39 protein-coding genes, 1 tRNA gene, 2 pseudogenes and 1 other annotated feature are annotated in these 44,571 nt (G+C 67.2%); of the genes and pseudogenes, 24 read left to right on the forward strand and 18 right to left on the reverse strand.

The annotated features are described in order from the left end of the window. Nucleotides 1-401: 401 nt before the first annotated feature. On the forward strand, nt 402-2,132 hold the full coding sequence (gene ilvD, locus FV217_RS10760) for a dihydroxy-acid dehydratase (RefSeq protein ID WP_147817183.1): 1,731 nt from the start codon (nt 402-404) through the stop codon (nt 2,130-2,132). Continuing rightward, nucleotides 2,119-3,057, forward strand: a complete 939-nt coding sequence (locus tag FV217_RS10765; RefSeq protein ID WP_147817184.1) for a tetratricopeptide repeat protein — start codon at nt 2,119-2,121, stop codon at nt 3,055-3,057. Before ilvD ends, FV217_RS10765 begins: the two co-directional genes overlap by 14 nt. Nucleotides 3,058-3,230: 173 nt before the next feature. On the opposite strand, the gene FV217_RS10770 is transcribed toward FV217_RS10765, so the two are convergent. The 3 genes from FV217_RS10770 to uvrB form a co-directional block, all read right to left on the reverse strand. Next, the gene (locus FV217_RS10770) at nt 3,231-3,920 is read right to left on the reverse strand and encodes a YidB family protein (protein WP_147817185.1); all 690 of its coding nucleotides are present in this window, start codon (nt 3,918-3,920) and stop codon (nt 3,231-3,233) included. 97 nt (nt 3,921-4,017) lie between these two features. Next, on the reverse strand, nt 4,018-4,305 hold the full coding sequence (locus FV217_RS10775; RefSeq protein ID WP_147817186.1) for a hypothetical protein: 288 nt from the start codon (nt 4,303-4,305) through the stop codon (nt 4,018-4,020). 154 nt (nt 4,306-4,459) lie between these two features. Next, nucleotides 4,460-7,129 (reverse strand): excinuclease ABC subunit UvrB, encoded by a 2,670-nt coding sequence (gene uvrB, locus FV217_RS10780; RefSeq protein WP_147817187.1) that lies wholly within the window; start codon nt 7,127-7,129, stop codon nt 4,460-4,462. Nucleotides 7,130-7,257: 128 nt separating this feature from the next. Between uvrB and FV217_RS10785 the strand changes: the two genes are divergently transcribed. The 10 genes from FV217_RS10785 (at nt 7,258) to xoxF1 (ending at nt 16,103) form a co-directional block, all read left to right on the forward strand. After that, nucleotides 7,258-7,506 carry a type II toxin-antitoxin system prevent-host-death family antitoxin gene (locus FV217_RS10785; RefSeq protein ID WP_147817188.1) on the forward strand — a complete coding sequence of 83 codons (249 nt, stop codon included), beginning with the start codon at nt 7,258-7,260 and terminating at the stop codon, nt 7,504-7,506. Further along, on the forward strand, nt 7,503-7,889 hold the full coding sequence (locus FV217_RS10790) for a type II toxin-antitoxin system VapC family toxin (RefSeq protein WP_147817189.1): 387 nt from the start codon (nt 7,503-7,505) through the stop codon (nt 7,887-7,889). The genes FV217_RS10785 and FV217_RS10790 overlap by 4 nt, the downstream gene beginning before the upstream one ends. Nucleotides 7,890-7,937: 48 nt before the next feature. Then, on the forward strand, nt 7,938-8,420 hold the full coding sequence (locus FV217_RS10795; protein WP_147817190.1) for a VOC family protein: 483 nt from the start codon (nt 7,938-7,940) through the stop codon (nt 8,418-8,420). A 90-nt stretch (nt 8,421-8,510) separates the two neighbouring features. Further along, nucleotides 8,511-9,140 carry a hypothetical protein gene (locus FV217_RS10800; protein WP_147817191.1) on the forward strand — a complete coding sequence of 210 codons (630 nt, stop codon included), beginning with the start codon at nt 8,511-8,513 and terminating at the stop codon, nt 9,138-9,140. Next, nucleotides 9,127-9,516: a transcriptional regulator gene (locus tag FV217_RS10805; RefSeq protein ID WP_147817192.1), complete on the forward strand. Its 390-nt coding sequence runs from the start codon at nt 9,127-9,129 to the stop codon at nt 9,514-9,516. Before FV217_RS10800 ends, FV217_RS10805 begins: the two co-directional genes overlap by 14 nt. A 108-nt stretch (nt 9,517-9,624) precedes the next feature. Continuing rightward, nucleotides 9,625-10,335: a di-trans,poly-cis-decaprenylcistransferase gene (locus FV217_RS10810; RefSeq protein ID WP_147817193.1), complete on the forward strand. Its 711-nt coding sequence runs from the start codon at nt 9,625-9,627 to the stop codon at nt 10,333-10,335. Nucleotides 10,336-10,648: 313 nt separating this feature from the next. Further along, nucleotides 10,649-11,176, forward strand: a complete 528-nt coding sequence (locus tag FV217_RS10815) for an ankyrin repeat domain-containing protein (RefSeq protein WP_147817194.1) — start codon at nt 10,649-10,651, stop codon at nt 11,174-11,176. 165 nt (nt 11,177-11,341) lie between these two features. After that, on the forward strand, nt 11,342-11,968 hold the full coding sequence (locus tag FV217_RS10820) for a DUF938 domain-containing protein (RefSeq protein ID WP_147817218.1): 627 nt from the start codon (nt 11,342-11,344) through the stop codon (nt 11,966-11,968). 263 nt (nt 11,969-12,231) lie between these two features. Next, nucleotides 12,232-13,326, forward strand: coding sequence for an alpha/beta fold hydrolase (locus FV217_RS10825; RefSeq protein WP_238231957.1), 1,095 nt, complete (start codon nt 12,232-12,234; stop codon nt 13,324-13,326). 971 nt (nt 13,327-14,297) lie between these two features. After that, nucleotides 14,298-16,103: a lanthanide-dependent methanol dehydrogenase XoxF1 gene (gene xoxF1, locus FV217_RS10830; RefSeq protein WP_147817196.1), complete on the forward strand. Its 1,806-nt coding sequence runs from the start codon at nt 14,298-14,300 to the stop codon at nt 16,101-16,103. 140 nt (nt 16,104-16,243) lie between these two features. Here the strand turns inward: xoxF1 and FV217_RS10835 are convergent, their stop codons facing one another. Both FV217_RS10835 and FV217_RS10840 read right to left on the reverse strand, forming a co-directional pair. Next, nucleotides 16,244-16,510, reverse strand: a complete 267-nt coding sequence (locus FV217_RS10835; protein ID WP_238231959.1) for a hypothetical protein — start codon at nt 16,508-16,510, stop codon at nt 16,244-16,246. A gap of 243 nt (nt 16,511-16,753) precedes the next feature. Then, on the reverse strand, nt 16,754-17,032 hold the full coding sequence (locus tag FV217_RS10840) for a hypothetical protein (RefSeq protein ID WP_147817197.1): 279 nt from the start codon (nt 17,030-17,032) through the stop codon (nt 16,754-16,756). 256 nt (nt 17,033-17,288) lie between these two features. Between FV217_RS10840 and FV217_RS23670 the strand changes: the two genes are divergently transcribed. Then, nucleotides 17,289-18,323, forward strand: a complete 1,035-nt coding sequence (locus tag FV217_RS23670; protein WP_147817198.1) for a methyl-accepting chemotaxis protein — start codon at nt 17,289-17,291, stop codon at nt 18,321-18,323. 3 nt (nt 18,324-18,326) lie between these two features. Here the strand turns inward: FV217_RS23670 and FV217_RS10850 are convergent, their stop codons facing one another. The 3 genes from FV217_RS10850 to FV217_RS10860 form a co-directional block, all read right to left on the reverse strand. Then, on the reverse strand, nt 18,327-19,082 hold the full coding sequence (locus FV217_RS10850) for an ABC transporter ATP-binding protein (RefSeq protein ID WP_147817199.1): 756 nt from the start codon (nt 19,080-19,082) through the stop codon (nt 18,327-18,329). Then, nucleotides 19,079-19,831, reverse strand: a complete 753-nt coding sequence (locus FV217_RS10855) for an ABC transporter permease subunit (RefSeq protein WP_147817200.1) — start codon at nt 19,829-19,831, stop codon at nt 19,079-19,081. Before FV217_RS10855 ends, FV217_RS10850 begins: the two co-directional genes overlap by 4 nt. Nucleotides 19,832-19,998: 167 nt before the next feature. After that, a complete protein-coding gene (locus FV217_RS10860) occupies nt 19,999-21,009 on the reverse strand; it encodes an ABC transporter substrate-binding protein (RefSeq protein WP_147817201.1) in 1,011 nt (336 codons plus the stop codon). Nucleotides 21,010-21,209: 200 nt separating this feature from the next. On the opposite strand from FV217_RS10860, the gene FV217_RS10865 reads away from it, so the two are divergent. Then, the gene (locus tag FV217_RS10865; RefSeq protein WP_147817202.1) at nt 21,210-21,623 is read left to right on the forward strand and encodes a DUF3597 domain-containing protein; all 414 of its coding nucleotides are present in this window, start codon (nt 21,210-21,212) and stop codon (nt 21,621-21,623) included. A gap of 180 nt (nt 21,624-21,803) precedes the next feature. On the opposite strand, the gene FV217_RS10870 is transcribed toward FV217_RS10865, so the two are convergent. Together FV217_RS10870 and FV217_RS10875 are read right to left on the reverse strand one after the other, a co-directional pair. After that, a complete protein-coding gene (locus FV217_RS10870) occupies nt 21,804-22,898 on the reverse strand; it encodes a polyamine ABC transporter substrate-binding protein (RefSeq protein ID WP_147817220.1) in 1,095 nt (364 codons plus the stop codon). Between the two features lie 8 nt (nt 22,899-22,906). Beyond that, nucleotides 22,907-23,266, reverse strand: coding sequence for a RidA family protein (locus FV217_RS10875; RefSeq protein ID WP_147817203.1), 360 nt, complete (start codon nt 23,264-23,266; stop codon nt 22,907-22,909). A gap of 220 nt (nt 23,267-23,486) precedes the next feature. Here FV217_RS10875 and FV217_RS10880 point away from each other — a divergent pair, with 220 nt between their 5' ends. Continuing rightward, nucleotides 23,487-23,753 (forward strand): GlsB/YeaQ/YmgE family stress response membrane protein, encoded by a 267-nt coding sequence (locus FV217_RS10880; protein WP_147817204.1) that lies wholly within the window; start codon nt 23,487-23,489, stop codon nt 23,751-23,753. A gap of 158 nt (nt 23,754-23,911) precedes the next feature. On the opposite strand, the gene FV217_RS10885 is transcribed toward FV217_RS10880, so the two are convergent. Beyond that, nucleotides 23,912-24,142 carry a DUF2892 domain-containing protein gene (locus FV217_RS10885; RefSeq protein WP_147817205.1) on the reverse strand — a complete coding sequence of 77 codons (231 nt, stop codon included), beginning with the start codon at nt 24,140-24,142 and terminating at the stop codon, nt 23,912-23,914. 164 nt (nt 24,143-24,306) lie between these two features. On the opposite strand from FV217_RS10885, the gene FV217_RS10890 reads away from it, so the two are divergent. Continuing rightward, the gene (locus FV217_RS10890) at nt 24,307-25,128 is read left to right on the forward strand and encodes an alpha/beta hydrolase (protein ID WP_147817206.1); all 822 of its coding nucleotides are present in this window, start codon (nt 24,307-24,309) and stop codon (nt 25,126-25,128) included. A 16-nt stretch (nt 25,129-25,144) separates the two neighbouring features. Here FV217_RS10890 and FV217_RS10895 read toward each other — a convergent pair whose 3' ends face one another. The 4 genes from FV217_RS10895 to rpsO all read right to left on the reverse strand — a co-directional run bounded on the left by FV217_RS10895 (nt 25,145) and on the right by rpsO (nt 31,129). After that, nucleotides 25,145-25,795, reverse strand: coding sequence for a glutathione S-transferase family protein (locus FV217_RS10895; protein ID WP_147817207.1), 651 nt, complete (start codon nt 25,793-25,795; stop codon nt 25,145-25,147). Nucleotides 25,796-25,933: 138 nt separating this feature from the next. Next, nucleotides 25,934-28,003: a TonB-dependent siderophore receptor gene (locus FV217_RS10900; RefSeq protein WP_246682763.1), complete on the reverse strand. Its 2,070-nt coding sequence runs from the start codon at nt 28,001-28,003 to the stop codon at nt 25,934-25,936. Nucleotides 28,004-28,422: 419 nt separating this feature from the next. Next, nucleotides 28,423-30,651, reverse strand: coding sequence for a polyribonucleotide nucleotidyltransferase (gene pnp / locus FV217_RS10905; protein WP_147817209.1), 2,229 nt, complete (start codon nt 30,649-30,651; stop codon nt 28,423-28,425). Between the two features lie 208 nt (nt 30,652-30,859). Further along, nucleotides 30,860-31,129 (reverse strand): 30S ribosomal protein S15, encoded by a 270-nt coding sequence (gene rpsO / locus FV217_RS10910; RefSeq protein WP_147817210.1) that lies wholly within the window; start codon nt 31,127-31,129, stop codon nt 30,860-30,862. A 289-nt stretch (nt 31,130-31,418) separates the two neighbouring features. Here rpsO and FV217_RS10915 point away from each other — a divergent pair. From FV217_RS10915 to FV217_RS23405, 4 genes and pseudogenes are all read left to right on the forward strand, one after another. After that, nucleotides 31,419-31,503: transfer RNA gene (locus FV217_RS10915), tRNA-Leu, on the forward strand. Nucleotides 31,504-31,574: 71 nt separating this feature from the next. After that, nucleotides 31,575-32,582, forward strand: a complete 1,008-nt coding sequence (locus FV217_RS23400; RefSeq protein ID WP_246682762.1) for a DUF6538 domain-containing protein — start codon at nt 31,575-31,577, stop codon at nt 32,580-32,582. 938 nt (nt 32,583-33,520) lie between these two features. Further along, nucleotides 33,521-34,749: pseudogene (locus FV217_RS10930) on the forward strand (IS3 family transposase). Then, nucleotides 33,802-33,918 (forward strand) — a sequence feature (AL1L pseudoknot). It overlaps the preceding pseudogene by 117 nt. Nucleotides 34,750-34,803: 54 nt before the next feature. Then, nucleotides 34,804-35,664, forward strand: a pseudogene (locus FV217_RS23405) (transposase); the annotation flags it as partial. Nucleotides 35,665-36,030: 366 nt separating this feature from the next. On the opposite strand, the gene FV217_RS10940 reads toward FV217_RS23405, so the two are convergent. The 3 genes from FV217_RS10940 to FV217_RS10950 form a co-directional block, all read right to left on the reverse strand. Beyond that, nucleotides 36,031-37,320 (reverse strand): MFS transporter, encoded by a 1,290-nt coding sequence (locus FV217_RS10940; RefSeq protein WP_147817211.1) that lies wholly within the window; start codon nt 37,318-37,320, stop codon nt 36,031-36,033. A gap of 41 nt (nt 37,321-37,361) precedes the next feature. Continuing rightward, entirely contained in the window at nt 37,362-37,817 is a 456-nt protein-coding gene (locus FV217_RS10945) for a DUF302 domain-containing protein (protein ID WP_348641960.1), read from the reverse strand. Between the two features lie 83 nt (nt 37,818-37,900). After that, complete coding sequence (locus tag FV217_RS10950; RefSeq protein ID WP_147817213.1) at nt 37,901-38,812, reverse strand: alpha/beta hydrolase; 912 nt, start codon at nt 38,810-38,812, stop codon at nt 37,901-37,903. A gap of 271 nt (nt 38,813-39,083) precedes the next feature. Here FV217_RS10950 and FV217_RS10955 point away from each other — a divergent pair, with 271 nt between their 5' ends. The 4 genes from FV217_RS10955 (at nt 39,084) to FV217_RS10970 (ending at nt 44,497) form a co-directional block, all read left to right on the forward strand. After that, a complete protein-coding gene (locus FV217_RS10955; protein WP_147817214.1) occupies nt 39,084-40,169 on the forward strand; it encodes an efflux RND transporter periplasmic adaptor subunit in 1,086 nt (361 codons plus the stop codon). Then, entirely contained in the window at nt 40,166-43,273 is a 3,108-nt protein-coding gene (locus tag FV217_RS10960; protein ID WP_147817215.1) for an efflux RND transporter permease subunit, read from the forward strand. Before FV217_RS10955 ends, FV217_RS10960 begins: the two co-directional genes overlap by 4 nt. A 219-nt stretch (nt 43,274-43,492) precedes the next feature. After that, complete coding sequence (locus tag FV217_RS10965) at nt 43,493-44,035, forward strand: TetR family transcriptional regulator (RefSeq protein WP_147817216.1); 543 nt, start codon at nt 43,493-43,495, stop codon at nt 44,033-44,035. Between the two features lie 183 nt (nt 44,036-44,218). Beyond that, the gene (locus FV217_RS10970) at nt 44,219-44,497 is read left to right on the forward strand and encodes a hypothetical protein (RefSeq protein WP_147817217.1); all 279 of its coding nucleotides are present in this window, start codon (nt 44,219-44,221) and stop codon (nt 44,495-44,497) included. Nucleotides 44,498-44,571 lie beyond the last annotated feature (74 nt).

Here is a 44,571-nt window from a genome sequence, read left to right on the forward strand (position 1 = left end):
GGCGGCGATCGGGGCCGCCGTCGAGACGGCTTCGGCGTCGAGGCGATCGTAGGCCCGGTCGAAGGCGGCACCGCCCCCACCGCCAACTTCTCCCCACAAGGGGGAGGAGAGTCCCGCGCCTCACGGGTCGGCCCGAGCGCCAAGCGTGACTGTGGCGGGGCCGTCACACCGCGAAACCATCCCAGCTTTGCCCCCGGTCGCCCGCGGCCACGCCGCGATTGCGCCATAAACCGGGACCACCTCGAGCCTCGCGGTAAATGGCTGTTCCGGCAGGGATTTAGCGCCGGACTTCAAGTTGTTCCAAGGGCGGTCGCACCACCCGGAAAAGCTTGGCCGCAAAGGGTTTTCGGCCGGTGCCGCAGGGCGCCGGACACGGGTGAAGAGCGGTTTCGGACACGGCCATGGACCTGCGGTTGAACAACAAGTCGAAGCTTCCGAGCCGTCACGTGACGGAGGGGCCGGATCGCGCGCCGCACCGCTCGTATCTCTACGCCATGGGCCTCACCAAGGAGCAGATCCACCAGCCGCTCGTCGGCGTGGCCTCCTGCTGGAACGAGGCCGCGCCCTGCAACATCTCGCTGATGCGCCAGGCCCAGGCCGTGAAGAAGGGCGTGGCGGCCGCCAACGGCACGCCGCGCGAGTTCTGCACCATCACCGTCACCGACGGCATCGCCATGGGCCATGCCGGCATGCGCGCCTCGCTGCCATCGCGCGAGGTCATCGCGGATTCCGTCGAGCTGACCATGCGCGGCCACGCCTACGACGCCCTCGTCGGGCTCGCCGGCTGCGACAAGTCACTGCCCGGCATGATGATGGCCATGGTGCGCCTCAACGTGCCGTCGATCTTCATCTATGGCGGTTCGATCCTGCCCGGCTCGTTCCGCGGCAAGCCGGTGACGGTGCAGGACCTGTTCGAGGCCGTCGGCAAGGTCGCCGTCGGCGACATGAGCCTCGACGACCTCGACGAGCTGGAACAGGTCGCCTGTCCCTCCGCCGGGGCCTGCGGCGCGCAGTTCACGGCCAACACCATGGCCACCGTCTCCGAGGCGATCGGCCTGGCGCTGCCCTATTCGGCCGGCGCCCCCGCGCCCTACGAGATCCGCGACAGATTCTGCATGACCGCCGGCGAGAAGGTCATGGAGCTGCTGGCGAAGAACATCCGCCCGCGTGACATCGTCACCCGCAAGAGCCTCGAGAACGCCGCCGCAGCGGTCGCCGCCTCGGGCGGCTCGACCAACGCGGCCCTGCACCTGCCGGCGATCGCGCATGAATGCGGCATTGAATTCGACCTGTTCGACGTCGCCGAGATCTTCCGCCGCACGCCCTACATCGCCGACCTGAAGCCCGGCGGACGCTACGTCGCCAAGGACATGTTCGAGGTCGGCGGCATCCCGCTGCTGATCAAGACCCTGCTCGACCACGGCTTCATCCACGGCGACTGCATGACCGTCACCGGCCGCACCATCGCCGAGAACATGGAGAAGGTCGCCTGGAACCCGGACCAGGACGTGGTGCGGGCGGCCAACACGCCCCTCACGCCCACCGGCGGCGTCGTCGGCCTGCGCGGCAACCTCGCCCCCGAGGGCGCGATCGTGAAGGTCGCCGGCATGCCGCCCGAGAAGCAGGTGTTCACCGGCCCGGCCCGGGTGTTCGACGGCGAGGAGGCCTGCTTCGAGGCCGTCCAGAACCGCACCTACCAGCCCGGCGAAGTCCTGGTGATCCGCTACGAGGGTCCGAAGGGCGGCCCCGGCATGCGCGAGATGCTGTCGACCACCGCCGCCCTCTACGGCCAGGGCATGGGCGACAAGGTCGCGCTGATCACCGACGGCCGGTTCTCCGGCGCCACCCGCGGCTTCTGCGTCGGCCATGTCGGCCCCGAGGCAGCGATCGGCGGGCCGATCGGCCTCCTGAAGGATGGCGACGTCATCACCCTCGACGCGATCAAGGGCACCCTCGACGTCGCCCTGTCGGACGAAGAGTTCGCCGAGCGCCGCAAGGCCTGGACGCCGCGGACCAACTCCGCGACCTCCGGCTACCTCTGGAAATACATGCAGACCGTCGGACCCGCGGTCAGCGGCGCCGTCACCCATCCGGGTGGCGCCCAGGAGATTCAGACCTATGCGGACATCTAGGACTGACCCAAGCCGGCTTGCGCCGGCCGGGGCCGCTCCCGGTCGGCTCCGCGACGATTCCCCGTTCGGTCGCGCATTCTTGCGCCGAACCGGCATCCCCTTCGGCGGAGTGCGCTCCCGCCTGGCCTGCGGCCTCGCCGCCGCCGGCCTGATGTTCCTCGCCGCCTATCCGGCGGAATCCCTCGACGCGACGGCGCGCACGCCCGTCCCGGAGAAGGGCTACCGCTCGGCCAAGGACGCCCTGCGCACGGGCGTGCGCGAGTACAATGCCGGCGACAAGGAAGGCGCCGTGCGCGCCCTCGAATACGCCGCCGACCAGGGCCACACCCTCGCCCTGTGGAAGCTCGGCCGCATGTATGCGGACGGGGACGGCGTGCCGCACGACGACCTCAAGGCCTTCGAGTACTTTTCGCGGATCGCCGACGACAACGACGACGACAAGCCGGAGGCCGGCAACACCGGCGTCGCCGCCAGCGCCTTCACCGCGCTGGGCACCTACTTCCTCGATGGGATCAAGGGCACCTACGTGCGCGCGAACCCCGAGCGCGCCTACGAGATGTTCAACTACGCCGCCTCGTTCGGCGACCCCAACGCCCAGTACAACCTCGCCCGGCTCACCCTCGACGGCACCGGCACCGAGGCGGATCCGCGCAAGGCCGCGCGCTGGTTCAACCTCGCCGCCGAGAAGGGCCACAAGCCGGCGCAGGCCCTGCTCGGCGACCTGCTCTTCAACGGTGTCGGCGTGCCGCGCCAGACCGTGCGCGGCCTAACCTGGCTGGCGCTGGCCCGCGACGGTGCGCAGGGCCGATCGGACGCGTGGATCGTCGACCTCTACGACAAGGCCTGGAGCGCGGCGAGCGAAGACGACCGGGCCGAGGCGCTGGCGAAGGTGCAGTCGACGGGGTCGACGCGGCGGCGGCGCTGAGCAACCCCTCGTATGAGGCATTGCCACCCCCACACCTGCCCCCTCCCCACAAGGGGGAGGGGAAACGCGCTTTGGCTTCAAACGTTTATCCCGTGAAAACCGGTCTGCGACCCTGCAAGGCGCGCTAGGAAATGGAAGCGCGCGGGCCAGACTGCGCGAACGAAATCCGGTCCTCACCAGCCCTGGCGTTCTTGCTCCCCCGGCTTGCGCCCCTGAGGCGTGAGCGCGTCGACCACCGAGGGCAGGGCTTGGGCGAGCTGGCTCAGCAGGTCGAAGCGGTCGAGGCCGGTCTGGCGGCTGAGGGTGTCCACGGTGTCCGAGCCGAGAGCGTCGGCGAGCCGGTTCGGCTCGATCGCCCGGTTCTGGCCGTGGCCGATCCACGAACCGATCACGTCGCCGAGCCCGCCGCGCTCGAAGCCCTGGATCAGGCCGTCGAGCCCACCGCCGAGACCGCCCTGTCCGGCAACGTCCTGCTCATGGTCGAGCTGCGCATAGGGGCCGGCTCCGGGCGAGCGGTTGCCGCCATCGCCGGGACCGTCGAGCATGCCGGAGAGATCCGAGAAATCGCCGCCATCATCGCCGCCGCTCGACCGGCCGCCCTGCGGATGCCGGCCGAAGCCACCGAGATCGCCGTCGTCGCCTTGCGGGTGGTCATAGTCCTCGGGGGAGGGCGCGCGGCCCCGGCCCTGCGGCTCCGGCGAACCATGGCCACCTCCGAAGATATCGCCGAGGCCGCCGCTCGCGCCCTTGGCGAGGAGCAACATCAGCAAAGCCTTGACGATCGGCGACATCGCGCCGCCGCCGCGTCCGCCCCCGAGCACCTGTCCGACGACACCACCGATGACCTGATCGAGCAGACCCATGTTCCGTCCTCCGTCCCGCGCCGCCTCAGGCACAACGGGCGATCATCGCCGCGGTTGCCCCGATTTCGGCACGTCGGTCGCAGACGGGTCTCGCCGGTCAGCGCAGCCGCAACCGATCGATACGGCTGCCCGAACCGTCCGACATCACGGGTACGATGGATGGCGACAGGGCGCCCCTGGCGTATTCCCGCCCTGTCACCGTGCCGGCGGCGCCGGACAGCGTGGCGGTGGCCGGCCGATCGTTCGGATTGGCGGCCGTCTGAGCCACCGCCATGCGGGGCGTGATCGGAGCCGTGACGAGGGCGACCGCGCCGGCGATGGCGAGACCTCCCAGGAAAAGGCCGGTGACGGCGGCGCCGGCACCCGGTTCGCGAGCGGAGGTCATGCAGCTGTTCCGGTGGCCAGAGGTCACGCGCGGACGAGAGCCGAACCTACGCCTGCCGATCCGAGACGGCCCATGTTCAGGTCTCGGCTCGTCAATCCTCGACGACGGGTTCGGTTCCGACCCCGAACACTGATCAAGCTCTCAGAAAAACAGATCAGCGGCCCTTGTAGCGCGGCTTCTGCCCGCCCATCCCCTGCGTCGAGCGCCCCTTCGGACGCTCCTTCCAGGGTACGGCGTCGGCCGGGATCTCACGGTCGGTGCCCGGGCCCATGTTGTCGAGGGTCGGCTTGCTGATGCGACTGCGCTTGTCGCCCTGACGGCCGGCGCTGCGCTCGACGTCGCCCTGGCGGGCCATCGGATCGTCGGAGATCAGCAGCTCGGTGGATTGCAGGCGCTTGAGTTCGTCGCGCATCCGCGCGGCCTCCTCGAAGTCGAGGTCGGCGGCCGCCGCCCGCATGCGCTTCTCAAGGTCGGCCATGACCGCCTTGAGATTGTGCCCGACGGTGGCGACGTCCTTGGCGAGGCCGGTGTCGACGCGGACGTGGTCGCGCTCGTAGACGCTCTCCAGGATGTCCTGGATGCCGCGCTTCACGCTCTGCGGGGTGATGCCGTGCTCCTCGTTGTAGGCGAGTTGCTTGACGCGCCGACGCTCCGTCTCCGCCATCGCCCGCTCCATCGAGCCGGTGATGTTATCGGCGTAGAGAATGCAGCGGGCGTCGGCGTTGCGGGCCGCGCGGCCGATGGTCTGGATCAGAGACGTCTCCGATCGCAGAAAGCCTTCCTTGTCGGCGTCGAGGATCGCGACCAGGGCGCATTCCGGGATGTCGAGACCCTCGCGCAGCAGGTTGATGCCGATCAGGACGTCGAAGGCGCCGAGCCGCAGGTCGCGAATGATCTCGATGCGCTCCAGGGTGTCGATGTCGGAGTGCATGTAGCGCACGCGCACCGAGTTCTCGTGCAGGTACTCGGTGAGGTCCTCGGCCATGCGCTTGGTCAGCGTGGTGACCAGCGTGCGGTAGCCGGCCTGGGCGACCTCGCGGACCTCGCCCAGGAGGTCGTCGACCTGTGAGCGGGCAGGGCGGATCTCGATGATGGGGTCGACGAGGCCGGTGGGGCGGATGACCTGTTCGGCGAAGACGCCGTCGGTGCGCTCCATCTCCCACTTGCCGGGCGTCGCCGAGACGTGGACCGTCTGGGGCCGCATCAGGTCCCATTCCTCGAAGCGCAGCGGGCGGTTGTCGAGGCAGGAGGGCAGGCGGAAGCCGTATTCGGCCAAAGTCGCCTTCCGCCGGAAGTCGCCCCGGTACATGCCGCCGATCTGGGGCACGGTAACGTGGCTCTCGTCGGTGAAGACCAGGGCGTTGTCGGGCAGGTACTCGAACAGCGTCGGCGGCGGCTCGCCGGGTTTTCTTCCGGTGAGATACCGGGAGTAATTCTCGATGCCGTTGCAGGCGCCGGTGGCCTCGATCATCTCGACGTCGAAGGTGCAGCGCTGCTCCAGGCGCTGCGCCTCGATCAGCCGGCCCATCTTGGTCAGCTCCTCGACGCGGGCCTTCAGCTCGGTCTTGATGCCCTTGATCGCCTGCTGGAGGGTCGGGCGCGGCGTGACGTAGTGCGAGTTCGCGTAGACCTTCACGAACTTGAGTTCGTTGATCTTCTTGCCGGTCAGCGGATCGAACTCGACGATGCCCTCGATCTCGTCGCCGAACAGGCCGATGCGCCAGCCGCGATCCTCCAAGTGAGCCGGCCACAGCTCGATCACGTCGCCGCGCACCCGGAAGGTGCCGCGGGCGAAGTCGGACTGGATGCGCTTGTATTGCAGCGCCACGAGGTCGGCGACGAGCTGGCGCTGCTCGATCTTCTCCCCGAGCGTCACCGTGAACGACATCGCCGTGTAGGTCTCGACCGAACCGATGCCGTAGATGCAGGACACCGAGGCGACCATGATCACGTCGTCGCGCTCCAGCAGGGCGCGGGTCGCCGAGTGGCGCATCCGGTCGATCTGCTCGTTGATCGACGATTCCTTCTCGATGAAGGTGTCGGAGCGAGGCACGTAGGCTTCCGGCTGGTAGTAATCGTAGTACGAGACGAAGTACTCGACGGCGTTGTCCGGGAAGAAGCTCTTGAACTCGCCGTAGAGCTGCGCGGCGAGCGTCTTGTTCGGTGCGAGGATCAGGGCCGGGCGCTGGGTCAGCTCGATGAGCTTGGCCATCGTGAAAGTCTTGCCGGAGCCGGTGACGCCGAGCAGCACCTGGTCGCGCTCGTGCCTGCTCACGCCGTCCAGCAGTTCGGCGATGGCGCGGGGCTGGTCGCCGGCCGGCTCGAACTCGGATTTCAGGGTGAAGCGGAGGCCACCCTCGGATTTCTTCGGCCGCTCGGGCCGGTGCGGCACCCATGCCTCGCCGTTCTTGAACAGCGGGTTGCCCTCCTGGAGCAGCTGCTCCAGCGCCGCCATGGTGGCGGAGACGCCCTCGGTTGCCTGAGAGACCGGTTCCTCGGCCGCCGGAGGGGCGGAGTCGCCCTTCGGCACCGGCATGCCGAGCGCCTGGGCGAGGCGCGGGTCGACCTCCGCCGCGTCGGCGATCGCGTAGCCGGCCTGCGGCGCCTCGCCGAAGCCGGCGCCCCCCTTCACCCTCGCGCCCCTGGTCTTCGCACCCTTGGCCGGCGGCGGGGCCGGCGTCTCGATCGGCTTCGGACGGTTGCGGTTGAGCGCCGGGCTCAGCAACTCCGCGAGATGCTCGTCGAGGGGCTTCAGTTCGGGCTTGTCGGCCTTGGACGAGGCGGATTTGGCCGAGACGGGGCGCGGTTTCTTCGGAGCGGGCATGGTCGCAATATGGGCGCGTTCCGCAGCCGGACAAAGGCTGCCGGACGCGACACCGGTCCGCTCCGGATCACACAGTGGCGGGGGGCTGCAGAGCGGGGTAGGCTGGTCCACCACGGTCGGAGGCCGGGATGAAGACGATCGATCTGCCTGAAACCGATACGGAGTTCGCGCGCCTCGTCGACGAGGCTGCCGGCGGCGAGCCCTTCGTGATCGCCAGGGACGGCAAGCCCCTGGTGAAGGTCGTGGCGCTCGACGTGCCAGCGCCCTTCGTGAAGCGGCGTCTCGGCTTCCTGAAGGGCCAGATCTCGGTGCCCGACGACTTCGACACCATGGGCCAGGACGAGATCATCCGGATGTTCGAGGGCGAGGACGAGTGAGAGTCCTCCTCGACACGCATCTGCTGCTTTGGGGAGCGGCAGACCCCGACCGTCTGTCGGCGGCGGCGCGCCAATTGATGGTGGACCCCGGCACCTCGCCCGTCTTCAGCGTCGTCAGCATCTGGGAGGTCGCGATCAAGCGCGGGCTCGGCCGTGCGAACTTTCGTACCGACCGCCGCGTGCTACGCCGCGCGCTGCTCGACAACGGCTACGAGGAACTGACGATCCTCGGCGCGCATGCCGTCGCCGTCGAGGGCCTGCCGCCGATCCACAAGGACCCGTTCGACCGCTTGCTGATCGCGCAGGCCACGGTCGAGGGCATCACCCTGGCGACGGCGGATGCCGTGATGGCGCGGTACCCGGGACCGATCCGGGCGGTCTGACGTGATGAGGGAAAGGCTAACCCGGCGCCCGCTCTCAAGGACCTGCCCATGACCGATTCGATCCACCCCGAGACCCGCATCGGCCACGTCCACCTGAAGGTGGCCGACCTCGAGCGGGCGCTCGGGTTCTATCGCGGCGTGCTCGGCTTCGCGCTCACGCAGCGCCTGGGCGATCGGGCAGCCTTCGTCTCGGCCGGCGGCTATCACCACCATATCGGCCTCAACACCTGGGAGAGTGCCGGCGGCGAAGCACCGGCGCCCGGCACCACCGGGCTCTACCACCTCGCGATCCTCTACCCGACCCGCGCGGCCCTCGCCGACGCCCTGCGCCGGGTCGAGGCGGCCGGCATCGCCCTCGACGGCGCCAGCGACCACGGCGTCAGCGAAGCCCTCTACCTACGAGACCCCGACGGCAACGGCGTCGAACTCTACCGGGACCGGCCGGAGGCGGAGTGGCCCCGCGACGAGGGCGGCGCCCTGCAGATGGTGACGCGGCGGCTCGATCTCGCCGGACTACGCGCAACCGCCTGAAGCGCTTGAACAACCTGAAATGTCGGTTGCCAACCTCTGCAGCCGAATCTACTTTGTATTACAAAGCGCGATTCGCGAGGGGCGGCCCGCATGCGGGACCTGGACAAGGCACTGGCCGACATCGTCGCGATCCGCTCGCAGATCGCGCGCGAGACGGCGTTTCGCGGCCTCGGCTCGGCGACGCTGGCCGCCACCGGCGCTCTGGCCCTGGCCACGGCCTGCCTGCAGGCCTGGTGGCTCGACGAGCCGTCCGACAAGCCGTTGGCCTATTTCGGAATCTGGATCGCCGCGGCCGCGATCGCCTTCGCGCTGATCGGCGTGGAGACCGTACGGCGCTCGCGGCGGCTGCATTCGGGGCTGGCGGACGCCATGGTGACGAACGCCATCGAGAGCTTTCTGCCGTCGGCCGGCATCGGGCTCTGCCTCGCCCTGGTCGTGGCGCGGTTCGCGCCGGATCAGGTCTGGATGCTGCCGGGCCTCTGGCAGGTGCTGACCGGCCTCGGCCTGTTCGCCGCCGCCCGCATCCTGCCGCGGCCGGTGCAACTCGCCGGGGCCTGGTATCTCCTTGCCGGACTGTCCGTCTTCGCGATGGCCAGCACGGACCACACCCTCTCGCCCTGGCTGATGGGCCTGCCCTTCGCGGCAGGGCAGGGGATGCTCGCCCTCATCATGCACCGCGCCATGCGCGATCATCAGGGAGGCCTCGATGCCGCTCTCTGACACCACCGACGGCCGCTTCTCCTACGACGGGCTCGACCGGGTGATCCACGAGAAGGCGCGCCTCTCGGTGCTGACCTCCCTCGTCGCCCACCCGAAGGGCCTCCCCTTCCCCGACCTGCGGCGCCTGTGCGGGCTGACGGACGGCAACCTGAGCCGGCACCTCGCCGTGCTGCAGGAGGCGGATTTCGTCAGCCTGGAGAAGGGCTACGACCACAACCGCCCGCAGACGCTCTGCCGCCTGACGCCGACGGGCCGGATCCGCTTCCTCGATTATCTCGGCGTGCTGGAGCAGGTCGTGCGCGACGCGGCCAAGGCCGCCGGGCGCGTGCCCGAGACGCCCCGCCTGATGACCGAACCCTTTGCCGGGTCGACGTGATTTCGTCAGCAATCGACCGCGAAACCGCCCCACGTCTCCGGCACACCCTGTGCGTGTGACCGGACCATCCAGAACCACAGGTACCGTCCCGTGCCCGGAGATTCGACGATGCGACCCGATCCCGACGGCAGAGGCCTGCACGCCGCGATCATCATGGACGGCAACGGCCGCTGGGCGACGCAACGCGGGCTGCCGCGCGGGGCCGGCCACCGGATGGGCGTCGAGGCGATCCGGCGGACCGCCGAGGCGGCGCCGGACCTGGGCATCGACACGTTGACGCTGTTCGCTTTTGCCAGCGACAACTGGAAGCGGCCGGACACCGAGGTCGGCGGCCTGATGCGGCTGCTGAAGGCCTATCTGCGCTCGGAGACCGGGCGGCTCGCCCGCACCGGCACTCGGCTGACGGTGTTCGGACGGCGCGACCGCCTGCCCATGGGCATACCCGAAGCGATCGAGCGGGCCGAGGCCGCCACCGCCGGCGGCACCAAGCTGTCCCTGCGCATCGCCGTCGACTACTCCTCCCGCGACGCGATCCTGGCAGCCGCAGCCCGCCTCGGGCCGGATGCCACGCGTGAGGCCGTCGGGCAGATTCTCGTCGAAGACGCAAAGACTTGCGGTGATGTCGACCTGCTGATCCGCACCGGCGGCGAGAAGCGGCTCTCCGACTTCCTGCTCTGGGAGGCGGCCTATGCCGAGCTGCATTTCACCGACCGGATGTGGCCGGATTTCGGGGAGGCGGACCTTGCCGCGGCGGTGGCCGACTTCGCGCGGCGCGACCGCCGTTTCGGCGGCCTCAAGGCGGTCCCGGTCGCCGCCTGAACCAACCCGGCCATGCTGCCCGCGATAGACCCGGAGGGCGCCGGGATATGCGCCGGGACGCCCATCGCGTCATCATGAGAGCCGTCCGAGCGCCGACCGTTCGATACCGGACGCGAGCGGTACAACCATTTCGGCGGCTCAGGTTCGGCGAGACAAATCCGACCCGTCGCGATAACAGGAGGGCGTGAGGCCGCCCGCCGTGAGTCGGGCCTCCGCCCCGATCACCACTGCCCAACCTTTCTGCATCGGTGAGGCTGGACGGCGCGCGCGCCGACTCCAGATGGGCTTCCTCATGAGTCAAAGAGAGTTTTGAATGCAGACTCAGGAGACCGCCTCCATTCCCGTCCTCGACGACGAGACCCTCGCCTTCGCCGGCCGCATCTTCCAGTACGCGCGGCTGGGACATGCCGACGAGCTCGCGGAGCTGTTCGAGCAGGGCCTGCCCGCCAACATCCGCAACGACAAGGGCGACAGCCTGCTGATGCTCGCCGCCTATAACGGCCAGGAGGCGGCCACCCGCGTGATCCTCGAGGCCGGCGGCGACCCCGAACTCGCCAACGACCGCGGCCAGACCCCGCTCGCCGGCGCCGCCTTCAAGGGCGAACTCGACATCACCCGACAGCTCCTCGCCCACGGCGCGAAGGTCGACGGCGAGGCCGACGGCTCGCGCACCGCCCTGATGGTCGCGGCGATGTTCGACCGCACCGAGATCGTCGCCCTCCTCCTCGCCCACGGCGCCGACCCCGACCGCCGCGACGCCTCCGGCCTCACCGCCGCGGCGCTGGCCGAATCGATGGGCGCGACGCAGACGCCGGGGCAGTTGGCGCAGGCGAAGGGGTAAGGAGCGGCCGTTATACCAGTGGCCCTTTCGACTGACGTCTCAAGGGCTGTGCGGTGCCGCGCAGTCGTGCTTGCCAGCCGCTGATTGCCGAAAGAGCCAAAGTTTACGGCCGCTGGCACGAGGTAGGATATGCCACCTTCGCTCCTCGGCAGTCGGGATCTGACGATGCTCGGATGGGATCTCGACGGCGAGGCCCTCGTCGCCCCGGCGGTGGCGCGCAACCGCGACGTCATCCTCCAAGTCCTGACACGCGTCCTGCCGCCCACAGGGCGCGTGCTGGAGATCGCGAGCGGCTCCGGCGAGCATGCCGTGCACTTTGCCGGTGCGCTCCCGGCGCTGCGCTGGCAACCGAGCGACCCGGAATCGGCCGCGCTGCGCAGCATCGCCGCTCATGCCCGCGCCGCCGGGCTGCCCAATCTGCTCCCGCCAGTCCGACTCGATGCCGGCACGGCCGACTGGCCGGTCGACCGGGCCGAGGCGGTCCTGGCGATCAACCTGATCCACATTGCGCCCTGGTCCGTTACCGAGGGCCTGATGGCCGGGGCAGGGCAGGTGCTGCCCGCGGGCGGCCTGCTGGTGCTCTACGGCCCTTTCACCGTGGATGGTGCGCACACCGCACCGAGCAACGCGGCCTTCGATGCGGACCTCCGCGACCGCGACCCGCACTGGGGCCTTCGCGATGTCGAAGCCGTCGTAACGGCCGGCGCGAGGCAGGGGCTCGTCCTGACCGAGCGCGTGGCGATGCCGGCGAACAATCTCAGCCTGGTGTTTCGGCGCGTCACCGGTAAGTAGCGGCGGCGATCACGGCAGTTCCCCCAAAGAAACACCTCCCCCGAGAAACACGGAACGGCAGCTCCACCGAGCGGCGTCGCCAACGATCGCGCCGAGACCGGCATGCGGGTCCGCCAGCCGCATCGACAATCCCATCGAGGCGATTTGACCGACGGCGCCCGACGCGTCTTCATGCGCCCGCGCTGCGGACGAGACGCGCGAGCGGGGAGCGGACGATCATGGCACGACCCTTCGGACGCCTTGGATCCTTTGCAGGATTCCTGATGCTGGCGACGGCAACGGCTCAGGCTGCGCCCGCGGCGTTTCCGAACCAGACCGAGGCGGATTACGTCGCGAAGGATTTTCGCTTCTCCAGCGGCGTGACGCTGCCCGAGGTGAAGCTGCACTACACCACCCTCGGCACGCCGCACACAAACGCGCAGGGCGAGGTCGACAACGCCGTGCTCGTCCTCCACGGCACCACCGGCACCGGCAAGTCCTTCCTGATCCCGTCCCTCGGGCCCGAGTTGTTCGGGCCGGGCGCACCGCTCGATGCGCAAAGATACTTTGTGATCCTGCCGGACGGGCTCGGCCGCGGCGGCTCGTCGAAACCCTCGGACGGGCTGAAGGCGGATTTTCCGCGCTACGGCTACGGCGACGTCGTCGAGGGCCAGTACCGGGTGGTGACCGAGGGGCTCGGCCTGAAGCACCTGCGCATGGTGCTCGGCACCTCCATGGGCGGCATGCAGGCCTGGATGTGGGGCGAGCGCTATCCGGCGGCGATGGACCTGATCATGGCGGTGGCGAGCCAGCCGATCGCCGTGAGCGGGCGCAACGCCCTGTGGCGGCGCCTCCTCATCGAGGGCATCCGCAACGATCCCGACTGGCAGGGCGGCGCCTACACGGAACAGCCGAAGCACTTCCAAAAGATCCTGCCGATCTTCAACATCATGACCGAGAGCGTGCTCGGCCTGCAGAAGCAGGCCCCGACCCATGCCGACGCCAACCGGCTCTACGACACCATCGCCGACGGTTTTTCCGGCAAGGCCGACGCCAATGACTGGCTGTACTGGTTCGACTCGACCTTCGACTACGACCCCTATCCGGGGCTCGACCGGATCACGGCGAAGGTCCTCGCCGTCAACTTCGCCGACGACGAGCTGAACCCACCGCAGCTCGACGTGATGAACCCCGCGATGGCCCGGCTGAAGGACGGCCGCTTCGTGCTAGTCCCGACCTCCGCCGAGACGCACGGCCACCAGTCGCTGCGCTTCGCCAAATTGTGGAAGGGCTATCTCGCCGAGTTCCTGGCGAGCCCGAAGGCGACGACGGAGGGCGCGAACTCGGCCGAGGGGCCGGGCGGGGCGCCGGCGCGGTAGCGGGCGGCATTCGGTTTCCGCCCGATGTCTCGGTGCGCGCACCCATGTCCCGGATCACCGTCCGCTGCACGGCGGGCGTCCGGAACGGGGCTGCGTCTCCGGACAGGTGGAGCCGAAAACAGGATAAACTCAATTATTCCTAACGCACCGGCCTCTCGACCAAGCGCTCGATAGCGGCCGATCGCATGCCGCATTGTGAGCCCGCACGCGGTCGGCGGCAGGACTTTCTGCCGGCGACGTCCGATTTCGCAAAACGACCCGCAATAAGTACCTGTATTACCTGACTGGTATTGCCTAATCATCCCGCCGTTTGACGAGGCTCGAAATTTCGATCACCGTCGCATGCGATAGGCTCGCAGCCTACGGCAACGCTCGATAGAGCATACTCACAATAAGCTTATATTCTCTACATTGCCCCTGAATGGGAGGCGATGCGGTCAGGCCGAGCCAACGTGACAGGACCGGGCAAGAAAAAGGCGGGGCCATGAAGACCCCGCCCCGATCAAAAAGCTCCCGAGCGGTACACCCCAAAGAGCAGATGAGATCCAGTCGCAAACAAGGTGAAAAATAACGAAGAAACGGTCGGTGTCAATCAATCCAGAACAAGAACATCGATCTCGACGCTAAACCGACAGAAGAATAACAGCATCATAAGAATAGCCCGGCAAAGCCTGATACGCTTTATCGGGCCTTAACGCGTATTTTAATCGATTTTTTATCTCATTGCATTGAATAAGATCTTCGATTTAAAAAATTATTATTGATTTTGCGCAGCTCTCGGCTATTCTCGTCCGGCGCTCATTGGAGCCGTGGCCCGATACGTCGGGCGCGGATGCTTAGGAGCGCTGACCGTCTCTCGCGGCAAGCGGCGATGGTCTCTGGCAACGACCAGGCATTCGGCAAACAACGGAAACCGGCCGCCCCGCGTCGTCACGATCGGCCGGCAGTCGACGTTTCCTTACGGAGGAACCATGAGAGCGGCACATCTTCTCGCACTCGGCGCGGGTCTCGCAGTTGCGACCCCGGCGCTCGCCAACGAAAGCATCCTGAAGTCCATCGCCAACCCGGCGGAACAGGCGCTTCAGACCGTCGACTACGCCAACACGCGCTATTCGAAGCTCGATCAGATCAACGCTTCCAACGTGAAGAACCTCCAGGTCGCCTGGACCTTCTCGACCGGCGTGCTGCGCGGCCACGAGGGCTCGCCGCTGGTCATCGGCAACATGATGTACCTGCACACGCCCTTCCCGAACATCGTTTACGCCCTCGACCTCGCGGCCGAGAGCAAGATCGTCTGGAAGTACGAGCCCAAGCAGGACCCGGCCGTGATCCCGGTCATGTGCTGCGACACGGTCAACCGCGGCCTCGCCTATGCCGACGGCGCCATCCTCCTGCACCAGGCCGACACCACGCTCGTCTCGCTCGACGCGAAGACCGGCAAGGTCAACTGGTCCGTCAAGAACGGCGACCCGGGCAAGGGCGAGACCAACACCGCCACCGTTCTCCCGGTGAAGGACAAGGTCATCATCGGCATCTCGGGCGGCGAGTTCGGCATCCAGGGCAGCGTCACCGCCTACAATCTGAAGGACGGCAAGAAGGCCTGGCGCGCCTACTCGGTCGGCACCGACGACCAGCTGCTCGTCGACCCCGAGAAGACCACCGACAAGGGCAAGCCCATCGGCAAGGACTCCTCGATCAAGACCTGGGAAGGCGACCAGTGGAAGACCGGCGGCGGTTCGACCTGGGGCTGGTACTCCTACGACCCCAAGCTGGACCTGTTCTACTACGGCTCGGGCAACCCCTCGACCTGGAACCCCAAGCAGCGTCCGGGCGACAACAAGTGGTCGATGACCATTTTCGCCCGTAACCCCGATACCGGCGTCGCCAAGTGGGTCTACCAGATGACCCCGCACGACGAGTGGGACTTCGACGGCATCAACGAGATGATCCTCACGGATCAGAAGGTCGACGGCAAGGAGCGTCCGCTCCTGACCCACTTCGACCGTAACGGCTTCGGCTACACCCTCGATCGCGCCACCGGCGAGCTCCTGGTCGCCGAGAAGTACGATCCGGTGGTGAACTGGGCCACCAAGGTCGACATGGACAAGGACTCCAAGACCTACGGCCGGCCGCTCGTCGTCTCCAAGTACTCGACCGAGCAGAACGGTGAAGACGTGAACTCGAAGGGCATCTGCCCGGCGGCTCTCGGCTCCAAGGACCAGCAGCCTGCGGCCTACTCGCCGAAGACCGCGCTGTTCTACGTGCCGACCAACCACGTCTGCATGGACTACGAGCCCTTCAAGGTCTCCTACACCCCGGGTCAGCCCTATGTCGGCGCCACCCTGTCGATGTACCCCGCGCCGAACAGCCATGGCGGCATGGGCAACTTCATCGCCTGGGACGGTGTCGCCGGCAAGATCAAGTGGTCGAACCCCGAGCAGTTCTCCGCCTGGGGCGGCGCTCTCGCAACGGCCGGCGACGTGGTCTTCTACGGCACGCTCGAAGGTTACCTGAAGGCCGTCGACGCCAAGACGGGTAAGGAACTCTACAAGTTCAAGACCCCGTCGGGCATCATCGGCAACGTGATGACCTACGAGTTCAAGGGCAAGCAGTTCATCGGCATCCTGTCGGGTGTCGGCGGCTGGGCCGGCATCGGCCTCGCGGCCGGCCTGACCGACCCGAACGCCGGCCTCGGCGCGGTGGGCGGCTACGCCGCTCTCTCGAGCTACACCAACCTCGGTGGTCAGCTCACCGTGTTCGCTCTGCCGAACCGCTGAACCTCACGCAGAACGACGAATGCCGGCGCGGGTCACCGCGCCGGCATTTTTTTGTCGCGACCCCCGGCTCCGTCCGGGCTCGCGCACCGATGCAGGAAGCCGCGCCCGGTCGCCATGCGATCGGGCGCGGCTTCGCGTCGTCAGCGAAGGCCATCGTAGTTGCTGGCCGTATAGCGGCAGATCACCTTGCAGCGTGGGCCGCCGTTGCTCTGATACGACTTCGCGTGGCCGATCGAGCCGGTCATGTCCTGGGTCGGATTCCCGCCGGACTGGCGCACCACGACGTTGCAGAAGTGCTGCGGGCTCTGCTGATACTTCGGACAGGCGGGCGAGCTGCGGCCGCTGAACAGATCCATCAGCGTCTGCGGTTTCGCGACGGCCGGCGTCATCAGAAGGCCGAGCGCCATAGCAACGATAGGTGCGCGTGCACAAACTCCAAGCAATGTCAGCTCCTTTAAGCGCCACTTGCCGCACATTCGTGAGGCATTTGCCTGGTTAGCACCCAAAAAGCAGTGTCAATGTGCGTTTTCACACCAAGACTAGCTCAGTTTTAATCCCATTTATTTTGCAATTATTTTGGGATTATTCCGGTTTGTCAGGTAGCGCACAGTCTACCTGCAGGCGCCCTCACTTGAGGCCGCGATCGGGGACTACACGCCCTGGAAGAGCCGCTGGAAACGGGACACGTCCCCCGCGATCAGGGCCGGAGCGAGGGGCAGGTCCTGGCGCGCGCAGACGCTGAAGCCGTAATACGGCCCGAGCAGCCCCTCGTCGGGCACGGCGACCCAGAGGCGGACCATCGGCCAATCCGCGTTGAGGCTGAGGAGCAGCATCTGCCCGGTGGAATCGAAGGCCGCCGCCTGATCCCGGAACAGATCCGCGATCGACCGGACCTCGCTGTCCCGAACCTGCCTCGTTGCCCAAATCATATGCACGAATGCCCTTTTTCTGGGCAAATGCTGGAGGGCAGCGGGCTTGAGCAATGTCCGGTTGCGCATGGCTGGGCCGCCCCTTCCACGGGATTAAAACGTGACCGTCCTGCTCAACAGAACATCATCCTGTATTATAGTTCAGGTAAGCTGATAAAGCGCTGGCTTGTCCCGATTCAGAAGTTGTTAGCAAGCAACAAATTATCTTAGCGGTTGTAGAGCTGCCCGCCGGGACAGCATCCTGCCGGGATAGTCCATGAGCTCGTCTTCGCTCGCCGAACTGGTTGGAACCTCCACCAGGAGCCTCAAGGCGACGGCCTCGTCGAACCTCGCCGCGATCCAGTCGATCACCGGGCGGATGAAGCTGCTGGCGCTCAACGCGCTGATCGAGGCGGCGCATGCCGGCGAGAAGGGGGCCGGGTTCTCGGTCGTGGCGCAGGAGGTCCGCACCATCTCGTCGGAGGTCGAGCGCATCGCCGGCGAGCTCGGCCTCAGCCTCGGCAGCCGCATCGACGACCTCGCCCGGGCCGTCGAGGGGCTGGCCGGGGAGGCGCGGGCGGCGCGCTGCGTCGACCTCGCCCTCAACGCCGTCGAGATCATCGACCGCAACCTCTACGAGCGCACCTGCGACGTGCGCTGGTGGGCCACCGACGCCGCGGTGGTCGATTGCGCGGCGGACCCGAGCGAGGCGGCGCGCGGCCATGCCGGCCGGCGGCTCGGGGTGATCCTCTCCTCCTACACCGTCTATCTCGACCTCTGGCTGATCGGGCTGGACGGCCGCGTCCTCGCCAACGGCCGGCCGGAGCGCTTTTCGGTCGCCGGCCACAGCGCCGCGAGCGAACCGTGGTTCGCGCTGGCCCGCGGCCTGCGCTCGGGCGAGGATTTCGCGGCGGGCGAGGTGATGCGCCAGCCCGCCCTCGGCGGCGCCCAGGTCGCGACCTACCTCGCTTCCGTCCGCGCGGGCGGCGAGGCGCAGGGGCGGCCGCTGGGCTACCTCGCGATCCATTTCGACTGGGAGCCGCAGGCCCGCGCCATCGTCGAGGGTGTCCGGCTGATGCCGGGCGAGCGCGAGCGCAGCCGCGTCATGCTGCTCGACGCCGCCAACCGCGTGCTGGCCTGCTCGCGGGGGCAGGGGATTCTGGGCGAGCGCTACCCGCTGCGCACAGACGGCCGGGACCAGGGCCACTACCACGACCCGCAAGGGCGCCTCGTCGCGTTCCACGACACGCCCGGCTACGAGACCTATCGCGGGCTGGGCTGGCGCGGGGTGATCGAGCAGGCGGCGGGGTAGGCCCTACAGATCCGACGAGCGCCGCGACAGCTCCCCGCGCAGCTGCCGCGCGGCCTCGACCAGGGCGGCGTCGCGCCGCGCGCGGGGGCGCGGCTGATCGATGGTGACGTCGGCAGCGATCCGGCCCGGCGCCCCCGCCAGCACCACGACGCGGTCCGCCAAGTAAACCGCCTCGTCGATGTCGTGGGTCACGAACAGCACGGTCTTGCCCGTAGCCTGCTGGATACGCTGGACCTCGTCCTGCAGCCCCTCGCGGGTGAAGCTGTCGAGCGCCGAGAAGGGCTCGTCCATCAGCAGCACCTCGGGCTCGACGGCGAGCGCGCGGGCCAGCGCCACGCGCTGGCGCTGGCCGCCGGAGAGCTGGTGCGGCCAGCGCCCTCCGAGGTCGCCGAGGCCCACCAGCGACAGCATTTTCTTCGCACGCGCACAGCGTTCGGGCTTCGGAATCCCCAGGCGCTCCAGGCCGAAGGCGACGTTCGCCAGCACCTTCCGCCACGGCAGCAGGCGCGCATCCTGAAACACCAGCGCCATCGGCGTCTCGTTCGCCGGGTCGGCGTTCACGATCACCGTGCCGCCGCTGGGCTTGGCGAGGTCGATCAGCACGCGCAGCAGCGTCGACTTGCCCACCCCGGACTCGCCGACGATCACCAGGAACTGCCCGCGCGGGATCGCGAGGTCGAGCTCTTTCAGGATGACGTTCTGCCGCCCGTCGCGCTCATAGGCGAGGCTCAGGCCTTTGATGTCGATAATCGGACTCATGGCCGCCACCGCAATAGCCAGCCCTGTAGAGCGACGAAGGCGGTGTCGAACAGGCCGTAGAGGGCGGCCATGGTCAGCATGTAGACCACCACGATGTCGGTGGAGAGCAGCGACGACGCCTGCATCATGCGCTGCCCGATGCCGGGCACCCCGAAGATCTCGGCGGCCACCACCGCCATCCAGGCCTGGCCGAGCGCCGTGCGCAGGCCGACCAGAATGCCGGGCGTCGCCGCCGGCAGCAGGATTTTTGTGAGACGCGACCAGGCCGAGCGGTAGCCGAAGGCCTGCGCCACCTCGACGAGATCCCGGTCGACGCTCCGCACCGCGCCTTGCGTGGCAAAAAACACGATCCAGAACACGCCGACGGCGATGATGAACACCGCCGCCCGCGGCTCGACGCCGAACCAGATGATGGCGAACGGCACCCAGGCGAGCCCGGGGATCGGCCGCAGCAGGCGCACGACCCAGGCGGTCAGGTTCTCGAAGGACCGGAACATGCCCGCGACGATGCCGAGCGCCATGCCCGCGCCCGCGCCGACGCCGAGGCCGACCACGTAGTGGCTCAGGCTCTCGATCACCGCCACGAGCCAGGCCCCGCTCGCGATCTCTTTGAGCAGGGCGGCGGGAATCGTCGAGGGCGGCGGCAGGAAGGCCGGGTTGACGAGATCGAGCCGGGGCGCGGCCTCCCACACGCAGAGGAAGGCGAGGAGCCCGAGGAGGGCGAGGCCGGTCGCGCGGAGGCGGATCATGCGGCGGAGCCCCCAACCCAATCCCCATCATTGCGAGCCGCAGGCGAAGCAATCCAGGGCCGACGCGCCGACGTCGCGTGCGTGGCCCTGGATTGCTTCGCTGCGCTCGCAATGACGGAGTGGGGCCGCACCGACGCGGTCAACGGGGAAGCGAAGCGAGCCGGCACTTAAGGCTTCACGGCCTTCTCATAAGGCCTCGAATCGAACAGCCCCTCGGTCGGCGCTTCCTTGTCGAGCGTGCCGATGGTGACCTGATAGGCCTGCATCGCCTTGGTCGCGGCGATGATCGTGCGCGGGTCGGTGATGAATTTGGCGGCCGGCGAGGAGATCGCCTTCTGGATGGTGGCGACGTCGGTGATACCCTTGCCGAGCGCCGCCTCGACATGCGGCGCGGCCCGGGCCGGGTCGGATTTCAGGAGGTCGGTGGCGCGCACCAGCGCCTTCACCAGGCCCTCGACGGCGGCGGGGTTCTTGTCGGCGAACTTTCCGTAGACCGCGACCACCGTGCCGGGCTGGTCGGGAAACATCTCGCCCCCCGTGGCGATCAGCTTGATCGCCGGGTTGCGCAGCTGGACGATGGTCAGCGCCGGCTCGCGGATCGAGGCGCCGTCCATGGCGCCGGCCAGCACCGCCTGCTGCGTCGCGTCGATGCCCATCGGCACCACCTCGGCGTCGGCCTTGTCGGCCTTCGCCACCTGCCAGAGCCAGTGCTGCAGGGTGGTGTTCGGCACCGAGCCCGGCGGCTGCGTGGCGAGGCGGGCGGCGCGGCCCTCCTTGGCCCGGAACGCCTTGAAGGCCTCGGCCTTGCTGGGTGCGCTGGCGAAGTACGGCGCGAGCTTCGGACCGGCGACGAACACCATCTCTTCGACGGCGGTGGCGGCGACCACGCGGACGTCGATGCCCTTGGTGCGGGCCACCGCCAGCGGCGCGATGCCGGCGACGTAGACGTCGATGGTGCCGGACGCGAGCGCCTGGATCATGTTCGGGCCGGATTCGAAGGTGGTGAAAGTCGGCTCCAGCCCCGCCTCCTTCAGCCAGCCCTCGCCCCGCGCCACGAAGACCGGCGCCGCGCCGATCACCGGGATCACGCCGACGCGCACCGGTACCGGCTCGGCCGAGGCGGGCAGGGGGCCGAGAAGCCCGGCAAGGACCGCCACGGCGCTGAGGAGGAGACGCATCGGCTCACCGGTTCCAAGAGAAACGCCTCGCCCCCATCGCACGGCCCCCCGAAACGTCAAGCCGGAATGTGCCCGCGGCGCGCGACGGAAAGCCCGAGGGTGCGCCGGCGCGGGTATTTGCGCGGAACACCCGGCCTCACGGTTTCGTTAACGGCGGCTCGCAAACTGCAATCGCGCGGCACAAATCAAGGGACTCCGCCATGAGCTTTCTCGGCAGCATCGTCAGCAAGATCCTCCACCCGTTCGGAGGCAGCTCCGACGCCCAGGCGAAACCCGCCGACGCCCCGACCTCCACGGGCAGCGACACGGCCGCGTCTCCCGCCTCGACCGGCGGTGGCACCACCGCGGCCCCCGGCTCGATCGACATCGAGGCGAACCTCGCCAAACTCGCCGCCGACAACCCGCAGAAGCTGAACTGGAAGACCTCGATCGTCGACCTGCTGAAGCTGATCGACCTCGATTCGAGCCTCGGCGCCCGCCAGAAGCTCGCCGACGAACTTCACTACACCGGCGACAAGAACGACTCGGCCACGATGAACGTCTGGCTGCACAAGCAGGTCATCAAGAAGCTCGAAGAGAACGGCGGCAAGGTGCCGGCCGATCTCAAGGACTGATTTTTTGTGAGTTAAGCGTCGAGCCCGGTGCGCGAGCGCCGGGCTTTTTCGTGGGCCGCACTCTTCCCTCCCCCTTGTGGGCAGGGACCGAGGGTGGGGGTGGCTCCGCTTGGTCCGACGCCGGCAGGCGGAACCACCCCCACCTCCAACTTCTCCCCACAAGGGGGAGGAGAGAGACCCTCACCGCCCCGTGCGGATCCGGGTCCACAAGCGCGTCACGAAACGCTGGGTCTGGTCGACCCAGGCGGTGTTGACGACGAAGCGCTGCATGGTGGCCTCGTCCGGGTAGATGCCGGGATTGGCCAGGATCTCCGGCTTCACCAGCTTCTTCGCCGGCAGGTTGCCGCTGGCATAGGAGACGAAGTCGGTGTTCGCCGCCGCCACCTCGGGCCGGAGCATGTAGTTCAGGAAGACGTGCGCGTCGGCGGCGTGCGGCGCGTCTTTCGGGATCGCGAAGGTGTCGAACCACATCTCCGCGCCCTCGCGCGGGATCTGGTAGGCGATCTTGACGTCGTTCTTGGCCTCCTCCGCGCGCTTCTTCGCCTGCAGCACGTCGCCGGAATAGCCGACCGCGACGCAGATATCGCCGTTGGCCAGCGCGTTGATGTATTCCGACGAGTGGAACTTCCGGATCGATCCGCGGACCTTGTAGAGGGCGTCGGTGACCTTCGAGATGTCGTCCCAGCGCTTGGGGTCCATCTTCGGCCCGTAGAACGGCAGGATCGAAGGGATCAGGTCCTCGGGGCTGTCGATCATCATCACCCCGCACTCCTTGAGCTTGTTCATCGTGCTCGGGTTGAGGACGAGGCTCCAGGAATTCAGCGCTGCATCGGGGCCGAGCTTTTCGCGCACCATGTCGAGGTTCAGGCCGATGCCGGTGGTGCCCCACATGTAGTCGACGGCGTAGGCGTTGCCGGGGTCGTAGGCCTGCAGCCGTCCGGCGATCTCGGGCCAGACGTTGACGAGGTTCGGCAGCTTCGCCTTGTCGAGGGGCTGGAACACGCCGGCCCGGATCAGCCGCTGCAGGAACGGCCCGGAGGGGGCGACCACGTCGTAGCCGGATTTTCCCGCGAGCAGCCGCGTCTCGAGCACCTCGTTGCTGTCGTAGGTGTCGTAGACGACCGTGATGCCGGTCTCCTTGGTGAAGGCGTCGAGCACCTTGGGGTCGATGTAGTCCGACCAGTTGTAGATCGCGATCACCCGGTCCGCCGCGCGCGCCGGCCCGCCGAGGCCCTGTGCGACCAGCGCGAGGACGGCGATGATGGCACGGCGCAGCGGGGGCCTCACCGCGCGGACCGCGTGGCGACGACGACGATCTCGACGAGATAGGCCGGGCCGGCGAGCTTCGCCTCGACGGTAGCGCGGGCCGGCGGTTCGTCGCGGTCGACCCAGGCGTCCCAGGCGGCGTTCATCTCGGGGAAGCCCGCCATGTCGGCGAGGTAGATCGTGGCCGAGAGGATGCGGCTCTTGTCGCTGCCGGCCGCCGCGAGCAGGCGGTCGATCTGCTCCAGCACCTGCTGGGTCTGCGCAGTGACGCCGGTGCCCACCGTGTCGGCCGCGACCTGCCCCGCGAGATAGACCATGTCGCCGGTGGCGGCGGCCTGGCTCATGCGCGGGCCTTTTTCGAAACGCTCGATCGTCATCGCAGGTCTGGACCTCGTCGTGGAAGAACGGTGCTCTCTGACCCCTCCGGCCGCCCCGCGTAAAGAGCCCCGGCGCGCGTGCCGCATCGCGACACAAATTCGCAGCGCGGCGCAACTCCGAGGGCAGCCGCCGCGTTCTCGCACCATTGTACGGCCAAGTCGCACCAAGCATGTCGCTTCGAGCGGAGCCGCATATCCCTACGTCTAGGACACAGCAGCCATGGGCATTCTCTGGACCATCATCATCGGCTTTCTCGCCGGTGTCATCGCCAAGTTCATCATGCCGGGCGACAAGGAGCCCTCGGGCTTCATCCTGACCACCATCCTCGGCATCGTCGGCGCCTTCGTCGCCACCTTCCTCGGCCAGGCGCTCGGCTGGTATGGGCCGAATCAGGGCGCGGGCTTCATCGGCGCGATCGTCGGCGCGATCGTCGTCCTCGCCATCTACGGCTTCATCGCCGGCCGGACCCGCTCGACGTCGCTCTGACGCAAGCCGGCACGGAACAGGAGAGGGCGCCGGATCGGATCCGGCGCCCTTTCTTTTTGCCTTGTCCCGACACCGATGCCCTTCCCCGGGTCGCATTCCGCTGCCGCTTCATGCGCCCAGGAGAGGTGGTTCGGGCTTCGAGAACGAACTCTCTCGCCTCAGATCGCCGAGCGGCCGCCCTGCACCGCCTTCACCGGGCAATGACCCGTGGCTCCGCGCACCGCCAGCCCCACGCCGACGACGAGCGCGGCGAGGCTGAGCCACTGGTTCGGGCGGGGCTGGGCGGCGGCGGCGGCGATGCCGAGGCCGAGAGCCACCGACACGGCCCGCTCCGTGAAGCCGATATTCGGCTCGCCGCTGAAAATCTCCTCGATCAACTCGTTCGCCATCGGGCGTGCTCTCCGGGTGCGTAGATGGACGCCGCGCGTGCGGCGGACGACCACGGCGCGGTCATCGCGCCGCGGTCGGATCACGGTAACGCCGGGCGAACGCGGACCGGCCACGTGCGTTCCCCTCGGACGAACAGCCCGGCCATGACACCGCAGGAGGAACCATGCCGACGATCACGACGCAGGACGGAACCGAACTCTACGTGAAGTCCTGGGGCGCGGGCCGCCCGGTGGTGCTGATCCACGGCTGGCCGCTCAACGCCGACATGTGGGACTACCAGTCCCAGGCGCTGGCCGAGGCGGGGTTTCGCGTCATCGCCTACGACCGGCGCGGCTTCGGCCGGTCGAGCCAGCCGGGCGGCGGCTACGATTACGACACCTTCGCCGACGACCTCGCCGCGGTGATCGAGCACGGCGACCTGTCGAACGCCGTGCTCGTCGGCTTCTCCATGGGCGGCGGCGAGGTCGCCCGCTACATCGGCCGCCACGGCACTGCCCGCATCGGCGCGGCCGCGCTGGTCGGCGCCGTGCCGCCCTACCTGCTGAAGGGCCCGGACAATCCCGACGGCGTCGACGGCTCGGTGTTCGACGGCATGAAGCAGGGCATTTCCGCCGACCGCGCCCAGTTCTTCGTCGATTTCGGCAAGACCTTTTTGGGGGTCGGCCGGCCCGGCATCGCGGTCTCGGAGGGCCTGCAGCAATGGACGCTGCAGATGGCGCTGCAGGCGGGCCTGCGCGGGACGCTCCGTTGCGTCGACGCCTTCGGCACCACCGATTTCCGGCAGGACCTGAAGGCTTTCGACAAGCCGACCCTGGTGATCCACGGCGACGACGACCAGGTCGTGCCCTTCGCCGTCAGCGGCAAGCGGGCGGCGGAGGCGATCCCGGGGGCGACGCTGAAGGTCTACGAAGGCGCGCCGCACGGGCTCTACGCGACCCACAAGGACCGGCTGAGCCAGGACCTGATCGCCTTCGCGAAGGGGTAGGGGCCAGGGCCGGCCCCTACGACGACGGCGCAGCGGCCTTCTGCTCGGCGATCAGCGCGTCGTCGATCTCCCGCGCCCTGACCGCGGCGGGACGGGCGTAGAGCCGGCTGGCATAGGCCTCGAAGGCGGGACGCTTCGGAATCGTGCCGAACTGCATGCCCCAGCCGAGATGCGCGCCGATATAGAGATCGGCCGCGCTGAAGCGGTCGCCGGCGAGATACTCGGTCTGCGATACCGCGCCTTCCAGGGTATCGAGCACCGCCTCCAGGCTGCCGTAGCCGACCATGCCGCGCATCTGCGGATCGTCCGGCACCTCGACCTTGAGCACGCTGTTCACGACCGCCGCCTCGACGGGGCCGGCCCCGAAGAACAGCCAGCGGTAATACGGCCCGCGCGCCCGGTCGCCCGCGGGCGGCGCGAGGCAGGCCCCGGGAAAGGCGTCGGCAAGATAGGCGAGGATCGCGGCGCATTCCGTCACCACGGCGTCGCCGTGGCGGATCGCGGGCACCTTCCCCATCGGGTTGATGGCGAGATAACCGGGCTGCCGGGTCGTCGTCCCGAAGCCCATGATCTCCGTGCGATACGGCTGCCCGACCTCCTCCAGCATCCAGCGCACGATCCGGCCGCGGGACATCGGGTGGGTGTAGAAGACGAGGTCGTCGGTCATGGCCGGCTCCGTGATCGGCGCCCTTGCAAGAGGCGCGGCGCCTCGCGACACCACCTACGCCGGTGCGGGCAGCCGATACAGCGATTCGGCTCCGGACGCACGCGAGGGGCAGGCTCCAGGCCCTGCCCCTCGCCGCCCTCAGAACCGTGCGATCAGCTGCACGCGGACCGTCCTCGGCGCGCCGGGGAGGATGTTGTTGTTGTTGTGTGCCGAGACGACGTAGCGCCGATCGAAGACGTTCTCGATGTTCACCTGGGCCCGCATCGACTCGTTGATCTGGTAGAAGACACCGGCATCGAACCGCGAGAAGCTCGGCAGGCGCACCGTGTTGTCCGACGATGCGAAGCTGGGATCCTGATAGATATAGCCGACGCCGACGGCGAATTGGGCGTTGATGTCGAACTTGTTCCACAGGCTGAAAGTATTGAGCGGAACGCCGCCGACGAGGTTGCCCGCCGCGATCGTGTCGCCGTCGTCGTCCAGATCGGCGAGGATGCGCGGCTCGGTATAAGCGTAGCCGCCGGAGATCTGCCACCAATCGGTCGCGTAGCCCGCCAAGCCGATCTCGATGCCCTGGGTGCGTGTCTGGCCGAGGCCGGCGGAGAAACCCGCTTCGGTGGATGACGGGATCGGCTGGTTGTCGCGGTCGAGGTTGAACAGCGCGGCCGTGAACTGGAAGGTCGGCGTGATGTCGTACTTCACGCCGATTTCCATATTCTCGAACCGCTCGGGCACGGACAGCGCGGTCGTCGGGTCCAGCACGCGGAACTGATCGCCCGCGCTCGGCAGGAAGGAGACCGAATAGCTGCTGTAGAAGGCCAGCTCCGGCAGCGGCTTCACCACGACGCCGACGCGCGGCGAAACGAGGTTGTCGACGCGGGCGTTGGGTTGGCTGGGCAGGCCGGTCGCGGGGTCGGGACGGCGGTCGCGCGATTCGAAGTCGAAGCGGTCGAAACGTCCGCCGACGATGAACTGCAGATGTTCGCTGATCTCGATCTGGTCCTGGACGAAGGCGGAGACCACGCCGAGCCGATAGGTGTTGTTTCGACCGGTGGCGAGGTTCCGGAGGACCGCCCCCTCCGTCGTGGTCGGCATGAAGGGATTGACGGGGAGATTGCGGCTGCCGGTCGCGTTCCAGATGAAGTCGCGCCGGAAATCGACCCCCTCCTGGTAACCGAGTTCCACACCGGCAACCACGGTATGGGCGATGGGTCCGGTGTCGAACTTGTAGGTGAAGTCGGTCTGGTTGAAGTAGTTCGTACGGTCGGTCTGGCTGCCATAGCCGCGCATCACGAACGATGTCTCGTCGGCATTGACGGGACCGTTCGGGTAGGCGTTCTGATGATACTTCGCGTAGTCGGCGATGCGCGACTGACTGCGCATGATCACACCGTTTTCGAAGACGTGATCCAGCTGCGCGGTGCCGATATGGGCGTCGACGAAGCCGTTCGACATGAAGGGCGCGCCGAAGAGCGTGCTGGTGTTTTCGCGGTAGCGCCAGGGACGCCCGAACTGCGAGGGGATGCCGCGATCCGCGATGCGGTTGTCCGAGAAGTACTCGTAGGACAGACGCAGGGTCGTCTGCGGCCCGAGCAGGAAGGTCATCGTCGGATTCACGCCGTAGCGGCGGACGTCGATGAAGTCGCGGTAGGTCTCGGTGTCCTCGAACACCCCGTTGAGGCGGAAGAAGACCGTGTCGGAGACGCGGTCGCCGACATCCAAAGCCACGCGCTTGTTGAAGAACTGGCCGCCCTGCACCAGGACTTCGCGGATCGGCACACCGTCCGCTTCCTTGAGCACCCGGTTGACGATGCCGCCGCCGCCGCCGCGGCCGAAGATCATCGCGTTGGGGCCTTTCAGCACCTCGATGCGCTGGGTGTTGTAGAGATCGCGAAAATAGCGGGCGTCGTCGCGGATGCCGTTGACGAAGAAGTCGGCGGTCGTGCGCTGGCCGCGGATGAGGATCTCGTCGCGGTGACCCTCGCCCTGCGCCACGGAGACGCCGGGGACGTAGCGCAGCGCTTCGCCGATGCTCTGGACGTTCTGGTCGCGGATCTGCTGCTGGGTGACGATGGAGATCGCCTGCGGCGTATCGATCAGCGCCGTATCGGTCTTCGTCGCCGAACGCAGCCGCTTGGCGATGTAGCCGACTTGGGCGCCGGAACTGTCGACGATGACGCCGCCGCCCGTTCCAGCCACGCTGATCATGTCGAGCGTCACGCCGCCGACCGATGCGGCCTGCGGCCCGGGATGGACCGCCTGCACGGCCGGAAGCGGTTGAGCCAGGGCGGACGTCGCGATAGCGCAGGGAATACTTGCCAGACTGGTATAACCGGCAAGTGCCATCACAAGGCGCAATGGTCCGTTGCTAGTCCTAAGCATGAACGCCCCCCTGTTTTACCAAGATGAACGCTCGCAAGCTTAGCCATAATCCGGCAACACTCTCAAAATCTTTATATTATTTATTGGATTAACTAGATCGGGATAAAGCGGCAGCTTTGCCGATACTTTTCGGAACTTCCGTCGATTCCGGACCGACAGATGAGCCGGACACATGGCTTGGCCCCAAAGAAAAAGCGCGGCCCCGAGGGACCGCGCTTCATCGGATCACCGTCTGAGCCAGAAGCTCAGTCGCGACGGGGGCCGCGCTCGCGGCGGGGGCCGCGGTCACGATCGCCGCGCGGCTCGCGCTCACGCTCTTCCGGCTCGGGCTCGCCGCGGGCGGCGCGCTCGGCCTTGAGCTTCTCGGTGAGGTCCTCGCCGGTCTCCTGGTCGACGACCTTCATCGAGAGGCGGATTTTTCCGCGGTCGTCGGCGCCCAAAAACTTGACCTTGACCTTCTGGCCTTCGGCCACGACGTCGCCGACCTTGGCGACCCGCTGCGGGGCGAGTTCGGAGATGTGGACGAGGCCGTCCTTGGCGCCGAAGAAGTTCACGAACGCGCCGAACTCCATGATCTTGACGATGGTGCCGTCATAGATCGTGCCGGCCTCGGGCTCGGCGACGATGGAGCGGATCCAATTGTAGGCCGCCTTGATCGCATTGCCGTCGGACGAGGCGATCTTGACGATGCCGGTGTCCTCGATGTTGATCTTGGCGCCGGTCTTCTCGACGATCTCGCGGATGATCTTGCCGCCGGTGCCGATCACGTCGCGGATCTTGTCGGTGGGGATCTGCATCGTCTCGATGCGCGGGGCGTACTCGCCGAGTTCCGGGCGGGCCGCGGTCAGGGCCTTGGCCATCTCGACCAGGATGTGCGCGCGTCCGTCCTTCGCCTGGGCGAGGGCGACCTTCATGATCTCCTCGGTGATGCCGGCGATCTTGATGTCCATCTGGAGCGAGGTGATGCCCTCGTCCGTGCCGGCCACCTTGAAGTCCATGTCGCCGAGGTGATCCTCGTCGCCGAGGATGTCGGACAGCACCGCGAAGCGCTCACCCTCGAGGATGAGGCCCATGGCGATGCCGGCGACCGGACGGCGCAGGGGCACGCCCGCATCCATCAGCGACAGCGAGCCGCCGCAGACCGAGGCCATCGAGGACGAGCCGTTCGACTCGGTGATCTCAGAGACCACGCGGATCGTGTAGGGGAACTCGTGCGCCGGCGGCAGCACGGGCCGGATCGCGCGCCAGGCGAGCTTGCCGTGGCCGATCTCGCGGCGTCCCGGAGACCCCATCCGGCCGGTCTCGCCGACGGAATAGGGAGGGAAGTTGTAGTGGAGCAGGAAGCGCTCCTTGTAGGTGCCTTCCAGCGCGTCGATGAACTGCTCGTCCTCGCCGGTGCCGAGGGTGGCGACCACGAAGGCCTGGGTCTCGCCGCGGGTGAACACCGCCGAGCCGTGGGCGCGCGGCAGCACGCCGACGTCGGAGACGATCGGGCGGACCGTCTTGAGGTCGCGACCGTCGATGCGCGAGCCGGTGTCGAGCACGTTCCAGCGCACGACCTTGGACTGCGCCTCCTTGAAGGCGGCCTTGACCTTCTCAGGCGAGAACTTCTGCTCGCCATCCGACGGGCAGAGCGCGGCGACAACCTTCGCCTTCACGGCGTCGACGGCGGCGTAGCGCTCCTGCTTGACCGTCTTCTTGTAGGCCTCGCGCAGCTCGGCTTCGCCGATCTCGAGCACGGCCTTCTCGGCCTCGGCGTTCTCCGGCGGGGAGAAATCGCGCGGCTCCTTGGCGGCCTTCTCGGCGAGACGGATGATCGCCTCGATCACCGGCTGGAAATGCTTGTGGCCGAACATCACGGCGCCGAGCATCACGTCCTCGGAGAGCTCCTTGGCCTCCGATTCGACCATCAGCACGGCGTCGGTGGTGCCGGCGACGATGAGGTCGAGGGTCGACTCTTCCTTGGTCTCGTTGACGGCCGGGTTCAGCTTGTAGGCGCCGTTGAGCCAGCCGACGCGCGCCGCGCCGATCGGACCCATGAACGGGATGCCCGACAGCGTCAGGGCGGCGGAGGTCGCCACCATCGCGACGATGTCTGGATCGTTCTCGAGGTCGTGGCTGAGAACCGTGACGGTGACCTGGGTGTCGTTGCGCCAGCCCTCGATGAAGAGCGGACGGATCGGACGGTCGATCAGACGGGAGACCAGCGTCTCCTTCTCGGAGGGGCGGCCTTCGCGCTTGAAGTAGCCGCCGGGGATGCGGCCGGCGGCGTAGGCGCGCTCCTGGTAGTTCACGGTGAGCGGCATGAAGTCGATGCCGACCTTCGGCTCCTTCGCCGCGACGACGGTGGCGAGCACGGTGGTCTCGCCGTAGGTGGCGAGCACGGCGCCGTCGGCCTGGCGGGCGATCTTGCCCGTCTCGAGGACGAGCTTGCGGTCGCCCCACATCAGTTCTTCACGTTGGACGTCGAACATTCTTTTTTATCCTTGCCTTCATGCGGCGGGCGAACCCGGCGCCGCCAGGGGCAAGACGGCGAGAGGCTCCGTCTGAAGAAGCCTCTCGCGATCCTGCCCTGAGCGTCGCGCCTCGAAGTCGCCCGGTGGTGGTCCGGCCGGACCCATGTCCGGACAGCCCTTTTCGAAACGCGGCCCCGAATGAGGGGCCGCGCAAACTGTCAAAAAATCAGCGGCGGATGCCGAGGCGCTCGATCAGCGAGCGGTAGCGCGGCTCGTCCTTGCGCTTGACGTAGTCGAGCAGCGAGCGGCGCTGCGAGACCATCTTCAGGAGGCCGCGGCGGGAATGGTTGTCCTTGCCGTGGGTCTTGAAGTGGCCGGTCAGGTTGGTGATCCGCTCGGTGAGGATGGCGACCTGGACCTCCGGCGAACCGGTATCCTTGCCACCTGTGGCGTATTCCTTGATGAGCGCGGTCTTGCGCTCTGCCGAGATCGACATCGCAGGCCTTTCGGTGTGGGGTGTGTCGGACGAGCGACCTCCCCTCGGGAGGCGCTGCAGCCTGCGGCTCGGCCGCTGCCGGGATGTCGTCCAGCAGGGTCGCGCGCAAGCGGTTCAAGCCCCGCCCGTCACCGGGTCGAGGCGGCGCGGACCATACACGAAAGCCCGCACAACGCCAGTGCCGCCGCACGGACCGGCCCACACCGCCAAACATCCGATTGACGCAACCCCAAGAGCCCCCTAAACGATGCCGCACGTTCGAGCCCCAGGCCATCGGCCCGGCCCGCACGCCCAGGTGGCGGAATTGGTAGACGCGCTGGTTTCAGGTACCAGTCTTGCAAGAGGTGAAGGTTCGAGTCCTTTCCTGGGCACCATCAGCCGGCTAAGCCGCTGATCCGCAAAACGAAATAGCAGATTCAGAGACTTAGGCTGCCCGGTTGGTACAATGGCGTTGATGACGCCGCGTCCCTGGAAGCATCTCAAGACCGCCTCGTACTACCTGCGCCGTGCTGTGCCGCTCGACTTACGGGCGCTCGTTGGCAAGCGCGAGGAGAAGGTCACCCTCGGCACTAAAGACCCCGTCGAGGCAAAGCGGCTGCACGCTGTCGGTCTCATGGAGTTGGAGCAGCGTTGGGCGGCATTGCGGGCAGGCCCACGCCACTTGAGCGAGCGCGAGGCACACGAACTCGCTGCCCCTTTCTACGAACATTGGATCGGCCTCTATCGCGACGAGCCCAGCCGGCAGACCTTCTGGCGCACTGAGTTAGGCTATAAGCTCTGGTCCCCGCGTCGTCGGGGCTGGTCGCAGCAGCCCGACTTGGGTGCGTCACTGATTCGGGAGGCGAAGGCGAGCGTCGAGAGTGGTCAGTCCGCCATGGAGGATTGGTGCCTTCAGCAGGCGACAGCCCTCCTCAAGCGGCACGGTCTCCTCGTTGGAGAAGAGGACCACCTCAAACTCGCCAAAGCCATCGCTGCCGCCGTGCAGCAAGGGAGCCTGACCCTCGCACGCTACGCGCGGGGGGAGTTTGACGGGCCCATCTTCGGATCGCCAGTTGCGACAAACGTCGGCGAAGTGCCAGCACAGGTGTCCGTGGCCCGCCCAGCTGTCACCTTTATCGAACTCGTGACTGGGTGGGCCGCCGAAAGAGGCCCGACCGAAAAAACCCTCTACGAGTGGAAGCGCGTGATCCATGATTTTGCATCGTTCATTGGTCACAACGACGCTTCGCAGGTGACCCCAGAAAACGTCATTGCCTGGAAAAACAGCCTCGTCGCCGCAAGCCGAAAACGATCAATGACGCCAAGCTCGCGCCGGTGCGTACGATTCTGCAGTGGGGCGTCAGCAATCGACTTTTGCCGGCTAATCCAACTGCAGGACTTGCGATCAGCGTCAAAAAGAAAGCTGGCCAGGGCATCCGTAGCTTCACCGAGGCGGAAGCCCTTACAATTTTAAAGGCGGCAGAAGGCCAGGGCGACCCGGTGCGCCGTTGGGTACCGTGGCTGTGTGCTTACTCAGGAGCTCGCCTGCCTGAAGTATGTCAACTGCGGGCTGAGGATATTCGTGAGATCGATGGTGTGCCCTCTATGCGTTTCGATGCTGAGGCCGGTTCGCTTAAAACCGTAGGGTCGGAACGGACAGTCCCACTGCATCCCGCAGTGATCGCGGCCGGCTTTCTTGACTTTGTCCACAGGCAGGGAAGGGGGCCGTTATTTTCCCAATTAAAGCCGGACAAGTTTGGCAACCGCGGCGGGAATGGCACTAAGATTTTTGGGCCGGTGGGTAAGAGATTTGGGCCTGACGGACTTGCGACTGTCGCCGAGCCATTCTTGGCGACATCGTTTCAAAACCCTGTCGCGCAATTATGCATTAGCACCGAATATAGCTGATTCCATTACTGGACATGCTAACCGTTCTGTCGGCAACAACTACGGTGATTACGACCTTGTCGCTATGAAACGAGAAATCGAAAAAATTCCAGCTCTTAATTTATTTTGAATTATTTTGCATTTTAATCCCGTAGGGCACGTCATTCAACGCCGAACGCGTTGCAATCTCAGAAGATATTGTTTTTCAGGTGCTTGCTGTCTGGCGCGCTGCGAGCGCTTCTTCTTCGGCCAACGCCGATTGCGCCTGTCTTCTCAATTCCGCACAGCCGGCCGGCGCTCGTATCTCCAAGCCGATACCGCATCCCGCCGCGCCTCGAACGTCTGTCGAAGGCACGAGCCCAGAGCGCCCCTGCGCTCTTTCTCGTAGCCGTACAGCAGCACGCCATCAGGGCCGTAGCGGCGCGTCATTTCGTTTCGCCAAAGCCGATCGGCATTCGCCAAGCCCGCCTCGGTCTGAACCGCTCCGGATTTCCCGGAGGCTCCAACTCTTGAGAGGATGGAGCGATGACGAAGCGAACCCCACCGTATTCCCCTGAGGTTCGTGCCCGCGCGGTGCGGATGGTCCTGGACCACCAAGGCGAGCATGCCTCGCAATGGGCGGCGATCAGCTCGATCGCGGCCAAGATCGGCTGTTCGGGCGAGACGCTCCGGAACTGGATCCGTCAGTCCGAGCGGGACACGGGACAACGGGGCGGCCCGAGCACGGAGGAGCGCGAGCGGATCAAGGCGCTGGAGCGGGAGAACCGCGAGTTGCGTCAGGCCAACGAGATCCTCCGGAAAGCCAGCGCATATTTTGCGTTTGCCGAGCTCGACCGCCCTTTCAAACGATGAAGGCGTTCATCGACGAGTACCGCGATGCCTACGGGGTCGAGCCGATCTGCAGAGTGCTGCCGATCGCCCCGTCGACGTACCATGCCTATGCCGCGCGGCGTGCCGACCCCGGCAAGCTGCCGACACGGGCCAGGAGCGACGCGGCGCTGATGGTCGAGATCCAGCGCGTGTTCGAGGCGAACTTCCACGTCTACGGCCTGCGCAAGGTCTGGCGTCAGCTCGGCCGGGACGGGATCGTGGTGGCTCGGTGCACGGTGGCGCGGCTGATGCGGGCGATGAGGCTGAAGGGTGTCGTGCGGGGTAAGACAGTCCGGACGACGATCCCAGATCCGGCCGCTTTGTGCCCGCTCGACCGGGTCAACCGGCAGTGCAAGGCACCGCGCCCCAACGCCCTGTGGGTCAGCGACTTCACCTACGTCGCGACCTGGTCTGGCTTCGTCTACGTGGCTTTCGTGATCGACGTCTTCGCCCGCCGCATCGTCGGCTGGCGGGTCTCCCGGACCGCCCACGCCGCCTTCGTACTCGACGCTTTGGAGCAGGCCCTGCACGAGCGTCGTCCCGTCTAGGACGGCGGGCGCGTGCACCATAGCGACAGGGGCTCACAATACCTGTCGATCCGCTACACCGAGCGGCTGGCGGAGGCGGGCGTCGAGCCGTCCGTCGGCAGCGTCGGCGACAGCTACGACAACGCGCTGGCCGAGACGATCAACGGCCTGTTCAAAGCCGAGGTGATCCATCGGCGTGGCCCGTGGCGGTCGTTCGAGGCCGTCGAGTTCGCCACCCTCGAATGGGTCGATTGGTTCAACACCCGCCGTCTGCTCCAACCAATCGGGAATATCCCTCCCGCCGAGGCCGAAGCGCGCTATTATGCCCAGACCGAGGTACAAACCTTGGCAGCCTGACTCAAACCCAATGGCCTCCGGGAAACCCGGCGCGGTTCAACACCGGAACTGGCCGCCAAAGTGGTGCGGCTGAAGGAGAAGATCGCCCGCCTCGGGCAGGAGATGGAGCGGTTGGCCGGCCTGGAGGCGCAGATGAAAGCGGCGCCCGACCGGCAGATCTCACTGACCGATCCCGACGCGCGATCGATGGCGACCAGCGGGCGCGGGTCGGGCTTGGTGGGCTATAACGTCCAGGTGGCGGTCGAGACCGAGCATCATCTGATTGTCTCGCACGCCGTCACCAATGCCGGCTCGGACCGGGCACAGCTCAGTGGAATGGCCGCACGGGCCAAGCAGGCACTGGAGACGGACACGCTCGATGCGGTGGCTGACCGGGGCTATTATTCCAGTGAACAGATCCTCGCCTGCGAACGCGTCGGCATCTCCGTCACGCTGCCCCGGCCGATGACCTCGGGTGCCAAGGCCGCCGGACGCTTCGGTAAGGAGGACTTCCTCTACCGCCCTCAGCAGAACGCCTACCTGTGCCCGGCGGGCGAGATGCTGTCCCACCGCTGCACCACGGTGGAGAATGGTCTGACGCTTCATCGGTACTGGACGAACGTGTGCTAGGCCTGCCCGATGAAAGCGGAATGCACGACGGGCAGGGAGCGCCGGGTGACGCGTTGGGAGCATGAGGATGTGCTGGAGACGGTGCAGCGCCGCTTGGACGGCGATCCGCTGGCCATGCGGGTCCGGCGTGAGACGGTCGAGCATCCCTTCGGCACGCTGAAGGCGCGGATGGGGGCCACGCACTTCCTGACCAAGACCCTGCCGCGCGTCTCGACCGAGATGGCGCTCCAGGTCCTGGCCTACAATCTGACGCGGGTTCTCAACATCCTGGGAAGCCGGAAGCTCCTGGCGGCGATCCCCACCTGAGCGAAGGCTCGGATCGTCCGCCAAAGACGCCCAGTAACCGTCCAGGAGGCGCTTTCAACCAAAAACTGGCCGTCTCCCGACCGTAAGAACCCGTTCGACGCGATGAACAGACCAATCTCGCGAGACCGGAACGTCACCCGACCGCAAAAGCCCCAATTCGCGAGTTTTGACACGGCCTGGACCCATTGCAGAAGGTCGGAACGTCCACTCTGAGGCAGCGTGGTGGACGGGGGCGTACGGCTGGGTTGGGTCGATCCCGGTCCGTCTGCTTCTGGGAGCCAAAGACGAGAAGCGGTCATTCACGCGGACACTGCCTGCAGGCGGATGGACTTTGGAAGAGCTGCGTTCTTACAATCCTGGGTATCGTCACCGGGCAATCGCGGCGATAGGCGGTCGCTCCCGGATCAGCAGCAGCGCCCCCGCCGCGAACAGGCAAAGCGCGCCGGCGATGAAGAAGGCCGGCAGGTAGCTCGCATAGACGGTCCGGCTGAAGCCGGCCCCATAGGCAGCGGTTGCCGCGCCGAGCTGGTGTCCCGCAAAGACCCAGCCGAACACGAGATTGGCGTTCTCGCCGAACCGGTCGGCCACGAGCTTCACCGTCGGGGGCACCGTGGCGACCCAATCGAGGCCGTAGAAGATCGCGAACAACGAAAGCCCGTAGAAGGTGAAATCGGAGAACGGCAGGTAGAGCAGGGAAAGGCCGCGCAGTCCGTAGTACCAGAACAGCAGCACGCGGCAGTCGTAACGGTCCGAGAGCCAGCCCGATCCGACGGTGCCGGCGAAGTCGAACACGCCGATCACCGCGAGCATGCCCGCGGCGGTGACGGCGGCGATGCCGTAATCGCCGCACAGCGAGACGAAATGCGTCTGGACGAGGCCGTTGGTGCTGGCGCCGCAGACGAAGAACGTTCCGAACAGCACCCAGAAGGTCAGCGAGGTCGACGCCGCGCGCAGCGCCAGCAGCGGCGACATCAGCATAGCCGCGAATCCCCCTGGTGACTGCGGCGGGGGGACGTCGGCCGTGGCGCCGTAGGGGCGAAGCCCGAGATCGGACGGGCGGTCGCGCATCAGCGCGAGGACCGCGGCCGTCGCCGTCATCAGCATGACGAGGACGAAGGCGAGCGCCGTGCGCCATCCGTAACGGTCGGTGAGCCACGCGAGCAGCGGCAGGAACACCAGTTGCCCCGTCGCCGTGCTCGCCGTGAGCAGGCCGAGCACCAGCCCGCGGCGGGCCACGAACCATCGGGTGGCGACGGTGGCGCCGAGCACCATGGCCGTCAGCCCCGTGCCGAGACCCACGATGACGCCCCAGAAAAGCAGCAGGTGCCAGATCTGCGTCATCGCGAAGGAGCCGGCGACCCCGCAGGCGATCAGGACGAGCGCGACGGCCGCCACCCGCCGCACGCCGAAGCGGTTCATGAAGGCCGCCGCGAACGGCCCCATGAGTCCGAACAGCACGAGCCGTATGGCTAGGGCCGACGAGATGTCGGCATTGGCCCAGCCGAACTCGCGTTCGAGCGGTGCGATCAGGACCCCCGGCGCGCCGACGGCGCCCGCGGTGACCAGCATCGTCAGGAAGGTCACCGCGGCGACGATCCAGCCGTAATGCATCCCGTTTTGTCCATTGGCGGTCGCGGTCAGGCTCATTGCTTTCATCCGAGTCAGACAAGCAGATATCGCAACAGCGCTGCTCCTGTTCAGCCGGCAGCAGCGGCGAGCGTGGTCCGGAGTTGCGCATCCAGGTCACGCGCGACGCGATCGACGTCCGGGTTGCCGAACTGTCCGAAGGTTGTGGCCGGGCGGTCGTACTCGAACGCGACGTTGCCCTCGGCATCTTCACGCAGGAGCACTCGGATCGGCGCGTACAAGGCAGCGGCCAGAACGTGCCGTGTCATCCGGCTGGCCGTGAGCGGATTGCCGATGTCGTACTGGATGGCCTTGCGGGTCAGGCCGGCCGTGAGCAGCAGGCCGCCGTGATCCCGCACGCCGAAGATCGAGAGCGGTGCCTGGCGTTCGAGGCGGTCGCGCGCCTCATCCACCTTTCCGTCCAGCAAGAGCTTGGCATAGGTATGGTCCAGGGGCGGCACTGCGGCTTCCAGCGCCTCCCGGACCGTCTCGAAGGGCTTCGCCGAACGGAGCGTCACGTGCTCCACCGTGACGGGGGTCGAGGTAATGTGATCGTTCATCGGTCCAACTCCGCGACTGGCATGGATGAGGAGCGACGGTCCGCCGGCCCTCAGGCGACAGCCCGGGCCTTCGCCGTAGCCGCAAGGATGATGTCGACCCAGGCCTGCGGGCGTTCCAGAGCACTGAAGTGCCCGGTCCGTTCGAGGGTGACGACGGTCGGCGACGGCACGGCTCTCTCGACGCCGGTGCGATCCTGGAGGGTCGACCAGTCCTTGTCGCCCCAGACCAGCGTGACGGGCGCATTGACGGAGCGGTAGCGGGCACGGGCGGCAACGAAGCTTGGAAGTGCCTTGAGGAGCGTCCGCGCCGCTCTGCTGTAGCCGGGGCGGGCGCCGACTCGGGCATACTCGTCCAGGAGGTCCGAGGGCAGGCTTCGCGGGTCGGAAAAGCCCCCGCTCATGATGCCGCCGGTGATGGTCCGGTTCTCCAGCGCCGCGAAGACCGGACCGACGACCGGCGCACGCACGCTCTTGATGATGATCGAGGCCAGGAGGTTCGACCGCTCCAGGCCCGGGAGGTAATCGTAGGTGTTGAAGGCGAAGACGCGCTCGACCTTGTCCCCGAGCTCAGCTGCGAGCGAGAGCGACAGCGTCGCGCCGATAGATTCGCCCGCCAGGATCGGCCGCGCGATGCCGAGATTGGCGATGAACTCCTTGAGAGCCGCCCGCAGGGTGGGCTCGTCCTTCGGCAGCCCCGGCTTGAGGTCCGACCAGCCGAAGCCTGGCAGGTCGAGCGCGTAGACGGTGAAGTGCGGCGAAAGCAGAGGGATCACGCGCTGGAACAGGTCGAGTTGCGTGCGCACGGTGTGGATCAGGACGAGTTCTGGTCCATGGCCCACCCGAACGTAGCGGATGCGGGTCCCGTCCCTCAGGGTGGTAGTGGCGATCTCGCCGGAGGGAAGCCAACGGCGGGTGTAGTCTTCGGCTTCCTTGCCGAGGGGCGTTGTGGATTGCTTGATCATGGCGGTCGGGTCCCCGAGCAATAGTAGGCCGGCGTCGGACGCGGGGATGACATCGCGATCCCCGTCCACAAATAGATTATTGTCGTCATTTTAAATGTCAACTCCGTCGAGCAACGGCCTCCTATGCACCCCCTTCAAGCCGAACATCACGACGCATTGTGCGATTCCGCTCACGCATGCGCCCCAGGACCATTGACGCCGGATCTACCCCCATAATAGATTTTAGTCATAATCTTAATACGACCGTGGATTGGTCGCGAGGAGACGGGCGATGAATGCGAGATGGTTGCTCGGGCTCACAGGATTGGCCCTCGCCGGATGCTCGCCGGCCGAGACCGCGGTTCCTTCGGAGCCGCCGCTGGTCCAGACCATCGAGGTCGCTCCCGGGACGGGAAAGGACTCGCGATACACCGGGGTCGTCCGGGCACGCACGGAGAGCAACCTCGGCTTCCGGGTCGGGGGCAAGATCTTCGAGCGCCTCGTCGATCCGGGCGACCGGGTGAAGCGCGGCCAGCCGCTGATGCGCCTCGACCGGACCGACTTTACCCTGGCGTTCACCGCGGCCCGAGCCTCGGTCGAGGCCGCCCGCGCGCAGATGATCAGGACGAAGGCCGACGAGGAGCGCAGCCGCAAGCTCGTTGGCGACGGCTGGACCTCGAAGCAGACCTACGACCGGAACAAGGCCGCGGCGGATGCGGCCATCGCCCAGTTCGCCAACGCCGAGGCCCAGGCGAGCCAGATCTCCAACCAGGCTGGCTATTCCGAGCTCCAGGCTGATGCCGACGGCGTAGTGATGGAGGTGCCGTCCGAGCCCGGTCAGGTGGTCGCCGCCGGCCAGACCGTGGTCAAGCTCGCCCGCGATGGATCCCGCGAGGCGGAGGTCTTCCTGCCCGAGGCGAGCCGGCGCCTCGCCAAGGGCGCGGCCTCGGCGACGCTCTATGCCGAGGGCGAGGCGACCTACCCGGCGCGGCTGCGCGAATTGTCGGCCACCGCCGATCCGGCCACCCGGACCTACCGGGCTCGGTACATCCTATCGGGCGGCGGCGAGGACGCGCCGCTCGGCGCGACCGTGACGCTTCGGCTCAAGGCCGCCGAGACCGGACGCGCGGCTCCGGTCGAGGTGCCGCTGGCAGCCCTGTTCGACGCAGGCAACGGCTCGGCGGTCTGGAGGTTCGATACGGCCACCGGCACCGTCACCGCCCAAAAGGTCGGCATCGCGCGGCTCTCCGAAGAGAGCGCGGAGGTCGCATCCGGCCTCAGCCCCGGCGACCGGATCGTGTCGCTCGGCGCCCATCTCCTCAAGGCCGGCCAGACGGTCCGTCAGGCGCCCGCCAGCATGACGGGAGACGCCAAGTGACCGGCTTCAATCTCTCTGCCCTGGCGGTCCGGGAACGGGCCGTCACGCTGTTCCTGATCCTTGCGCTGACGGCCGCCGGGTTCTTTGCCTTCCAGAAGCTCGGGCGCGCCGAGGATCCGGCCTTCACGGTGAAGACCATGGCCGTTTCGGCCGCGTGGCCCGGCGCCACCACCGACGAGATGCAGCGGCAGGTCGCCGACCCGCTGGAAAAGCGCCTCCAGGAACTCGTCTACTACGACCGGGTCGAGACCACGGTCCGGCCCGGCCTGATGCTGATGAAAGTGTTCTTCAAGGACAACATGCCGCCGGCGAAGCTTCAGTCGGAGTTCTACCAGGCACGCAAGAAGCTCTCCGACCAGGCCTCGGGCCTGCCGCGCGGGGTGATGGGGCCGCTGTTCAACGACGAGTTCTCGGACATCTACTTCTCGCTCTACGCTCTCCAGGCGAAGGGCCTGCCGCACCGCCACCTCGTCATGAGGGCCGAGGACCTGCGCCAGCGCCTGCTGCGCGTGGCCGGCGTCGAGAAGATCAACATCCTGGGCGAGCAGGCCCAGAAGATCTTTGTCGAGATCTCCTACCAGCGGCTCGCCACGCTCGGCATCAACGGCCAGCAGCTGCTGCAGTCCCTCGCCAACCAGAACGACGTCACACCGGCGGGCTTCGTCGAGACCGCCGGCCCCCGGGTCTACCTGCGCCTCGACGGGGCCATCGACGGCCTCGACGCGATCCGCAACCTGCCGGTGGCCGCTGGCGACCGCAGCCTCAAGCTCGGCGACATCGCCGAAGTGAAGCGCGGCTACGAGGACCCGAAGGTCTTCGCGATCCGCAACGACGGCGAGCCGGCCGTAATGCTCGGCCTCGTCATGAAGCCCGGCTTCAACGGCCTCAAGCTCGGCGAAGCGCTGAACGCCGAGGAGGTGGCGATCCACCACGATCTGCCGACGGGCATCACGTTCACGAAGATCACCGACCAGGCCAAGGTCATCGACGACGCCATCCACGAGTTCATGGTCAAGTTCTTCACCGCACTCGGGGTGGTGATCGTCGTGAGCCTCGTCGCCCTTGGCTTCCGCGTCGGCATCGTCGTGGCGCTGGCCGTGCCCCTGACGCTCTCGGCCGTGTTCGTGGTGATGATGGTCACCGGACGCGATTTCGACCGCATCACGCTCGGCGCCCTGATCATCTCGCTCGGGCTGCTGGTGGACGACGCCATCATCGCCATCGAGATGATGGTGGTGCGCATGGAGGAAGGAGTCGACCGCATCGAGGCGGCGACCTACGCCTGGAGCGCCACCGCCGCGCCGATGCTGACGGGCACCCTCGTCACCATCGCCGGCTTCCTGCCCGTGGGCTTCGCCGCCTCCACCGCGGGCGAGTACGCCGGCAACATCTTCTGGGTGGTGTCGTTCTCGCTGATCATCTCCTGGATCGTGGCCGTGACCTTCACGCCCTATCTCGGCGTCAAGCTGCTGCCGAACATCAAGAAGGTTGATGGCGGCCACGAGGCGATCTACGCCACGAGGAATTACCAGCGCCTGCGCCGCGTCGTGCGGACGTCGGTCGATCACAAGTGGATGGCCGCCGGCATCATCGTTGCGCTGTTCGCGGGCGCCGTGGTCGCCATGGGCAAGGTCGAGCAGCAATTCTTCCCGAATTCCGAGCGGGCCGAGCTCATCGTCGAGGTGACCCTGCCGACGGGCTCGGCCTTCGCGACCACCGAGGCCAGTGTCAAGAAAGTCGAGGCCGCCGTGCGCGACCTACCCGAGGCTGGGGAGATCACCAGCTACATCGGCCAGGGCATGCCGCGCTTCGTGCTGTCCTTCGACCCCGAACTGCCCGATCCGGCCTTCGCGCAGATCGTCGTCCAGACCGGGGATGCGCACGCCCGCGACGTCCTGCGAGGCAAGGTCCGGAAACTCGTCGACGAGGGTCGCTTCTCGGAGGCACGGGTGCGCGTGCTCCAGATCGTGTTCGGCCCGCCGATCCGCTTCCCCGTCGCATTCCGCGTGGTCGGGCCGGACCTAGACGTCATCCGCGGCATCTCGGCCGAGGTGGCCGATGTCATGAGGGCCAACGCCAACATGCGCCTCGTCCACCTCGACTGGGGCAACAAGACCCCGAACCTGCACCTCGCCCTCGACCAGGAGCGCCTGCGCCTGATCGGCCTGACGCCGAAGGAGGCCGGCCAGCAGCTCCAGAGCTATCTCAACGGGACGCCGGCGACGCAGGTCCGCGAGAACCTGCGCTCGGTCGACGTGCTGCTGCGCAGCCCCGGCCCCGAGCGACGCTCGCTGGGCGAGATCGGTGACCTGACGCTGGCGACGCGGGACGGGCGGCAGGTCCCGGTGTCCCAGGTCGCGAGGCTGGAGACCCGGAACGAGGATGCGGTGCTCAAGCGCTACAACCGCGAGACCTACATCCGGGTGCAGGGCGACGTGCTCGACGGCAAGCAGCCCCCGGACGTTCACGCCCAGGTCTTCCCGCTGCTCGACCCGATCAAGGCGAAGCTACCGCCGGGCTACCGCATCGACACGGCCGGCGCCGTGGAGGAGAGCGAGAAGGCGATGATGTCGCTGGTGGCGGTCTTCCCCATCATGCTGATCGTGACCCTCACCGTGATCATGATTCAGGTCCGGTCGTTCACGACGATGTTCATGGTGTTCGCGACCGCGCCGCTGGGCCTCGTCGGGGCGGCGCCGACTCTGTTGTTCTTCCATCAGCCCTTCGGCTTCAACGCAATCCTCGGTCTGATCGCGTTGTCGGGCATCCTGATGCGCAACACCCTGATTCTGGTGGACCAAATCCACCACGACCGGGAGGCTGGCCTGTCCGACTACGATGCCATCGTCGAGTCGACGGTGCGGCGGGCCCGGCCCGTCATCCTGACGGCGGCGGCGGCGATGCTGGCCTTCATCCCGCTCACCCACTCGGTGTTCTGGGGGGCCCTGGCCTACGTCCTGATCGGCGGCGTCGGCGTCGGCACCCTGCTGACCCTGCTGTTTCTGCCCGCGCTCTATGCCTTGTGGTTCCGGGTGGCACGCGTGCCGAAAGGCGAGGGTGTCGCATCGGGCGCCGGCGAGATGTCGCTCCCAGCGAAGTCATGAAGCCGCTTACAACAAGTTCATGTCCCGGCTCCGGGACATCCGAGGATCGCGCGACGGGCAACCGGGCGTGCGGTACGACGGCCGGCCTGCGCTCCGCCCCCTCGCGCAGGCCGGTCGATTGTCGATTCCCAAGTGGCTTCGCAGGTAAAGCGGCAGGAGCGCCCCTTCTTTAGATGACGTTATGCATCTATATGGGATGGAAGGCCAAAGGATCAGGGTATGCCGAGAGTTTCGCAGGAGCAGGCCAGGCTCAACCGTCAGCGCGTGGTCGAGGTCGCAGCGTCCCTATTCCGCGAGCGCGGGCTTAACGGGGTGGGCGTCGCCGACATCATGGCCTCCGCCGGCCTGACCCATGGCGGCTTCTACGGCCAGTTCGCCAACAAGGATGCCTTGGCCGTCGAGGCGTTCGATGCCGCGCTCGACGAGGACCGGCGCGGGGACGTTGACAGCATCCTGGCGACCTACCTTTCGCTTGCGCACGTCCAGACACCTGGCAAGGGGTGTCCCCTGGCGGCCCTGGCGAACGACGTCTCGCGCGAAGGGCTGGGTAGCCCTGTCCGGACGCGCTTCACCCACGGCGTCGAGCGCCTGGCCTCCATCCTCGCCAACCTGACGCCGAAGGCATCGCGGGAGCGCCGTCGGCAGAAGTCCCTCGCGACGCTGTCGACGCTCGTCGGCGCGGTCGTCCTGGCGCGGGCCGTCAACGACGAGAAGCTGGCGAACGATCTCCTACAGGCGGCGCATTCCTCGGTCGCTCCCTGAGGCCCGGAAGGCCGACCTGGCATGGGTAAAGGCCGGTCACCGGAACGATGGGCGAAGTGAACCCCACGCAGTTGACGGCATGGATACGTCTAAATAGATTATATGCGTAATATAATGATTCCGGCATCGGCAGGGAATAGCCGCCGGAAACATGTCGATCCCCAGCGCGGAAGGAGAACGTCGATGAACCATCGTCATGCCGTGGATCTCGCCGAACCGCTTCGGTACCTGATGAGGGCTTCGGTAATCCTCGCGCTATGGGGCCTGCCCGCCCTCGCATCCGACGGACCCAAGGCGATCCGTCTGCCGGACGCCGGCCGCTTTCCCGAGAACGTGGCGTCTGCGTCGAACGGAACCCTGTTCGTCAGCAGCATTGGCCTGCCCCAATTCGGTGGCCCAGGTTCGAAGTTAGAGCGGCTGCCGATCACGCGGAGTCGGGCTGGGTTTTCACACGCGGGCTGATCTGATTCCCTGTCTGCTTTCGACAGGAGGGTCGATGTCGTCGCCGTTGTCGTCCGATCTGCGTGAGCGCGTCG

Origin of the sequence: Methylobacterium sp. WL9, assembly GCF_008040035.1 — a bacterium.
In the GTDB taxonomy this organism is placed as follows: domain Bacteria; phylum Pseudomonadota; class Alphaproteobacteria; order Rhizobiales; family Beijerinckiaceae; genus Methylobacterium; species Methylobacterium thuringiense.

Coding starts and splice junctions, on each gene's coding strand:
- FV217_RS10890 (WP_147817206.1), top strand. CDS start 24,307: ATGCCGACGATCACGACGCAGGACGGAACCGAACTCTACGTGAAGTCC.
- FV217_RS23400 (WP_246682762.1), top strand. CDS start 31,575: ATGGCGTTGATGACGCCGCGTCCCTGGAAGCATCTCAAGACCGCCTCG.
- FV217_RS10955 (WP_147817214.1), top strand. CDS start 39,084: ATGAATGCGAGATGGTTGCTCGGGCTCACAGGATTGGCCCTCGCCGGA.
- FV217_RS10765 (WP_147817184.1), top strand. CDS start 2,119: ATGCGGACATCTAGGACTGACCCAAGCCGGCTTGCGCCGGCCGGGGCC.
- FV217_RS10885 (WP_147817205.1), bottom strand. CDS start 24,142: ATGGCGAACGAGTTGATCGAGGAGATTTTCAGCGGCGAGCCGAATATC.
- uvrB (WP_147817187.1), bottom strand. CDS start 7,129: ATGCCCGCTCCGAAGAAACCGCGCCCCGTCTCGGCCAAATCCGCCTCG.
- FV217_RS10835 (WP_238231959.1), bottom strand. CDS start 16,510: ATGGCGCTCGGCCTTCTGATGACGCCGGCCGTCGCGAAACCGCAGACG.
- FV217_RS10770 (WP_147817185.1), bottom strand. CDS start 3,920: ATGGGTCTGCTCGATCAGGTCATCGGTGGTGTCGTCGGACAGGTGCTC.
- FV217_RS10825 (WP_238231957.1), top strand. CDS start 12,232: ATGCTGGCGACGGCAACGGCTCAGGCTGCGCCCGCGGCGTTTCCGAAC.
- FV217_RS10965 (WP_147817216.1), top strand. CDS start 43,493: ATGCCGAGAGTTTCGCAGGAGCAGGCCAGGCTCAACCGTCAGCGCGTG.
- FV217_RS10800 (WP_147817191.1), top strand. CDS start 8,511: ATGCGGGACCTGGACAAGGCACTGGCCGACATCGTCGCGATCCGCTCG.
- xoxF1 (WP_147817196.1), top strand. CDS start 14,298: ATGAGAGCGGCACATCTTCTCGCACTCGGCGCGGGTCTCGCAGTTGCG.
- FV217_RS10815 (WP_147817194.1), top strand. CDS start 10,649: ATGCAGACTCAGGAGACCGCCTCCATTCCCGTCCTCGACGACGAGACC.
- FV217_RS10805 (WP_147817192.1), top strand. CDS start 9,127: ATGCCGCTCTCTGACACCACCGACGGCCGCTTCTCCTACGACGGGCTC.
- FV217_RS10865 (WP_147817202.1), top strand. CDS start 21,210: ATGAGCTTTCTCGGCAGCATCGTCAGCAAGATCCTCCACCCGTTCGGA.
- FV217_RS10775 (WP_147817186.1), bottom strand. CDS start 4,305: ATGACCTCCGCTCGCGAACCGGGTGCCGGCGCCGCCGTCACCGGCCTT.
- FV217_RS10820 (WP_147817218.1), top strand. CDS start 11,342: ATGCTCGGATGGGATCTCGACGGCGAGGCCCTCGTCGCCCCGGCGGTG.
- FV217_RS23670 (WP_147817198.1), top strand. CDS start 17,289: ATGAGCTCGTCTTCGCTCGCCGAACTGGTTGGAACCTCCACCAGGAGC.
- ilvD (WP_147817183.1), top strand. CDS start 402: ATGGACCTGCGGTTGAACAACAAGTCGAAGCTTCCGAGCCGTCACGTG.
- FV217_RS10900 (WP_246682763.1), bottom strand. CDS start 28,003: ATGATCAGCGTGGCTGGAACGGGCGGCGGCGTCATCGTCGACAGTTCC.
- FV217_RS10810 (WP_147817193.1), top strand. CDS start 9,625: ATGCGACCCGATCCCGACGGCAGAGGCCTGCACGCCGCGATCATCATG.
- FV217_RS10895 (WP_147817207.1), bottom strand. CDS start 25,795: ATGACCGACGACCTCGTCTTCTACACCCACCCGATGTCCCGCGGCCGG.
- FV217_RS10795 (WP_147817190.1), top strand. CDS start 7,938: ATGACCGATTCGATCCACCCCGAGACCCGCATCGGCCACGTCCACCTG.
- FV217_RS10785 (WP_147817188.1), top strand. CDS start 7,258: ATGAAGACGATCGATCTGCCTGAAACCGATACGGAGTTCGCGCGCCTC.
- rpsO (WP_147817210.1), bottom strand. CDS start 31,129: ATGTCGATCTCGGCAGAGCGCAAGACCGCGCTCATCAAGGAATACGCC.
- FV217_RS10950 (WP_147817213.1), bottom strand. CDS start 38,812: ATGATCAAGCAATCCACAACGCCCCTCGGCAAGGAAGCCGAAGACTAC.
- pnp (WP_147817209.1), bottom strand. CDS start 30,651: ATGTTCGACGTCCAACGTGAAGAACTGATGTGGGGCGACCGCAAGCTC.
- FV217_RS10970 (WP_147817217.1), top strand. CDS start 44,219: ATGAACCATCGTCATGCCGTGGATCTCGCCGAACCGCTTCGGTACCTG.
- FV217_RS10840 (WP_147817197.1), bottom strand. CDS start 17,032: ATGATTTGGGCAACGAGGCAGGTTCGGGACAGCGAGGTCCGGTCGATC.
- FV217_RS10940 (WP_147817211.1), bottom strand. CDS start 37,320: ATGAAAGCAATGAGCCTGACCGCGACCGCCAATGGACAAAACGGGATG.
- FV217_RS10855 (WP_147817200.1), bottom strand. CDS start 19,831: ATGATCCGCCTCCGCGCGACCGGCCTCGCCCTCCTCGGGCTCCTCGCC.
- FV217_RS10860 (WP_147817201.1), bottom strand. CDS start 21,009: ATGCGTCTCCTCCTCAGCGCCGTGGCGGTCCTTGCCGGGCTTCTCGGC.
- FV217_RS10880 (WP_147817204.1), top strand. CDS start 23,487: ATGGGCATTCTCTGGACCATCATCATCGGCTTTCTCGCCGGTGTCATC.
- FV217_RS10850 (WP_147817199.1), bottom strand. CDS start 19,082: ATGAGTCCGATTATCGACATCAAAGGCCTGAGCCTCGCCTATGAGCGC.
- FV217_RS10875 (WP_147817203.1), bottom strand. CDS start 23,266: ATGACGATCGAGCGTTTCGAAAAAGGCCCGCGCATGAGCCAGGCCGCC.